This is a genomic window from Microbacterium sp. Y355, assembly GCF_059445345.1.
Genome location: NZ_JCAIUD010000001.1, coordinates 1649321 through 1706991, shown reverse-complemented (window position 1 = coordinate 1706991; position 57671 = coordinate 1649321). Strand labels below are relative to the sequence as shown.

Below are 57671 nucleotides of genomic sequence, written 5' to 3'. Positions count from 1 at the left end.
GGTCCAGGGTCTCGCGGTCGACTTCTCGACGTTGGACGGTCCCGTCCATGCGGTCGAAGGCGTTGATCTGGAGATCTCACCGGGCGAGACGGTCGCCATCGTAGGCGAGTCTGGCTCTGGAAAGTCGACGACAGCGATGGCGATCATCGGCCTCCTCGCTGGCGGAGGGCGCATCGCGTCCGGCAGCATCCGCCTCGACGGGCGGGAGATCACGCACGCGTCAGAGCACGAGATGCGTGCGATCCGTGGGCGGGACATCGGTCTTGTCCCGCAGGACCCGATGTCGAACCTCAACCCGGTTGCCAAGATCGGCACGCAGGTTGCTGAGACGCTGCTCGCCCACGGGCTCGCCACGCGCCGGAACGTGTCAGAGAAGGTCGTCGAAGCGCTGGAAGCCGCGGGGCTTCCTGATGCCGCGAAGCGGGCCAAACAGTATCCGCACGAGTTCTCCGGCGGTATGCGCCAGCGCGCGCTGATCGCGATCGGCCTGGCATGTAAACCGCGCCTGCTGATCGCCGATGAACCGACGAGCGCCCTGGATGTCACTGTGCAGCAGACGATCCTCGACCAGCTCGGAGCGATGACCCGTGAGCTCGGTACGGCTGTGCTGCTGATTACGCACGACCTGGGATTGGCCGCAGAGCGGGCTGAACGCGTCATCGTGATGCACCGAGGAAAGGTTGTGGAGCAGGGCTCTGCCCGCCAGATCCTGGAAGACCCACAGCACCCGTACACGCAGTCGCTGGTGGCGGCTGCGCCGTCGGTCGCCGTCGCGCGCCTCCAGCCGCAGGCGTTCGTCTCTTCGACGAAAGATAAAGCAGCCGCGGCATCCGACAACATCGTCGAGATCAAGAGCCTCACCAAGGTCTATCCTGTGCGTGGCCAGCGTGAGGATTTCATCGCCGTGAAGGATGTCTCGCTCGTGATCCCACGCGGGGAGACCGTGGCGATTGTGGGGGAGTCCGGCTCGGGTAAGACCACGACGGCACGCATGCTGCTGAAGGTGATCGAGCCGACCAGCGGCCTCATCACGTACGAGGGCAAAGACATCTCCTCGCTCAGTCGCGCAGAGACCCGTGACTTTCGACAGCGTGTGCAGCCGATCTTCCAGGATCCGTATTCGAGCTTGAACCCGATGTTCACGATTGAGCGTCTGATTCAGGAGCCATTGGACTTCTACAAGCGTGGCAGCAGCGCAGAGCGGCGGGCGCGCGTCCGCAAGTTGCTTGCGGACGTGGCACTGCCGCAATCGATGCTGCGTCGGTATCCGTCTGAACTGTCGGGCGGTCAGCGTCAACGTGTCGCGATCGCCAGGGCGTTGGCTCTCTCACCCGATCTGATCGTCTGCGATGAACCGGTCTCCGCGCTCGACGTGCTGGTGCAGGACCAGATCCTCACACTGCTCGGTGATCTGCAGAGCGAGTACGGACTCAGCTATCTGTTCATCTCGCACGACCTCGCCGTCGTGCGGCTGATCAGTGACTACGTGTGCGTGATGAAAGACGGAGCACTCGTGGAAGCGGCATCCAGCGAAGAGATCTTCACGAACCCGCGCGATCCGTACACCAGACGCCTGCTGGCATCCATCCCGGGCAACGAACTGAACATCGCCTCTTAGTCGGCTCTGAGGGCGGGGAAGGCGGATGCCATTACCGCAGGTTTCGGAATTGGTCAAGGATCCCGCTTGCCATGTCGCGAAATCCGACGTATAGTTGTTCTTTGCGCCTCGGTTCTCCCTGCCCTCATATGGTGGTCGGCAGTTGTTGAGTAAACGAGTGCGCACTCACCTGACGACAAAGGAATCGAGAAGCCCTGCGGGGCTCACGGAGGTTATTCCCTTGGCTGCTGCTCGCAACGCATCCACATCCACCACCAACAAGAACGGGCGCGGCGTATCGCGGCTCTCGTTCGCCAAGATCTCCGACACGTTGGAGGTCCCTGACCTCCTCGCGCTGCAGACCGAGTCGTTCGACTGGCTCGTTGGCAACGAGACCTGGAAGGCCCGCCTCGCTGAAGGCAAGAAGGCCGGCCGCACGGATCTCAATGAGTTCAGCGGTCTGGAGGAGATCTTCGAGGAGATCTCTCCGATCGAAGACCTCAGCGAGACCATGCAGCTGAGTTTCACCAACCCGTACCTCGAGCCTGAGAAGTACTCGATCGATGAGTGCAAGGAGCGCGGCAAGACATACGCCGCGCCACTGTACGTCGAGGCCGAGTTCATGAACCACCTCACCGGTGAGATCAAGACTCAGACCGTCTTCATGGGTGACTTCCCGCTGCAGACGCTGCGGGGAACCTTCATCATCAACGGCACCGAGCGTGTCGTCGTCTCGCAGTTGGTCCGCTCGCCGGGTGTCTACTTCGACAAGTCCCCGGACAAGACCTCTGACAAGGACATCGTCTCCGCTCGCGTGATCCCGAGCCGTGGTGCATGGCTCGAGTTCGAGATCGACAAGCGCGACCAGGTCGGCGTGCGCATCGACCGCAAGCGCAAGCAGTCCGTCACCGTGTTCCTCAAGGCTCTCGGCATGACCAGCGAAGAGATCCTCGTTGAGTTCGCCGGCTACCCCTCGATCGAGGAGACGCTGGCCAAGGACACCATCCTCACCAAGGAAGACGCGCTTCGCGACATCTATCGCAAGCTTCGTCCGGGCGAGCAGGTTGCCGCTGAGGCTGCCCGCGCTCTGCTGGACAACTTCTACTTCAACTCGAAGCGCTATGACCTCGCGAAGGTCGGTCGTTACAAGATCAACCAGAAGCTGGGCCTGAACCAGCCGCTGGACTCTTCGGTGCTGACCGTCGAAGACATCGTCGGGACCATCAAGTACCTCGTGCGTCTGCACCGTGGCGACGAGACCTTCGAAGGTCTCCGCAGCGGCAAGAAGGCCGAGATCCGGATGTCAACTGACGACATCGACAACTTCGGAAACCGTCGCATCCGTGCTGTCGGCGAGCTCATCCAGAACCAGGTCCGTACGGGTCTTTCCCGCATGGAGCGCGTCGTTCGCGAGCGCATGACCACGCAGGACATCGAGGCCATCACGCCGCAGACCCTGATCAACGTGCGCCCCGTCGTCGCCGCGATCAAGGAGTTCTTCGGAACGTCGCAGCTGTCGCAGTTCATGGACCAGAACAACCCGCTCGCGGGCCTGACCCACAAGCGTCGCCTTTCGGCGCTGGGCCCCGGTGGTCTGTCTCGTGACCGCGCAGGCGTCGAGGTGCGTGACGTTCACCCGTCGCACTACGGCCGCATGTGCCCGATTGAGACTCCTGAAGGCCCGAACATCGGCCTGATCGGCTCGCTCGCAACCTTCGCGCGCATCAACGCCTTCGGATTCATCGAGACCCCGTACCGTCGCGTTGTCGATGGCAAGGTCACCGATGACATCGACTACCTGACCGCGTCTGAGGAGAACGACTTCATCGTCGCTCAGGCCAACGCCGGTCTCAAGGCCGACGGCCGCTTCCGTGACGCACGTGTTCTGGCCCGCCGCCCCGGTGGCGAGGTCGACATGTTCGAGCCGACCGAAATCGGCTACATGGATGTCTCCCCGCGCCAGATGGTGTCGGTAGCAACCTCGCTCGTGCCGTTCCTCGAGCACGATGACGCGCAGCGCGCGCTCATGGGCGCCAACATGCAGCGTCAGGCTGTGCCGCTGCTGCGCAGCGACTCGCCGTTGGTCGGAACCGGTATGGAGGGCTACGCAGCCATCGACGCCGGCGACGTCATCAGCGCCGCGAAGCCTGGTGTCGTCACCGAGGTCTCCGCAGACCGCGTGGTCGTGCAGCTCGACGAGGGTGGAACCCAGGAGTACTACCTCCGCAAGTTCGACCGCTCCAACCAGGGCACCTCCTACAACCAGAAGGTCGTCGTCTCTGCCGGCGAACGTGTCGAGGTCGGCGAGATCATCGCTGATGGCCCCGCCACCGAGAACGGCGAGCTCGCGCTCGGTAAGAACCTTCTGGTCGCGTTCATGACGTGGGAAGGCTACAACTTCGAGGATGCGATCATCCTCAGCCAGGACCTGGTGAAGGACGACACACTCTCCTCGATTCACATCGAAGAGTACGAGGTCGACTCCCGCGACACGAAGCTCGGCAAGGAGGAGATCACCCGTGACCTCCCCAACGTCAGCCCCGAGTTGCTGAAGGACCTCGACGAGCGCGGCATCATCCGCATCGGCGCCGAGGTTCGCCCCGGCGACATCCTCGTCGGCAAGGTCACGCCGAAGGGCGAGACCGAGCTGAGTGCCGAGGAGCGCTTGCTGCGTGCGATCTTCAACGAGAAGAGCCGTGAGGTTCGCGACACTTCGCTGAAGGTTCCCCACGGTCAGCAGGGCACGATCATCGCTGTCAAGGAGTTCAACGCTGAAGATGGCGATGACGAACTCGGCAGTGGCGTCAACCGCCGCGTCGTGGTCTACATCGCCCAGAAGCGCAAGATCACCGAGGGTGACAAGCTCGCCGGTCGTCACGGCAACAAGGGTGTCATCGCGAAGATCCTTCCGATCGAGGACATGCCGTTCCTTCCGGACGGTACTCCGGTTGACATCGTCCTGAACCCGCTCGGTATTCCTGGACGAATGAACTTCGGACAGGTGCTGGAGACCCACCTCGGGTGGATCGCCAAGCAGGGCTGGAAGGTCGAAGGTAACCCGGATTGGGCTTCGACTCTGCCGAAGGCCGCATTCGAGGCTGCTCCAGGCACCAAGGTTGCGACCCCGGTGTTCGATGGCGCGGAGGAGCACGAGATCGCAGGTCTCCTCGACTCCACGCTGCCGACACGTGACGGCGTACGCCTGATCGACTCGACCGGTAAGACGCAGATGTTCGACGGCCGCTCCGGCGAGCCGTTCCCTGCGCCGATCTCGGTGGGCTACATGTACATCCTGAAGCTCCACCACCTCGTCGACGACAAGATTCACGCGCGTTCGACCGGTCCGTACTCGATGATCACCCAGCAGCCGCTCGGTGGTAAGGCGCAGTTCGGTGGACAGCGTTTCGGTGAGATGGAAGTGTGGGCCCTCGAGGCCTACGGTGCGGCATACGCACTCCAGGAGCTCCTCACGATCAAGTCCGACGACATCCTCGGCCGCGTCAAGGTCTACGAGGCGATCGTCAAGGGCGAGAACATCCAGGAGCCTGGCATCCCCGAGTCGTTCAAGGTGCTCATGAAGGAGATGCAGTCGCTCTGCCTGAACGTCGAGGTCCTCTCGGCAGACGGCACGACGGTCAACCTCCGCGACACCGATGATGAAGCATTCCGCGCAGCGGAAGAGCTCGGTATCAACATCTCCAGCCGATTCGAGTCCGCCTCGATCGACGAGATCTGACGCTTCGACAGCGTCCGATTTCGCAGAATTTTTATTGAGACACAGGAGAACTAGTGCTCGAGTCAAATACTTTTGATGAGCTTCGCATTGGCCTGGCCACCGCTGACGACATCCGCGGATGGTCTTACGGTGAGGTCAAGAAGCCCGAAACGATCAACTACCGCACGCTCAAGCCCGAGAAGGACGGCCTCTTCGGAGAGCAGATCTTCGGACCCAGCCGCGACTGGGAGTGTGCTTGCGGTAAGTACAAGCGTGTCCGCTTCAAGGGCATCGTTTGCGAGCGCTGCGGCGTAGAGGTCACCAAGAGCTCTGTCCGTCGCGAGCGCATGGGCCACATTGAGCTGGCCGCACCCGTCACCCACATCTGGTATTTCAAGGGCGTTCCTTCGCGTCTTGGCTACCTGCTGGACATGGCGCCGAAGGACCTCGAGAAGGTCATCTACTTCGCCGCCTACATGGTGATTTCGGTTGACGAGGATGCTCGCCACCGCGACCTCGCCACGCAGGAGAACAACATCCGCCTCGAGCTGAAGACGCTGGGGGATCGTCGCGACGCGAAGATCGCCGAGCGCCTCACCCGGCTGGAGGAGGAGCTCGCAGCCCTTGAGGCTGAGGGTGCCAAGGCCGACGCCAAGAAGAAGGTCAAGGACGCCGCCGAGAAGGAGATGACTCTCACCCGCAAGGGTGCAGACGAGCAGATCGCCAAGCTCGAGCGCGTGTGGGAAGACTTCCGCACGCTCGATGTTGGCGCGCTTCGTCCGGAGGATGACGTCTTCCACGAGCTGCAGGACCGCTTCGGGCAGTACTTCGAGGCCTACATGGGCGCCGAGTCGATCCAGCGTCGCCTGGCAGCTTTCGACCTGAAGACCGAGTCGGAGAACCTGCACCTGCAGATCGCCGAGGGCAAGGGTCAGCGCAAGATCCGCGCGATCAAGCGTCTGAAGGTCGTCAACTCGTTCTTGGAGACCGGCATGAGCCCGGCCGCCATGGTCCTGGACGTCGTTCCGGTCATCCCGCCCGAGCTGCGCCCGATGGTGCAGCTCGACGGTGGCCGCTTCGCGACTTCCGACCTGAACGACCTGTACCGCCGCGTGATCAACCGCAACAACCGTCTTCGTCGTCTGATCGACCTCGGTGCCCCCGAGATCATCGTCAACAACGAGAAGCGAATGCTGCAGGAGGCCGTCGACGCACTGTTCGACAACGGTCGCCGTGGTCGCCCCGTCACCGGTACCGGTAACCGCGCCCTCAAGTCCCTCAGCGACATGCTGAAGGGCAAGCAGGGTCGTTTCCGCCAGAACCTGCTCGGAAAGCGTGTTGACTACTCTGGCCGTTCGGTCATCGTCGTCGGCCCGCAGCTGCAGCTGCACCAGTGTGGTCTGCCCAAGCAGATGGCGCTGGAGCTCTTCAAGCCGTTCGTGATCAAGCGTCTGATCGACCTCGGTCACTCGCAGAACATCAAGGCCGCGAAGCGTGCCGTCGAGCGCACCCGTCCCGAGGTCTGGGACGTGCTCGAGGAGATCATCCGCGAGCGTCCTGTGCTGCTGAACCGTGCACCCACCCTGCACCGCCTGGGCATCCAGGCCTTCGAGCCTCAGCTCGTCGAGGGTAAGGCCATCCAGCTTCACCCGCTCGTGTGTGCAGCGTTCAACGCTGACTTCGATGGTGACCAGATGGCTGTGCACCTGCCGCTGTCGGTCGAGGCTCAGGCCGAGGCTCGCGTGCTGATGCTCGCGTCGAACAACATCCTGAAGCCGTCTGACGGTCGTCCGGTCACCCTGCCTTCGCAGGATATGATCATCGGTCTTCACCACCTCACGGTGCTGAAGAGTGGCGCCACCGGTGAGGGTCGCGCATTCGTCTCGGTCTCCGAGGCGATCCTGGCCAAGGACGAGGGCACCCTCGACCTGCAGGCGAAGGTTCGCATCCGCATCCCGGGTCTGACCTTCCTCGAGGGCCAGGCACCTGAGGGCTACGAGCGCCACGGCCTCGTGGATGCCTCGCTGGGTCAGGCGCTCTTCAACGCCACGCTCCCGAAGGGTTACCCCTTCGTGCGTGAGCCTGCTGACAAGGGCAAGCTGTCGCAGATCGTCAACAAGCTGGCCGAGGAATACCCCAAGGTCGAGACGGCTGCAACGCTGGACCGCATCAAGGATGCCGGTTTCTACTGGGCTACTCGCTCCGGTGTGACCGTCGCCCTCAGCGACATCCTGACTCCTCCGAACAAGAAGGAGATCGTCGGCCGCTACGAGAAGCTGGCCGCGAAGGTTCAGTCGCAGTACGAGAAGGGTCTGACGACCGACTCCGAGCGTCGCCAGGAGCTCATCAAGATCTGGACCGAGGCAACCGACGAGGTTCAGGTCGCGATGCGCGAGAACTTCCCGGAAGACAACAACATCAACCGGATGGTCACCTCCGGCGCTCGTGGTAACTGGCTGCAGATCCGTAACATCGCGGGTATGCGAGGCCTGGTGAACAACCCGAAGGGTGAGATCATCCCTCGCCCGATCATCTCCTCGTACCGCGAGGGGCTGTCGGTTGCGGAGTACTTCATCGCGACGCACGGTACCCGTAAGGGTCTGGCTGACACCGCTCTGCGTACCGCCGACTCGGGTTACCTGACCCGTCGTCTGGTGGATGTCTCGCAGGACGTCATCATCCGCGAAGAGGACTGTGGCACATCGAAGGGCCTTGAGCTCCCGATCGCCGCTCCGAACTCGCAGGGTGAGCTTGTGCGCGACGCGAACGTCGAGAACTCGGTGTTCGCTCGTACCCTGGCCGCTGGCGTTGTCAGCGAATCCGGTGAGGTTCTTGCCTCTGCCGGTGACGATGTCGGAGACGTCCTGATCGACAAGCTCGTCGAGCTCGGTGTTGACACCATCAAGGTGCGCTCCGTGCTGACGTGTGACTCGGCTGTTGGTGTCTGCGCACAGTGCTACGGCCGTTCGCTCGCAACGGGTCAGATCGTGGACATCGGAGAGGCCGTCGGCATCATCGCCGCACAGTCGATCGGTGAGCCCGGTACCCAGCTGACGATGCGTACGTTCCACACTGGTGGTTCGGCATCGGCGGATGACATCACTCAGGGTCTGCCCCGTGTGCAAGAGCTTTTCGAGGCTCGTACGCCGAAGGGTGCTTCGCCGATCGCAGAGGCCGATGGCCGCATCACGATCGACGAGAACGACAAGGCCAAGAAGGTCATCCTCACGCCAGACAACGGTGACGAGGAAGTGATCTACCCGGTGCTGAAGCGTGCAACGCTTCTCGTCGAGGACGGTCAGCACGTCACGGTCGGTCAGCCGATCCTGGTTGGCACGCTGGACCCCAAGGAGGTCATGCGTGTCATGGGTGCCCGTGAGGTGCAGCGTTACCTCGTAAACGGCGTCCAGGGTGTCTACCGTTCGCAGGGTGTGCCGATTCACGACAAGCACATTGAGGTCATCGTCCGACAGATGCTCCGCAAGGTCACCGTCGTCGATCACGCCGACACTGGTCTGCTTCCGGGTGAAATGGTCGACCTCAAGCGCTACCAGGCGATCAACCGCGAGACGGTTGCCGCTGGCAAGCGTCCGGCATCTGGTCGTTCGGAGCTGATGGGTATCACGAAGGCGTCGCTTGCGACCGAATCGTGGCTGTCGGCCGCCTCCTTCCAGGAGACGACCCGTGTGCTCACCGAGGCTGCCATGCAGGGCAAGCGCGACCCGCTGATCGGTCTCAAGGAGAACGTCATCATCGGTAAGCTCATCCCCGCCGGAACCGGTCTCGCGAAGTACCGCGACATCATTGTCGAGGCGACTGAGGAAGCCAAGAGCGAGCGCTACCCGAACCGGATCTTCGCATCCGACGGCGCGTACGCCGAGGGCGACTTCGGTTACGTCGACTTCGACGCGTTCTCAACAGATGACGTCACCCCCGGTACCTACAACTGAGTGTGACTGATTGAAGAAGGCCCCAGGGTTCACCCTGGGGCCTTCTTCGTGTCTGGGCGCGGCGGTGTCGCCGGGGCGGGCGGCGGGCGCGGGGCGCGTGCGGCGGGGCGGGCGGGCGTACGGCGGGCGCGGGGCGGGCGTGCGGCGGGAGGTGTCGCAGATGGTCGGGTCAACGCGGTGGATGCGGCAAAGTGCGACCCCTCGCGAGGGTTGCGGGGCGGGCGTGCGGCGGGAGGTGTCGCAGATGGCCGGGTCGGCGCGGTGGATGCGGCAAAGTGCGGCCCCTCGACACGGTTGCGGGGCGGGCGCCGACGCCGCCGATCGTTGACTAATCGAACAGGTGCGCCACGATGCTGGAGGTGTATCCACTGGGGGCGAGGTTCGAGTACGTCGTATCGATGAGCACGTCATCTCGCCAGTACAGAGTGCGTCCGTCGGTGACGGGGTGCGTCTCGTTCGTCCACGTCTTCTCGCAGCGTGTGCCGTCGTCGGGCGTGAAACACGTGAAGCCCTCGTCGTCGGCCAGAGCGTTCAGCATGTCGAGGGCGGGCCCCCGGTTCATTCCGGATATTTCAGTGACCAGCGACGTCGTGTCTGCGCCCGGCTCGCGCCAGATGCACAGCAGCGACCCATCGGCTTGAACTCCGGAGGGTCCCAGCGAGGGATCGTTGAGTGGCGTGCTGCCGAGTTCTGCCAGCACTTCGTCGCTCAGAATCGCACGGCAGTCATCTGGGAGCGCGATCGGTTCGGACGTGGGAGTGGGCGTCGGTTTTGGAGTCTCGGATGCCGTGGGCGACGCGCTCTGCTCGGGCGAGGACCCAGCAGAAGAAGGCGATTGAGCAGGATCGCCACCACATCCGGCGAGGACCGAGGTCATCAGCAGCACGGTGGCGATGGTGACGAGACGCGATGCTTTCATGGCCATACCGTAGCGCCGTCTCGCCGACGCAGCACGGAGGCTCGTCGGGCAGTGGGTAGGCCAGAATGAGGGGATGCCTCAGAACACACCAGGCGCCGTCGTCATCGGCGATGCCCTCATTGATGAGATCCACGACGCCGGCGGCGTGCGCGAGCTGGTCGGAGGTGCTGCGCTGAACGTGGCTGTCGGGCTCCGGCGTCTCGGCGTGCCCACGACCCTCATTGCCATGGTCGGCGACGACGAAGCCGGTGCGCACATCCGTGAGTATCTCGGCGACCACGACGTGCGGCTGATTTCGAGCGAGGCGCCGCACGGATCGTCCCGTGCGATCGTGCAGCGCGACGCGCATGGTGAGCCAACCTACGTCTTCAACGAGGCGGCTCAGCGCCGCAGCATCCGCTACGGGCAGGAGGCTCGGCAGGCACTCCTCAATGCGGGCCTCGCGGTGATCAGCTGCTTCCCGTTCGACGTGCCGGCCGAGGTAGATGCCCTCGCCGAAGCGCTCGCGGGCGTCAGGGTCGCGATCGACCCCAACCCGCGTTCCGGCATGCTCAGCGATCGTGAAGAGTTCGTGCGCGGATTCGAGCGACTGGCTGCGGATGCCGCGATGGTCAAGGTCGGTGCGGACGATGCAGCGTTGCTCTACGACGGCGACCTTGACGCGCTGCGGTTGAGGCTGCGCGATCTGGGAGCAGACGCCGTGCTCGCGACGGCGGGCAAAGACGGTGCCGTGCTCGAGGCGGATGCCGGAACGTTCATTGCTCCGATCGCCGACTTGCCAGGGCCGATCGTCGACACTGTGGGTGCCGGCGACGCCACACTGTCTGCGGTCGCCGAAGGGCTTGTCGGCAAGCGCCCGCAGGCAGGGGAGGAGTGGCAACGGCTGCTCGATCGGGCGATGAAAGTGGCTGCGGCGACCTGCCGTTCCGAAGGTGGATTGCTGCGCACGCCCGAGTCGCTTGAGACCGGCGAACGCGGCGTTCGCGGCAGCTGAACTGTCGATTTCTTACACCCGCTTCTGGCGGGTATGCTTGATAATCGCGCCCCCGGTTGGCTGTACAAGCTGGACGGGTGCGCATTGGCGAGTTACCCAAGCGGCCAAAGGGATCTGACTGTAAATCAGACTGCTCAGCATTCGGGGGTTCGAATCCCTCACTCGCCACCACAAGACTAGAAGGCCTCGCGCGAGCGGGGCCTTCAGTCGTTCGCGGGGACATCGGGTGTCGGAGGATGATCGTCACCCCGAAGAGATTTCGGTTAATCGCGTGACACTGGATGCCTGCATCCGCCACACTGAGAACCATGGGATCAGCGTTGACCACCATCGGACTACCTGTCGCACTCGGCATCATCATGCTCGGCCTGGGGCTGAGCCTCACGCTCGCGGACTTTGCGCGCGTGCTGAAACAGCCGAAGGCGGTGCTCGTCGCTCTCCTCTGTCAGCTCCTGGTGCTGCCCGCCATCTGCTTCGCACTCGTGCTGCTGTTTCAGCTCCCGCCTGTGTTGGCTGTGGGAATGATGATGCTCGCCGCCTCGCCAGGCGGCACGACAGCGAATTTGTACAGCCATTTGTTCCGCGGCGACATCGCGCTGAACATCTCTCTCACCGCGGTGAACTCGGTCATCGCCGTGATCACTCTTCCGGTGATCACGAACTTCGCGATCATGTACTTCAACCCGTTCGATGACCAGCTCGGTCTGCAGTGGGCCAAGGCGCTGGAGGTGTTCGCGATCGTGCTGCTTCCCGTTGCGATCGGGATGCTGGTGCGACGCTTCTGGGCGAAGTTCGCAGACCGCATGGATAAGCCGGTGCGCATCGCCAGCGTGGTCATCCTCGTCGTTGTGATCGGCGGTGCTGTGGCATCCAATTGGGAACTCCTGATCGACAATTTCGCGCAGCTTGCCCTGATCACGATGTTGTTCTGCCTCATCAGCCTCGCGATCGGGTTCTGGGTGCCGCGGATGCTGAAGGTGGGCAGGCGCCAGTCGGTAGCGATCTCGTTCGAGATCGGCATCCACAACGCCACCCTGGCGATCGTCATCGCGCAGACAGTGTTGGGTTCGGTCGAGCTGAGCCTGCCCGCGGCGGTCTACGGCGTTCTCATGTTCTTCATCGCCTTCGGATTCGGCTTCCTCATCCGCGAGCGTGAGCCGAGTGTCGTGGCAGCTTCATAGACTGGACGGATGCGAGCGCTCACCGAACCGGACGTCCGTGCATCCTTCATCAATGCGCAGGAGGATGAGCTCTCGCTGATCGAGATGCCCCACGATTTCCTGCTCGTCGACTGGGAGTTTCACGACTTTCTCGCCTGGCGAGACCCGGCGTCGAGCAAACGCGGCTGTGTCGTCGTTGAGACTGATCGAGGCATCACCGGGATCGTGCTGCGGGCGAGCGACCCTGGTCGCACACGCTCTGGCATGTGCAACATCTGCCAGACGATGCAGCCTGGCAACCAGATCGCGCTCTTCTCTGCGCGGCGAGCGGGGGCTGCTGGTCGCCGAGGCGACAGCGTCGGCACCTATATGTGCACCGACCTGTCCTGTCACGAGAGCGTGCGGCTCGCGCATCCGCTCGCGCCCAGCGAAATCCGCGCCGAAGGGCAGATCGACATGCGACTCGACGGCACGCGTCGACGCATGGAGCGCTTCGTCGCGCGCGTCTACGAAGGAACGGACTGATCTCAAGCCGCGGCTAGGCTGGCGGAGTCCGTCCAGTGCTTCAAGGGAGATGCCATGAGCGATGCCATTCTGTTCTCAGTCGATGAGGGGTTGGCTCGGCTGACGCTGAACCGTCCCACGCGCCTCAATGCGTTCAACGCCGACCTCGCCCAGGCCTGGCGCGACGCGACGACCGAGGCGACGTCGCGTGATGATGTGCGGGCCATCCTGTTGGATGCCGCTGGCCCCGCCTTCTGCGCGGGCGGTGACGTGATCGATATGGCGACGACGATGGGCGAGGGGTCACAGATCGCCGATCTTGCGGGCGTCATCAACGTCGGCATCCGTGCGCTGACTGAGTCGGCGATCCCGGTGGTTGCGGCAGCCCACGGCACAACAGCGGGCGGTGGCCTCGGCATCCTGCTCTGCTCGGACTACGCCGTCGTCGGCGCACGCTCCAAGATCGGCAGCCTGTACGCGAACATCGGGCTCACCCCTGACCTGTCGGTATCCGCCCAGATTGCGGCCGCGGTCGGGCAGCGCCGCGCCCTGCAGTTGGTGTTGCAGGATCGGCTGCTCACCGCAGAAGAGGCGCAGGAGTGGGGGATCGCTGCCGAGATCGTCAGCGGAACGGATGCTGCGGACGAGGCCGATCGGGTACGCGAACGGGCGGAGGAGATCGCGCGATTCTGGCTCGCCGGTGCCGCTGTCGCCTATGGGCAGGCGAAGCGCCTCGTGCGCTCCAGGCCGGAGCGCACGTTTGCCGAGCAGCTAAGCGAGGAGGCACGTTCCATCGGCGCCGCCTTCGACACGGCGGATGCCAAGGCGCGCGTCGCGGCGTTTGCTGCAGCATCCGCGAAGAAGTCACGCTGACGCACCTGATTTATGCACAAACGCGCGACGTCACCGTTCGACGGGATCCGCGCGTGGCAGGATGAAAGCAACGTCGGCCGAAGAGGGGAACACCATGTCAGAGGTCACAACTGAGCAAACGGGGAAGGCGAACGCCTCCCTCATGATCAGAGGAGCGATCTGGATCGCCATCGGTGCGCTGATCGCGGCTGCCATCGTCTGCGTCATCTGGGTTCTCGTCGGCAATCAAGACGGCATCATCGGCCGCGCATTCCTGACAATTCTGCTACTCGCAGCATTCGCCGGAATCGCGATTCTTGAGGCTGGTCTCGCCCCGAACCGCCCGGAGTGGCTGGCGCTTGCCAGCATGATCACCTGGATCGTCGCGCTCCTCGTTGGTGCGGTCAAGATCTGGCTACCCACGACGCTGGGTGATTACGCCGGAGGTGTTGGTCGCTTCTTCATGCTGCTGCTCGTCATCGGTGTGATGCAGCTCGCGCTGCTGCATCTGCGCCTGTTCACACCGGCAGCTCGCCGCTATGTGACGACCTTCACCCAGGTCATCTACTACGTCACCGTCGCGATTCTGGTGCTGCTGGTGGGGATGCTCGTGATTTACCTCACGTTCCCGGATACCTTCGACTTCGACGAGCTGTACTGGCGCATCGTCGTCGCGCTGGCGATTCTCGCCGCGGTAGGAACCACCCTCATTCCGCTGTTGAACGCGCTGTTCGCCCCTAAGAAGCGCGAGGCCACGGTGGCCCACTACGCGCCCAACTCGTTCGCTGCTGCTCCGGCTGTTGCGGCTGTTGCGGCACCGGTTGCTCAGCAGTGGCCGACCTATGCTGATGGGGCGACTCCGCTCCCTGTGCTCCAGGACGGATCACCAGACTGGAACGCGTACTACACCGGGTACCCGACGCAACAGCAGGCCCAGTTCCCTGCTCCGGCGCAGGGCTTCCCGGTCGCACCGGACTACCCGCAGGCGCCAGCGGTTCCGCAGGCGCCCGGCCTGCCTGAAGCGCCCAGCGTGCCCGAGGTGCCGGTTGTTCCGGAGATTCCTGCTGCACCAGAGGTGCCTGGGTTCGAGCAGCCCGCACCAGAGGTTCCTGCCGCCCCGGAGCAGCCTGCCCCGGGTCAGCATCCCGCTCCTGGTTCGTTCCCGCCCCCGCCGCCGGCGCCCCCGCAGTGAGCGGCGGCGTGAGTGACGTTCGGCAACTGCAGGCACTTGCCTCGGATATAGCTCGTGAGGCGGGCGATCTCGCCCGCCAGCGGCGGGCCGAGGGTGTCTCATTGGCAGCGACGAAGTCGACGGTCGCCGACATCGTCACCGAAGCGGACCGTGAGGTGGAAGCGCTCATCCGCTCGCGGCTGCAGGCGGAGCGTCCTGGGGATGGATTTCTCGGTGAAGAATCCGGCGGAGCCCGCACCACCACCGGCGTGACGTGGGTCGTCGACCCGATCGACGGCACTGTGAACTATGCGTACGGCATGCCGGCGTACAGCGTCAGCATCGGGGCCGTTCAAGGCGATGCTGACCCGAGCGGTTGGACGTCCCTGGCCGCGGCTGTCTACAGCCCCGTTCTGGGGGAGATGTTCACGGCAGCACGCGGTGAGGGCGCCTGGCTGGATGGCACTCGGCTCTCCGTCAACACTGAGACACCGGCAGGAGCGCTGCTTGCGACCGGGTTTGGCTACGATCCGGCCACGCACGACGGGGATCTGGCCACGGTGCGTCGAGTCATGCCGCTTGCTCGCGACCTGCGCCGGGGCGGATCCGCGGCGCTTGATCTGAGCTACGTCGCGGCAGGTCGGTTGGATGGCTACTTCGAGCGTGGACTGAAGCCGTGGGACTTCGCTGCCGGTGCGCTCTTGGTCGCAGAAGCCGGTGGCACGGTGTCGCGGTATGACACGGCATCCGATCGTCCGATGCTGATCGCGGCTGGTCCTGCCCTGCACGTCAGAATTTCAGCGATATTCAACAACGAGAACTGAGGGCGTGTACATGGCATTCTCAGCGCCAGCGCGCTAAGGTTTATCTGTTCGTTACCTTCGTTGCCCGAACTTCGAGGGTCCCCCCCGCTTCTGTACATACCCCGAGAGAACCGTTTTGCCCTTCGATTCCCCCATGGCTGAGCCTGCGCCCACGCGCCGTTCCAGCCGTCACCGCACCGCGGATTCCGCGACCCCGGTTGGCGTCGAAGTGACGTCAGTGGATGCTGTCGCCTCTCTGGTTGAAGCTGTCGTGCTGCCGCTTTCGCGTCGAGCCGTCCGCGAGCGCCAGCGCGCCACGATGTCCGCCGTGCCACAGATCGTCGATGAGCCTGTTGTTGTCGATGAGCCCGTTGTTGTCGATGAGCCCGTTGTTGTCGATGAGCCCGTTGCTGCTTCTGTTGCTGATCCGTTCGTCTCGGCCTCCCGTGCGTTCCGTGCTGTCGCCACAGAGCCTTCGTTCTTCGTCGCTGCTTCCGAGCAGGCGCTTCCGGCCGAAGCGACCACGATTCACGTAGCCCCGCGCAAGAGCAAGGTCCGCCGCAAGATTTACACGGCTGGTGCCACGGTGGGTGTCATGGGAATCGCGGGTCTGCTTGCGGTATCGATGACGCTTCCGACAGAGGCCGTCGCGGCCGCGCAAGGTGCCCAGGTGAAGTCGGCCACCTCGTTGGTGGCGACGGGATCGCAGCTGCTGGCATCCGACGCTACTGACGACGAGATTCAGGCGTACGTCGCCTCATCCGATGTGCAGAACGAAACGATCCAGCGCACGGAGAACTTCTCGACGGCGTCCCTCGTCGACCTCGCCGCGGAGCAGGGTATCCACTACTCCAACGCGCTCTACACGAATGACCCGGATGCCGCCATCCAATGGCCGTTCGTGGTCGGTGTGGCGATGAGTTCGCCGTACGGAATGCGCGACACCGGCATGCACGAGGGCCTTGACCTCGTTCCCGGTGCGGGTGCTCCCGTGCAGGTGATCGCCGACGGAACCGTGCGCATCGCGACCGAGTCCGGCGGCAACTATGGTGTGACCGTCTACGTCGATCACGTCATCGACGGAAAAGTCATCACGAGCCATTACTCGCACATGCAGTACGGGTCATTGCGGGTTACCGCAGGCGAGAAGATCGAGGTTGGTGACATCATCGGCCTGGTCGGCAATACGGGTCGTTCCTACGGTGCGCACATGCATTTCGAGCTGATCGTGAATGGTTCGACCATCGACCCGCTGCCCTGGTTGCAGGCAAACGCGGGAAGGGACGACTACTAACCGTCTCGGTTTTTGAGAACGCCGAAGAACTGGTATTCTCGTATAGTTGCCTTCTGGGCAGCGAGCGCCCCGATAGCTCAGTGGTAGAGCACTTCCATGGTAAGGAAGGGGTCCCGGGTTCGAATCCCGGTCGGGGCTCGCAGCATTCATCTCACGCGGACGGATGCCTCGCGGCAGGGTAGCTCAGCTGGTTAGAGCGCACGACTCATAATCGTGAGGTCGCGGGTTCAAGCCCCGCTCCTGCTACAGAGATATAACCCCCGAATCCCGTGGAAACGCAGGGAAGCTCGGGGGTTTTGCTTTGCCAGAATGCAACGCTGAAACTCACTGCCGAGTTCGCCGCTGACCGCCTGAACGATACCCCGCGTGAATCCCTGGACGCACCCCTACCGAAGTTCGACGGGCCGAGCGTCCAGAGCGGGTGAGGGAATGTCCGGCGGTCCATCGCCCCCGTGGACCGCCGGTCGGAGTTACCCGAGAATAGGCCTACCCGAATAGGCCCGTGGATTTACCCTCCGCCACCAAGCCTATGGCGCACAGGGAAAACCGCTTGAAGGGTTGCCAACGGACGATCCGATGCGGTATACCGACCACGGTGGGGTCGCGAGGACTTCGCAGGGCGCGACAAGTGGTTCAGGTGGTTGCGCTGAGCGGCGGCATGTGCGGGATCGGTATGGGGCGCCGCGCCCGCTCGTGCGCGTAAAACTTGTGCACGTCTTCGAGAACTTCGAACGGGTTCATGTAACGGGCAGCGAGGGGAAGATCGCGCAGCCACACGACTTCGATGTCGTTCGGGTCCAACTGGTACAAGCACGCGATCGTTCGACGTGCGTCGTTCGGACGGTATCGGTGATCGTGGATCAGCCACTCGGTGTCGGTGATCTTCTTCAGCTCGAACCGGGGATCGGGCATCGCGGACATATCAACACTCCAATCATTTCAGAACCAGTGTCGGCTCGTTTCCGAATCAGTGTCGGTCTGAAGGGCTCGCAGAAGCCAGCCCTTGACAAAAGGCATCAAGGTGCGCTTTCATGCGACCGGCGGTGAACTCACACACGATCGAGCGGGACAAGGGTGAGCGGACAATCTCACCCGCTCGGCAGGTGCGTCCACCCATCAGGCGTCGAGACCATTTTACGAAACCCGCTTTGAAGAATCAAACAGTTTGGTCGTGTACCTCATCGGCGTAACGGGCTCTAAACCGACGAAGACCCCCACCCGGCCCGAAGGCTAGTTGGGGGTCTTTCGGTGCGTCAGATCAGCGCGGGTCGTGACCAGCGGCGCGGTTGCGACTAGTGAGCTCATCGATAACGAGTTCGCCTGTGGCATTCAGTCGCGTCATAAGTTCCTCGATGCGGTCCGGCTCGATGGTTGGTGAGGCCGCCTCGTCGAAAAGGAACTGAAGCGGGATCGCCGGATGAATCCAGATCGTTGCCCGTCGCTGATCTCCGGCGACGGGAAGCCACGTCATCATGAAGCTCTCTTGCCGCCGGAGCTTCGTCCCGATAATGATCTTCAGATGAGCGAGCGTCGCATCATCGATCTCAATAGGTTCCGACGTTCCGTCATATCTCAAAATCCCCATAGTGAACCGTACCCCGGCAACGATGAAAGACTCCAAAATAGACGAAGCTGGCGGGGGCCCGGTCGTTGTTCAGCCTCCCGACGGGTTTTCGAGCGGCCTGCCTTCATCGTCGGTGGTCTCATCTTCGAGTATCTGTTCAGTGTCTTCGGGGGCACCAGAGGAGGCGCCCTTGGTCGTCGGCAGATCGACCCCTGCTTTCAGGGGATCGAATGCAGCGCCTCCGATCATGAAAATCCCGCGCTGCGGCATCCAGAAGTCACCGAGTCTGGTTTGCCGAGGCAACGGTTCGATCACGCCGAGGTCCTCGCCGCGGATGGATGCCTGCGACGTATCGACGATCCACATTCGTCGGAGGCGGGCTTTGAACAGCTGTTCGTTCGGAGTCTTCCCTGTCATTCCGATCCGACCGGCCCGGAGCGACGGGCCAGCGACTGCGCCGAGTGCCGAGAGGAATCGTTCGCTCCGCCAGAAACGAGCAGGTAGAGAACGGGCGACACGAGACATAATCCGCGTCATGCGCGTGGCGGCGAGCGTGACCGACCAGCGGAGATCGACCTCGTCGCCGATGGTCACGATGAAGGTGCGCTCGCCGACCCATTCGACATCGATCCTGTGAACGGAGGTGGACTCCAGCGCTCGCCCGAAGTAGCGGGGGCAGGAGACGGTTGCATCGACGGTGGTGTAGATCGTCCAGGCATCCGCAGGAGTGCGCAGCCAGACAGACGTATACCCCGGGCCGATCGACGTGACGGGGAACCGGCGGAGACCCAGCACGTAGCCGGAGCTGAACGGCAGGCTCATGAGTGCGTACCCGGCGAAGCGCTCCGTGTTGCCGGGTACGAGCTCGGAGCGAATCTCCGCTTCAGTCACGAGATTGCGAACACTGTCCATAGTGTCCTCCCGATCCCACGGTACTCGCCCCTGGGGCCAGATGGGAGGTCATCCAGAAGTGCCCTGCCGCGCGCTGCGTTACTTCGCGGTGCTCTTGAACCCGCGCAACCTCAGGCTGTTACCCACCACGAACACGCTCGACAGGGCCATCGCGGCGCCGGCGAGCATCGGGTTCAGCATTCCGAGCGCGGCGATCGGGATCGCGGCGACGTTGTAGGCGAAGGCCCAGAACAGGTTCGACTTGATCGTTCCGAGCGTCTTGCGAGACAGCCGGATCGCGTCGACCGCGCTGCGTAGGTCACCGCGGACGAGTGCGATATCGGATGCTTCGATCGCGACGTCCGTACCGGTTCCCATGGCCAGACCGAGGTCAGCCTGAGCCAGCGCCGGAGCATCATTCACACCATCGCCGACCATCGCGACGACCTTGCCCTCGGCCTGCAGGCGCTTGACGACCTCGACCTTGTCCCTCGGCAGCACCTCGGCGATGACCTCGTCGATCCCGACCTCTGCGGCGATCCGGCGGGCGACAGCTTCGTTGTCTCCCGTCAGCAGCACGGGGGAGAGGCCGAGCTTCTTCATCTGCGCGATCGCCTCGGCGCTGGTCGGCTTGACGGTGTCGGCGATAATCAGGATGCCGCGGGCAGCCCCGTCCCATCCGACAGCGACGACTGTCTTGCCTTCGCGTTCGGCGGCAGCCTTGGCGTCGGAGACAACCGACGACAGAGCGAGTGACCAGTCGGCCAGCAGCGAATCGCGACCGACAATGACGCTGTGTCCGTCGATGACGCCCTGCACGCCCTTGCCCTCGATGTTTGCGAAATCGGTGACCGTTGCCAGCGAGCCGGTCTTCGAGACCGCGGCCTTCGCAATGGCCTGAGCAATCGGATGCTCGGATGCATCCTCTAGTGCTCCCGCCAGGCGCAGCAGCTCATCGGCATCCGTACCGACCTCGGCAACCACGTCGACGAGCGTCATCTTGCCTGTCGTGACGGTTCCGGTCTTGTCGAGCACGATCGTGTCGACCTTGCGGGTGGACTCGAGTACCTCAGGGCCCTTGATGAGAATGCCCATCTGCGCGCCGCGTCCGGTGCCGACGAGAAGGGCGGTCGGGGTCGCGAGTCCCAGCGCACATGGGCAGGCGATGACCAGCACCGCAACGGCCGCGGTGAAGGCGGCGGCAACGGGGAAGCCCGCCAGCAGCCATCCGGCGAGAGCAACGATCGCGATCGCGATGACGATCGGCACGAAGACGCCCGAGATTCGATCGGCGAGGCGCTGGACCTCAGCCTTGCCGGTCTGTGCCTCCTCGACGAGTGTTGCCATCTGCGCGAGCTGCGTGTCAGAGCCGATCCTTGTTGCGCGCACCACAAGTCGTCCGCTGGCGTTGACGGTTGCTCCGGTTACGACATCACCCACGGTGACCTCAACGGGAACAGATTCACCGGTGAGCATCGAGGCATCAACGGCCGATACGCCAGAGGTCACGACGCCGTCGGTGGCGATCTTCTCGCCAGGACGAACGAGGAACTCGTCGCCGACGTGCAGTTCCTCAATCGGCACGAGAATCTCGACTCCGTCGCGCAGCGCAGAGACGTCCTTCGCGCCGAGCTCGAGTAGCGCGCGCAGCGCCGCACCGGCTTGACGCTTGGCACGCTTCTCGAAGTAGCGACCGGCGAGGATGAACATCGTCACCCCGGCGCCGACCTCGAGATAGATGTTCGCCGCGCCGTCAGAGCGGGAGAGGCTGAACTCGAAGCCGTGTGTCATCCCTGGCATCCCGGCGGTGCCGAAGAAGAGCGCATACAGGGACCAGAAGAATGCCGCGAGGGTGCCCATCGAGATGAGCGTGTCCATGGTGGCCGCGCCGTGCTTCAGATTTGTCCAGGCGGCCTTGTGGAAAGGCCACGCACCCCAGACGATCACGGGCGCGGCCAGCGCCAGCGACGCCCACTGCCAATAGGTGAACTGCAGCGGAGGAATCATCGCCATCAGGATGACCGGCACAGTCAGAATGATCGAGATGATCAGCCGCTGGCGCAGTGAAGTGAGCTCGGGGTCGGCGTCGCTCGCCGAGGCATCCTTCGCGTTACGAGGCGCGGGCAGCGCCGCGGTGTATCCCGCCTTCTCGACCTCGGCAATGAGGGCGGTGGAGTCATAGCCCGACGGCACCCTCACCTTCGCTTTCTCGGTCGCGTAGTTGACGGTGGCTGCGACTCCATCAAGCTTGTTCAGCTTCCGTTCGATACGCGTCGCGCAAGAAGCGCAGGTCATCCCGCCGATTTCGAGCTCGACGCTCGAATCGGCGAAGTCCGCGGCGGTCGACACCTTCATGATCGTCCTCGGCTCAGGAGCGGACGGCGGAGTAGCCCGCCTCATCGACGGCAGCCAGCACGTCGGCATCGGCGAGAGGAGCGTCTGCCGTCACGACGAGCTTGCCGGTCTTGGCGCTGACCTCGATGCCTTCTACTCCTGCGATCTGGCTGACCTCTTCGCGGACGGACATCTCGCAGTGGCCGCAGGTCATTCCGGTCACCTGGTATTCGGTGGTGCTCATGTCTTGATCCTCTCGCTTGAACGCCCCGGATGGGCGTTCACTCAGAGTAACAGAATACCCCAGGGGGGTATTCCTGAAGACGTTGCCGAGTCATTTCTTCTGGTGAATGACGGCTGGCGTGGCTCTGGACGCGTGTATGCGTTTTCCGCCATACTTCAGCGGGGCATAGTTCGCGGAATTAGCCCCATCAATCACTGACGAAGGGTCAAACTCATGTCTTTCTGGTCTGCAATCTGGGATGTGCTGCTGTGGGCGCTGACCTTCACGGTCTTCATCGCCTACCTGATGGCACTTTTCTCGATCATCAGCGACCTGTTCCGCGACCACAAGCTCAACGGCGTCGCCAAGGCAATCTGGTTGATCTTCCTGATCTTCCTGCCGTTGCTCACTGCTCTCGCCTACCTCATCTTCCGTGGACGCGGCATGAGCGAGCGTGCGGCTGCTCAGCAGCAGGCCGCCAAGGATGCAGCGGACCGCTACATCCGTACCGTCGCGGGCAACCCGGTCGAGGACATCGCTCGCGCCAAGGAACTGCTCGACGCGGGGACGATCACCGCTGACGAGTTCGCCCAGCTGAAGGCGACGGCGCTCGCGAAGAGCTGACTTCATCGCCTGACAAGAGGCTCCCGACTTCGGTCGGGGGCCTCTTTTCGTGTGCCAAGGGAATCGGGCCATGAGACGATGTCCGCACTGCTGCGACGAGAGGAACTCCCATGCCCATCTCTACCGCCGATCTCTATGACGAGCTCGAAGAGAGCATCCAATCCTTGCCGGTGCAGTTTCGCTCGTTCGGACGCAAGGCCGCGTTCGACGGCCGCATCCGCACGATTCGCTGCCTGGAAGACAACGCGCTCGTGAAGTTGATGTTGGCGACACCTGGCGACGGAGCCGTGCTCGTCGTCGATGGGGGTTCTTCACTGCAGACAGCACTGATGGGTGACCTGATCGCCGAATCCGCTGTCGCGAACGGCTGGGCAGGCGTTGTCATCAACGGCGCGATCCGCGACAGCGTCGCGATCGACGGCCTCGATCTCGGCGTGAAGGCGCTCGGAACGAACCCGCGCAAGAGTGCCAAGCTCGGCGCCGGTGAGGTCGATGTCGACATCTCGTTCGCGGGAGTGCTCTTCCGAGTGGGCGCTCATCTGTACAGCGACGAAGATGGCATCCTCATCGAGCGGTGACGGCTTGCTTCCAGTCGCGATTTCTGTCGCCCAAGCGTGGCTCAAGCGACAGAAATCGCGACGGGAAGGCCGGGGTGCAGGATCAGGCGATCGCGCGCAGGCCGTCCAGCAGCGGAGTGGTCGGACGGCCGATGAGTCGGGACAGCGTGCCATCGGTGTCGGAGAGTCCACCGGCGCGGATGCCAGCATCCAGACCCGTCATGAAGGCCGCGAACCCGGCATCCAACCCGGCAGATTCGAGCGCGGCGGCGTGCTCTTCGGTCGACAGCGACTGGTATTGCACAGGCTGGCCTAGTACCTCGGCAAGCGTGGCTGCCAGCTCGGTGTAGTCCCAGGCGGTGTCACCGGCGAGCTCGTACACCTCTCCGATGTGGCCTTCCTCAAGCAGGACGACGGCCGCGGCATCTGCGAAGTCGCGGCGGCTGGCCGATGCGACCTTGCCGTCACCGACACTCGCCGCGAGCACCCCGGATGCGCTGACCTGGGAGAAGTCGCGCGCGTAGTTCTCGGTGTACCAGTTGTTGCGCAGGATCACTGCGGGAACGCCGGATGCCGCGATGAATTCTTCGGTCGCCTTGTGCTCCGGTGCGATCGGCAGAGTGCTTGTGGTGGCATTCGGCAGGCTCGTGTAGACGAGCTTCGCGACACCGGCTGCCTTCGCGGCATCCACCACGGTCTGGTGCTGCGCCACGCGAGCGCCGAGCTCCGAACCGGAGATCAGCAGCACGGCATCGACGCCTTCAACGGCCGTCGTGACCGTGGCGGCGTCGTTGTAGTCCAGCGCGACGACGCGTACTCCGCGATCGGCGAGGTCGGACGCCTTTGTCAGGTCGCGGGCTCCGGCCACGATCGAAGCCGGATCTGCGCCGCGGGCGAGGAGGCTGTCGATGACGAGGCGGCCGAGCTGTCCGGTCGCACCGGTGATGAGAATGTTCATGTGGGTCCTTTCGTGGGGAAGATCATCGGGGACAACTCGCTGCGCACCGATAACCTTCCGATCCAGTGGTACCCACTTTGAAGTAAGGTACCCACATGACCGTTAGTTTTGCGCAGATTCAGGAGAAAACTCCCAACGTCTTCGACGAGGGCTGTGGCACCCGGATCATCCTCGACCACGTCATGAGCAAGTGGGGTGTGCTCGTGCTGGCCTGCCTGTCTGACGGCACCCATCGCTGGGGTGAGCTGCGCCGCACTATCGGCGGCATCAGCGAAAAGATGCTCGCCTCCACATTGCGCACTCTCGCCGATGACGGTCTCGTGCATCGGGAGTCGCTTCCCCAGGTGCCACCGCACGTCGAATACAGCCTCACGCCGCTCGGTCGAGATCTCATGGAGCGGATGCTGCCAATGGTCGCGTGGGTCGCCGACAACGCCGACGGGATGCTGGGACGCGACGAGGCCTGAACGGCCGGGCGCAGCCCGTGCTCAGGCCGTGCGCAGAATCCGGGCCGTTGTGCGCGCGCTGAAGTACAAACTCTCCACCGGGACACGCTCGTCGGCCGCGTGGAACTGGGCGTACACATCGAAGTCGTCGGGCACGCGCAGCGGCACGAAACCGTATCCGTTCACACCCAGACGGGCGAAGTGCTTGTTGTCGGTCGAAGCCGGCAGCAGATAGGGCACGACGACACCATCGGGGTCTTCGGCGCCGATGGCTGCGGAGATCACATCGATGAACGGGCCGTCGATCGGTGCATCAATCGGGGAGATCATCCGCTGCCAGGACACTTCGACCGTGCCTCCGGCGAGCGTCTCGATGCCCTCGCGCAGGGCAACTTCGCCATCAGGCAGCGCCCGGATATCCAGCGTCGCGTGTGCGCTACCGGGGATGATGTTGCTCTTGTCTCCGGCACGCAGCACGGTCGGTGCCGCGGTGTTCCGCGCCGCGGCGGCGATCACGCGTCCCACGAATCCGAGATCTTCGAGCTCCGCATCCAGGTTCTCGTCGGTGAACTCGACCCCGCGGGCGGCGCCGAACACTTCGAGGAACCGTTCCAATGCAGGCGTGCGCACCACCGGGAAGCGGTGCGCGCCGATGCGTGCCACGGCGCCAGCGAGCTGCGGCACAGGATCGCTCGGGAGCGGCCGTGATGCGTGCCCGGCCTCACCACGTGCAGTCAGCTTGACGCTGCCGACGCCCTTCTCTGCGGTCGCGAGCAGATACGCGCGGCGGCACTCGGCCAACGGCACCGAGAACCCACCGACCTCGCTGATCGCTTCGCTTGCCCCGGCGAACAGCTCGGGCCGGTTGTCGACCAGCCAGGATGCACCCCACACGCCGCCGCTCTCTTCATCTGCGAGGAACGCGAAGATCAGATCCCGGCGAGGGCGGATGCCGGAGCGCGCGAAATGCCGTGCCACTGCGAGGATGACGCCGGCGAAGTTCTTCATGTCGACCGCGCCGCGCCCGTACAGCAGGCCGTCTTCGATGTCGGCGCCGAATGGCGGATGGGTCCAATCCTCAGCGTTGACCGGAACGACATCGAGGTGCGCGTGCACGATCAGCGCTGCGGCATCCGTTTCGCTACCGACGATGCGCGCGATCACGCTGCCGCGTCCGGGGATCGGCTCGACGAATGTCGTCTCGATTCCCACTTCCTCCAGCGCAGCCTGCACGAAGCGCGCCGCGCGAGTCTCGCCGTCGCCGATCGTCTCGAGGTCGCCGGTGTTGACGCTCTCGATCCGGATGAGATCGCGGACGAAGCGGAGCGCTTCTTCTTCCAGCAGGCTGTGGGTCACCACCTCAGCGTATGGCGGATGCCGTGTGCATTACGCGCGGTTACTTCTCGAATCGGAGACTCGGGTGTTCACGTGGTTCACTCACTCTCGTGAACAACTCCCGTGTGAAGAAGAATTTTCTGTCCGTTCTCGGCGTGCTGGCGGCCGGCGCGCTGACTCTGTCGATGGCGGCCTGCGCGGGAGGCGAAGACACCGCTGATGGCGGCAATGCTGGCAATGCCGACGAGACCAAGATCGTGCTCGGAGCCGACGATGGCACCGAAGAGCACTGGACGATCCTGAAGGACAAGTTGGCAGAAGAGGGCATCGAGCTCGAGGTGCGCACCATCACCGACGCCGTGCAGCTGAACCAGGGCGTGCAGGACGGCGAGCTGGACGTGAACCTGTTCCAGCACCTCATCTTTCTGTCTGACTTCAACGTGAACAGCGGCGGCACCCTCGTGCCGATCGGCGCCACCGCCGTGTACCCGCTCGCGCTGTACTCCCAGGAGTACACCGACGTTGCCGACCTCCCTGAAGGCTCCACCGTCGCCCTGCCGAACAACCCGACCAACCTCGCCCGCGCCCTGCTGAACCTGCAGCGTGCAGGGCTGCTCGAACTCGAGGACGGCGGCGACGCCTTCTCGACCGAGGCTGACATCACCTCCAGCAAGGTCGAGATCCTGCCGGTCGATACGAACCAGACGGTCACCGCACTCAAGGACGGCAGCGCTCAGGCCGCCATCGTCAACAACACGCAGGCACAGAAGGGCGGGCTCGGCGACGAGCTGATCATCTTCAAGGAAGACCTGGACAACCCAGAGCTCGCGCCGTACATCAACGCCTTCGTCGTGAAGGACGAGAACAAGGACGACCCTCGCTGGGAGAAGCTGATCGAGGCGTACCACTCGACCGAGGTTGAGGCCGCAGTCACCGAGCTGAACCAGGGCAACCTGCAATTCAAGGGCGACTGGACTGCCGAAGACCTGCAGACAGAGCTCACTCGCCTCGAAGATCTGCTTCGCGACGCGAAGTAGATCGACCCGCACTGATTCGCACGACGACGGACCCATGACAAACATCATCACGTTCGATTCTGTCTCCAAAGCGTTCCCCGGAACGCGGAGGGGGCCCGTCGTCGACGCTCTCGAAGACGTCGACCTTGAAGTCCAGACGGGCTCCATCGTCGGCGTCATCGGGTATTCCGGGGCAGGGAAATCCACCCTCGTCCGCTTGATCAACGGGCTGGAGAAGCCCACTGGCGGCACGGTGAATGTGCTCGGGACGGATGTCGGAAACGCGTCCGAGACCGAACTGCGCTCGCTGCGCGGCCGTATCGGCATGATCTTCCAGCAGTTCAACCTCTTCAACGCCCGCACCGTGCGCGGCAACGTCGCGTATCCGCTGAAGGTCGCTGGGTGGAACCGCGCCGACATCGGACCGCGAGTGACCGAACTGCTCGACTTCGTCGGCATCGGTGACAAGGCGGATCGCTATCCGCGCGCGCTGTCAGGCGGACAGAAGCAACGCGTCGGTATCGCCCGTGCGATCGCCGCGAACCCGGAGCTCCTGCTCGCCGACGAGGCCACCAGCGCGCTCGACCCGCAGACCACCGGCGAGGTTCTGGCGCTGCTGAAGGAGATCAACCGTCGACTCGGCATCACGATCGTCGTCATCACCCACCAGATCTCGGTCGTGCACGAGCTGTGCGATCAGGTCGTGGTGATGGACGGTGGCAGGGTCGTCGATGCCGGCGACACGTACCGAGTGTTCGCGCATCCGCGTGCGGCACTCACCGAGCGCTTCGTCGCAGCCGTCACGCAGGGCGTACCGGCTGGCGATACCTTGGACGCTCTGCGCGTCGGCGGGGGAACCCTGGTCAGTGTCGACGTCAACGAGTTCACCAGTGAAGACATTGACGAGGTGTTCGAAAAGCACAGCGTGCGTCGAGCGGTGGTATTCGGCGGAGTGACCGACATCCGCGGTCGGCAGCTCGGAACACTTACCTATCGCCTGCAAGCCGGAGCGGATGCCATCGCTGCGGCCGTCGTCGAGCTCTCCGCGCACACCAGGGCGCACGTTCTGACGGATGCGTCCACCTCGGTGCAGTCATCCGGAACGGAGGCGGGCGCATGACCGGCTTCCACCCCCTAGCGAACTGGGATTCGCTGACGCCTGTGCTCCTGGAATCAATTCAGGAGACCATCTACATGGTCGCCGTCACCCTCCTCATCGGTGGCGTCGCCGGCCTCCTGATCGGCGCGGTGCTGTACGCCACACGACCAGGCAACCTGTTCGCGAACAGGGCCGTCTTCAACGTAATGAACCTGGTGATCAACCTCATCCGGCCCATCCCGTTCATCATCTTCCTCACCGCGGTGGGCCCGGTCACCAAGGTGGTCGCGGGCACCACCCTCGGTACAACGGCCGCAATCGTGCCGATGACGATCATGGCCGCCGTGGTCATCGGTCGCGTTGTCGAGCAGAACCTCGTCGCCGTTGATCCAGGCGTCGTGGAGGCGGCGCTGGCCATCGGTGCCAAGCGGTTCTCGATCCTGTTCGGCGTCGTAATCCCTGAGGCGCTTGCACCCCTGATCCTCGGCTACACCTTCATGTTCATCGCGGTGGTCGACATGTCGGCGATGGCCGGCTACATCGGCGGCGGTGGGCTCGGAAACTTCGCCATCATCTACGGCTACAACCAGTTCGATGCGCAGGCGACCTGGGTCACCGTGGCGATCATCATCGTCATCGTGCAGGTGGGTCAGATCTTCGGCAACTGGCTCGCGCAGCGGGTGCTGCGGCGGTAGGTGCCGCAGGGGCTCCTCCGGTTTAGGCTGAACGCATGCAGCACCCAGCCGTCGTCATCACCGTGTCCGATCGAACTGCCGCTGGGGTGCGCGCAGACACGAGCGGGCCACTCGCGGTGGCAGCCCTCCGCGCAGCGGGATTCACCGTCGAGGACGCGATCGTCATCACCGACGGCGCCGACAGCGTCGAGCGTGCGTTGCGGGCGGCCCTCGCGGCCGGCGCCCAGCTGATCGTCACGACCGGGGGCACCGGAGTCTCGCCGCGCGATGAAACCCCAGAGGGCACCGCGCGTGTTCTCACGCACGAGGTTCCGGGAATCGCCGAAGAGCTACGACGACGCGGCGCGGAAGAGAAACCAGCGGGCATGCTGACGCGGGGTCTCGCCGGGGTGACAGACCAGGCGCTGATCGTCAATCTTCCCGGATCTCCGGCCGCCGTGGCATCCGGAATGCCGGTGATCGTGTCGATCGCCGGCCACGTCATAGACCAGCTCGCAGGAGGAGACCACGCATGAGCGCCGATGTACGCATTGCTCGCGTCAGCGCCGAGCCGCTGACCCTGCAGGAATATCTCGACGCGGTGGATGACCCTCGTGCCGGGGCCACCACGACTTTCGTTGGTCGAGTGCGAGATCACGATCCGGATGCCGCGGGCGAGGTTGTGGCGTTGGAATACTCCTCACATCCGGATGCCGAACAGGCGCTGCGCGCGCTCGCAGAGCGGTCGGGGGAGGCGGGGAGCACTGCGATCGTCGCGGTAGGTCATCGGATCGGTCGGCTGAACGTAGGCGAAGCCGCCGTCGTCATTGCGGTCGCTTCAGCGCACCGGGCCGAGGCATTTGACGTGTGCCGCACGATTATCGAGGCGATCAAGGTCGATTTGCCGGTGTGGAAGCGCCAAGTCGAGGCCGACGGCACGACTGCCTGGATAGGGCTCGGCGGCTAGCGGCCGGGCGTCAACCGCCGGCGAACGGCGGGAGGATGTCTACCAGTGTGTCGGAGCCGATCGGGGTCGCATCGTCGACTCGAACACCGCCCACCAGCACCGCGCAGCGCGGGAGCACGCCGCTGAGTGCAGGACGATCGGCGCTGAGGGCCGCGCGCAGTGCACCGAGGGTCGACTCCGGACGCTCTTCCTCGTCGACGCCGGCGGCCTCGCGTGCGGCAGCGAAATAGCGTACGTGTGCCACTACTGCTCCCAAGTCTTCGCCAGTGCGGTGATTGCATCGACCGCTTCGGCGATGTCTTTGCTGGACCCACCGGCACGTCCGGCGACGAGTCCGGCGACGTAGGCGCTGAAAGGTGCTGCCGGGCGGGCGACCCCGCGCGCGACATCGCCGGCAAGGTTCAAGATCAGCGAGATCGGCAGGTCCTCCGCCGTCAGATCGAACCGTTCGCGCAGTGCGGCAGCCCAGGCATCCAAAGCCTCTGGCGGCAGCGTTCGCGATGAATTGTCGCTCATGTCTGCTCCATTTCCCGCTCGGCGCACAGCCGCCGCGCGTCATCGAGATCTTCCCACGTATCGACGTCGGCCGTGATCTGCCCGGGCGCGTCGACCACGACGATCACCAGGTCGGATAACAATGCGCGCATGGATGCGCCGTGGCCGGCATCCGGAACGCTCGATGCCGCATGCAAGAGCGCCGACGTGCGATAGATGCCGGTCAGCCACTGCAGTTTTGACGAGGCATCCGAAAGGCACACGCCGTCCGCCTCGGCCGGCAAGTAGACCATGCCTGCAGCGAGCAGAGCGACACCGGCCTCGGCCTGAGGGAGATCGCTCGCCAGTATGAGAGTCCATTCGGCCACGGTGTCCGCCTGCTCGCCCCATGACCGCAGTGCGGCGACAATCGCGGATACGGGTCCGCCGAACGGCGGATCTTCGCGCACCCAGACGGGCGCCGCAGATTCGCTCGGCGGAGCCGCCGTGTCCGCGGCAACCGAGTGAGGCTCAGGCCCGACGATGGTGATCGAGATGCATCCTATGGAGTGCGCCGCGGCGACGGCGTGCGCGAGCAGTGTCGTGCCGCCGACTTCGAAGAGGGGCTTCGCCGCGCCGCCCACGCGCGTCGCGCGGCCACCTGCGAGCACGATCGCACTGACCGAAGTGGGCACTCCGGTGGTGCTGTCGACCGTGCCTGCAGGACTCACAACGCGTCGGACCGCACCCATGAGCCGCTCTTACCGCCGGTCTTCGCGACGAGGCGCACGTTCTCGATCGACGTTGATTTATCGAGTCCCTTGACCATGTCGACGACCGCCAACGCAGCGACTGACACCGCAGTGAGCGCTTCCATCTCGACGCCGGTGCGGTCTGCGGTGCGCACCGTCGCCTCGATGCTGACGCCGGAATCCTCGACGGCGACATCGACGGTTGCGCCGTGCACGCCGATGACGTGCGCAAGCGGCAGCAGTTCGGCACAGCGCTTGGCGCCGGCGATCCCCGCGATCCGCGCGACCGCGAAGACATCTCCCTTGGGGACGGTTCCATCGCGCAGCGCGGCGACGACCTCGGGAGTGCACCGGACGAACCCGCGGGCCGTCGCGGCACGAACGGTCGGCTGTTTCTCGGTGACATCGACCATGCGTGCGTGGCCTGCGCTGTCCAGATGCGTAAAGGTCATGACAACAGCATGACATCGACCAGATCACCGGTGCGTACGACGTCGACCGCCGCATCGACGACTGCGAGGGCCTCAGCGCGGGCGAGGCCGCCGGCCAGGTGCGAGCCTGAGCCACCGGCCGTCGCAGGTCGCACGGTCCAGCCCCCGGCATCTTGTCGATCGATCGCTGCCGGCAGATACTGTCGACGACCCACCGGGGTGCGCCACCCCTCCGCGGCGCGAAGCCGCAGGAGCGAGCGGTGCACGTGGTCTCGCCTTTGCATCGTCAGCAGCGCCGGGCGCACGAAGGTCTCGAATGACACTGCGACGCTGACCGGGTTGCCCGGCAGACCGAACACGAGAGTTCCGTCCGAGAGACGCCCGAACCCCTGTGGCTTGCCCGGTTGCATTGCCACCTTCGTGAACTCCAGCTCTCCGCCAGGGCCGAGGGTATCTTTGACGACTTCATAGGCACCGGCGCTCACGCCCCCGGACGTCACGATCGCATCGGCACCCAACGCGGATGCCTCCGCCAAGGCCGCGCGGAACGCTTCGACATCATCGACAACCACGGCCCGCAGCACCACGTCGGCGCCGCACTCGGCGACCAATCCTTCCAAGAGGTACGAGTTCGACTCGGGGATCTGCCCGCGCCGCAGCGCTGCACCGGGAGGGGCAAGCTCCGACCCGGTGGAGATGACGGCAATCCGGGGGCGGCGACTGACATTGAGCACGGATGCGCCGGCTGCGGCCGCGGCCGAAACTTGGAAACCACCCAGCGCGACACCCGCAGGCACGACCTCGTCGCCGACAAGGGCATCGTCGCCGCGGCGTCGGATGTGTGCTCCGCGGGCCTTTGGAGAGCTGACGACGATCACCTCGTCGATGGAGTTCTCGAGACCGCCGACGGTGTCCTCGAAAGGCACGATGGCATCGGCCGCGGTCGGCACCGGCGACCCCGTCATTATCCGCGCGGCCTCGCCGGAGTCGAGCGTCGGATCAAGCTCGGTCCCGGCGGGAAGATCGGCGACGATGCGCAATCGCACTGGAGCATCGGATGTGGCGCCGGCGACGTCATCAAAACGCACGGCGAATCCGTCCATGGCGGAGTTGTCGAATACGGGGATATCGAGCGTCGCGCGCACCGGCTCCGCAAGGGTCCGACCGAGTGCTTCGGCCAATCCGATCCGCTCGGCGGGAAGCGGGCGTACAGCGGCGAGCACAACCGCCAGCTGCTCTTCGACCGTGCGCATCAGGCGCGTTCCGCCTCGAGGGCGGCAGCCCAGGCGAGCATGCCGCCCGCGAGCACCGTTGCCGTGATGCCCGCTTCGGTGAGAGCATCCGCGGCCCGAGTGGCGCGCGAGCCGGCATGACAGACCAGGATCACCGGACCGCGCACGATCGAGGGCTCGGCCAGCAGTTCGGCCAGAGGCAGGTGCGTGGCACCGGGGATCATCCCCGTCGCCACTTCGTCGGCCTCGCGCACATCGACGACGGCATCCGCCGTGCCGGCCGCGAGTGCGTCCGCGAGTTCGCGCGCCGAGATCGTGGGATGCGATGCGGGTGCGGGAGGGGGCGTTGCGGCGGGTTGCGGTGCGGAAGGTGGGGCTGCGCTCGCCGGTGTGACGGCATCCGCTGTTGTCGGCGATCCGAGCGGAACCTCCCACTGGCGCGAGTTCAGCCCATCGATGACGAGAACACGGCCGAACAGCGAATCTCCGATGCCGGTGATGAGCTTGATCGCCTCCGTTGCGAGCAGAGCACCGACCTGCAGGCAGACGGTGCCGAGCACACCCACCGCGGCGCAGGTGGGCAGTTCGCCGACGCTGCCGGGCGGGTAGAGATCCGCCAGCCGTCGGGCGGCCATTCCTGCCGGAGGATTCGACCAGAACACCGTCACCTGCGCGTCGAACTCCTGCACGGTGCCCCACACCAGGGGGATGCCGAGCGACTCGCAGGCGCCGGCGACAGCCTCGCGCGTCTCGAAGGTGTCGGTGCCGTCGATGACGACATCCGCTCCGCGCAGGATGCTGGCGGCATTGTCCGGCGCGAGGTGCTCGTACACGGGGCGCACAATACCCGCCGGCGCGAGATCCCTGGCCGCGCGCACGGCCGAATCGGCCTTGCCCGAGCCGACGTCGGAGTGCCGGTGGATCACCTGGCGCTGCAGATTCGAGATCTCCACCTCGTCGTCGTCGATGATCGTCAGGGTTCCGATGCCGGCGGCGGCTAGCCCCAGGATCACCGGCGAGCCGAGGCCCCCGGCGCCGACCACGGCGACGTGGGCGGCGGCAAGTCGGCGCTGCCCGAGTTCGCCGAGGACGCGCAGGCTGGCATGGCGCGCAGTGCGAGCGCGCTCCTCTGTGGTGAGCGCTGCGAGAGGTTCGACGAGCGGCGGAAGATGCATGGCTTCAGGGTAGTCCGCGCGTCGCTCGGCGTCAGGACGTGCCGTCATCTTAGATATCCGCATCTGCGGAAGAAAAAAGACAAGTTTCCCGCGAATGCGACTGCTATTGTCATGGCATGCAGGCCTTCAAGATCTCGGATGCCGCACGGCTTCTTGGCGTTAGCGATGACACCGTGCGTCGATGGGTGGACAACGAGCTGCTGCCGACGACCGGCGCCAGCCCGACAGAGATTCCCGGCGCGGCACTCGCCGCTCGCGCGACCGAAATGGCCGGATCGACGAGTGGGACGCCGGACGTGCCCACGAGCGCTCGCAATCGCTTCACCGGATTGGTGACGCGCGTGCAGATCGAAGGCGTTATGGCCCAGATCGACATCCAAGCCGGTCCGCACCGGGTGGTGTCTCTGATGTCGGCCGAGGCGGCTCGAGAGCTCGGCCTCGAGGTCGGCTCGCTCGCGACGGCGATCGTCAAGGCCACGAACGTGATCGTCGAGACCCCGAGGGACTGAGTAGTGAAACGGATACTCGCAGTGTCCGCATCCGCCGTGCTGCTGCTGACTGGATGCGCGGCCACGCCCTCGGTTGGTGGCTCGACCGATGTTCCGGTCGACGAGCCGCAGGTGGAGATCACGATCTCCGCAGCTGCGTCACTCAGCGTGGCCTTCGACGAGATCGCGATCGAGTTCGAGGGCGCGCATCCCGACATCGCGGTGAATCCCATCATCACCGACGGATCCGGTGTGCTCGCCACGCAGATCATCGCCGGCGCGGAGGTCGACGTTTTCGCCTCAGCCGATGAGAACAACATGCAGAAGGTGACGGATGCCGGGTTGGTCGCGGGCACGCCGGAGCGGTTCGCCAGCAACACTCTCGTGGTCGCTACTCCCATCGGCAACCCCGCCGATGTGGCCGAGCTCGCAGATCTCGCGCGGCCGGATCTCGCGCTGGTCGTGTGTGCACCGGAAGTGCCGTGTGGCGCGGCGACCCAGACGCTCCTCGACGACTCCGGAGTCGCTGCCACGCCCGTGAGTCTTGAGCAGAATGTCACCGCCGTCCTCACGAAGGTCGCCACCGGCGAAGCGGATGCGGGGCTCGTCTATGCCACCGATGTGCAGGGTCGAACGGACGTGGCATCCTTTGTGCCCGAGGGGGCCGACAGTGTTGTGAACGACTATCCGATCGCCGCGCTCGCAGAATCGCAGCATCCGGATGCCGCCGCAGCGTTCACTGCGTTCGTCACAGGTGAACAGGGCCAGGCGATCCTCGCGTCCTACGGCTTCGGCGCACCCCGCCCGTGACACGCATGCGCGAAGTGAGTGGGTTCGTTCCGCGGGTGCTGGCGCTCCCAGCGATCCTCGGACTCGCGCTTCTCGTCGTACCGCTGATCGCTCTGGTCGGGCGCGTGCAGTGGGCGACGCTGTGGGCCGACATCACTGCGCGCCCGGCGTTGGACGCGCTGGGGCTATCACTGCAGACCGGCCTGATCGCGACGGCGCTGTGCGTGGTGTTCGGGGTGCCGCTGGCACTTCTCATCGCCCGCAGTGGACAGCGCACTGCGGGAGTGCTGCGGGCTCTGGTCACCGTGCCGCTGGTGCTGCCGCCGATGGTCGGCGGCGTCGCGCTACTGTTCCTCTTCGGCCGAAACGGTGCGCTCGGCCAGCTGCTGGATGCCTGGTGGGGCCTGCGGATCCCGTTCAGCACCTCCGCCGTCGTGCTGGCGCAGACATTCGTTGCGCTACCCTTCCTCGTGCTGGCGTTGGAGGGTTCGCTGCGCACCTCCGGTACTGCATACGAACGCACGGCGGCCACGCTGGGGGCCGGGCGATGGACGATCCTCCGGCGGGTGACGCTGCCGCTGGCGGCGCCCGGTCTGATCGCGGGAACAGTGCTGTGCTTCGCGCGTGCGGTGGGGGAGTTCGGTGCGACCGCGCTGTTCGCGGGCAACGCTCCTGGTGTCACGCAGACGATGCCGCTGGCGATCTACACGGCATTCAACGGCTCAGGCGTCGGGCAGGGCACGGCTGTGGCGCTCAGCCTGCTGCTGCTGGTGACCGCGCTCGCCGTGCTGCTTCTCGTGCGGGCATGGCGTCCTGGGGCATCACGATGACCGGTGCGGCGCTGGACGCGCACATCGTCGTCACACAGCCGGACGGGTTTCAGCTCGACGTGGCTTTCCGCCTCGCGCCGGGCGAAGTGGTGGCGGTTATGGGTCCGAGTGGTGCAGGCAAATCGACGTTGCTCGAGGCGATTGCAGGGCTCAGGCGCATCAATTCCGGCTCGATCGCAATCGATGGACGGGAGGTCGCATCCGCCAGGTCTTTCGTCGCGGCGGCGGATCGCGGCGTTGTCCTGCTCGGGCAGGAGCCGCGCCTCTTTCCACACCTCACCGCGAGTGCGAATGTGGCCTTCGGGCTGCGTGCACGTGGAGTCAGCCGTGATGAGGCGCGTCGAAGGGCAGACGAGTGGTTGGCCAGAGTTGGATTGGATGGCACCGGCGGTCGGCGCCCCTCGCAACTTTCCGGCGGGCAACAGCAGCGCGTCGCCGTCGCCCGCGCCCTCGCTGTCGACCCTCACGTTCTGCTTTTGGATGAGCCGCTCACCTCGCTGGATGCGCAGACGGCGAGTGACATCCGCGCCCTGCTGCACGATCAGTTGGCTGCGACGCGAACGACGGCATTGATCGTGACGCATGACGTGATGGATGCTGTCGCCATCGCCAGCCGTCTGCTTTTCGTCGAGGAAGGCGCACTGACGCAGGCGGGCTCGGTGCGCGACGTGCTGGCGGCGCCGGAGACCGGGTTCGTGGCAACGATCGCCGGAGTGAACCGCGTCGAAGGGCGCATCATCGATGGCCGCTGGCGCGCGGCAGGGCTGGTTATGGAGGCGGGGGCACCCGTGGAGGGGATGCGGGATGGCTCGCCGCTCGCCGCTGTGTTCCATCCGGGCGTGGTGCGACTCGCGCCGATGGTTTCCGCGGATGCTGAGGTGGGTGCTGTGGTGGGTGCCGCCTCCGACAGCGACGGTGCTGCCGGCGCTGCATCCGATACTGCTGACGGTGTTGACGCTCGGTGGAGCGCCCGCGTCGTACGCCTGGAACAGGCGGTTGGCGGCGTGCGCGTGCACACAAGTGCGCCTGAGGTTATAGCTGACGTTTCCGTCGAGGAGGCCGCAGCTCTGCAGTTGGCGCCCGGCACGCCAGTGACGCTCTCGATCCCTCGGGAACATGTGCGGTTGCAGCCTGTGCGGGGTAACAGTGTGTCCGCTGCCGCCGCCGATCCTGCGAGAGCGGGTTACGCTCGGTGATATGGATGCTCCAGGCGCAGCGGTGGCCGCAGTCGTCCCCGTGGCCTCGCCGCTGGTCGACACGCACGGCCGCGCGCACCGCGACCTTCGCATCTCGTTGACCGATCGTTGCTCCCTGCGCTGCACGTACTGTATGCCGGAGCAGGGGAACGAGTGGCTCGCGCGTTCCAGCATCCTCACCATCGATGAGATCGAGCGGATTGCTCGGGTTGCCGCAGCGGCCGGTGTGACGACCTTCCGACTCACCGGTGGTGAACCTCTTCTGCGCGCCGACATTGTCGACATCGTGCGGCGGCTTTCCGTGATCGAGGGGCCGGACGGCACCCCGGTCGAGCTGGCGATGACGACGAACGGGATCCGCCTGCCCGAGGTGCTGCCCGCTCTCGCCGATGCGGGGCTGCGGCGTCTGAACATCTCCATCGACACGCTGCGTCGCGATCGCTTCCACGCGCTCACTCGCCGTGACCGCCTCGACGATGTGCTGGCGGGGATCGCTGCTGCGCAGGCATCCGGGATGCGCCCGCTCAAGCTGAATGCCGTCGCCATGCGTGACGTGAATGACGATGAATTGGTCGACCTCGTCGAGTTCGCGATCGCCCACGATGCCGAGCTGCGATTCATCGAGCAGATGCCTTTGGACGCTGGTCACACCTGGGATCGCTCGAAGATGGTCACGCGCGACGAGATTCTCACCGCGCTGTCCGCACGCTGGGAACTCACGCCCGTGCCGGGGCGCGGTGGTGCACCGGCAGAGCGATGGGTGCTGGACGGCAGCACGCACACCGTCGGCGTCATCGCCTCAGTGACTGCCCCGTTCTGCGGAAACTGCGACCGCCTGCGCCTGACCGCGGATGGTCAGCTGCGCAACTGCCTGTTCTCCACGACGGAGTTCGACCTGGTGCCGATCCTGCGCGCCGATGAGGCCTCAGAGGCCGAGTCTGTCGACGTCAGGATCGATCGGATGCTGCGCTCCTGCATCCGCGGCAAACTGCCGGGTCATGCGATCAACGACCCGAGCTTCCTGCAGCCTGCGCGCGGCATGAACGCCATCGGCGGCTGACGCGGCACGCTGGTCGGTCGGAGGTGTCGCACATGGTCGCATCCGGCGTCGGAGGTGTCGCACATGGTCGCATCCGGGGTGTGTCGGCGGCAATCTGCGACCCCGCCGTGTTGTGACCCTTGCCGTGTTGTGACCCTTGCCTGTTGAGGCGGGGCCAGCGACCTACCGGGAAGTGTCCACGGCAGACGTCACCAGGATCGGTCGGTGATCGCTGGAGCGCTGCGGAAGAGTCTGGATGCTGTTGATCGTGAAGCCATCAGAGGTGGCGAAGTCGTAGTGCCCCTTGAACACCCGATATCGGGTGTAGGTGCGGTCGTCGCTGAGCGTCAGGGTGTACCCGTGATCGCGCACGGTCTGGCCGAGGTTCTCTTTGAACACGGGGTAGTTGTAGTCTCCGACCATGAGTATCGGAAGCCCGGGTCCCATCGATTCGAGCTGAGTGAGGGCCTTGCGGATCTGGTTGCGTCGCAGTGAATTCAGCGCGGTGAGGGGAGCGGCGTGGAAGGATGCCACGATCAGCTCCCCACCGTCGTCGATGTCTAGCAGCCGCACACCAAGCAGACGTTCGTGCGCCGGCTTCAGCATCCGATCGTGCAACGATTTCTTCAGCTCGAACGCGCGGATGGCCTGTAGGTGAAAGGTGTTGGTCCGGTAGTAGACCGCCAAACCGAGGCGGTTGCCCTGCGTGGCATCCGCAAGGCTGAGCCCGCCGATCTCGTCTGGCAGAGCATCCACATCGCACTCTTGAAGGCAGAGGACATCTGGCCCGTGCTCGGCCACGAGCTCCTCAAGCTCAGTCGCAGCACGATGCTTGCGCAGATTGTAAGAAATGACCTTCATTAGTGCCACGCTACTGCGTTAAACCATGGAAACGCGTGCCAGTCGTGATCGTTCATTCCGGGAGCTTGCGGCGAGCGCGTGTCTGCTCTGCGCGCACGGCGAGCAGGTCATCTGACGGATAGCCGACCTCGGTCAGTATGAGACCGCGTGCGGCGAGTACTTTGAACTGGTTGGTGCGCTCGAGCGCGTCGCGCAGCACAACCGGATCGCCGACATCGAGCCTGTGCTGACCGACCGCGACGCATGCTCCGACGAGCGCGCGCACCATGCTGTGGCAGAACGCGTCGGCCTTGACCTCCGCAACTAGTGTGCCCTCGGCATCACGATTCCAGCGGTAGTCGAGAAGCGTGCGGATCATGGTTGCCTCCTCGCGGGGTTTGCAATAGGACGTGAAGTCATGCAGGCCGATCAGGGACTGTGCCGCGGCATCCATCGCCTCGACGTCGAGCTCGCCGCGGATGCGGGTGGTATCGAGCCTGCGCGTCGGATCGTAGCCGGTGACGTCGTCTGCCAGCCGGTAGCGATAGCGTCGCCACACCGCAGAGAATCGTGCGTCGAAGCCGTCTGGAGCGAGCGACGAGCGGTGCACCGTGGAATCGGGGTACGCGCTGAGGACTCCGCGCATGAGACGAGCGATGGATGCGGCCGAATCCTCTGCAGCACGACCACGCCGTGCTGCAATACGCGACCACTGGACGTCGTCGAGATCGACGTGTGCGACTTGGCCGGCGGCATGCACACCCGCATCCGTGCGTCCGGCGACCACGAACTGGACGTCGGAGCCGACGATGCGCGCGAGAGCATCCTCCAAAGTTCCCTGCACCGTACGCAGGCGTGGCTGCTTTGCCCAGCCACGGAAGTGGGTGCCGTCATAGGCGATGTCGAGCCGAATTCGCACCACACCAGCTTAGACTGGACGTTCGACTTCGTTCGGCCGCGAGCCGATGCGCACCTCTCACGATGACACAGAACCAGACCTCCTCCATACGTTTCGCGGGCCTCGACGGTCTGCGTGCGGTCGCTGTCATCCTCGTAGTCGTCTACCACCTCTTCCCGGCCTCGCCGCTGCGGGGCGGATTCGTCGGGGTCGACGTCTTCTTCGTGATCAGCGGGTTTCTGATCACTTCGTTGCTGCTGCGTCCATCGCCGCTCGGTCACCTCGGTGCGCCCGGTCGACTTCTCGATTTCTGGCGTCGCCGTGCACGCAGGCTGCTGCCCGCTCTGGCCGTCGTGATCACGGTGTGTGCGACCGCGGCCTGGCTGGTGGGCGGTGATCTGCTGGTCGGGATGGGGCGCCAGGTGCTGGGGGCTGCGACCTTCAGCTACAACTGGCTCGCCGTCGCCGATGGTACGGATTATTTCGCTGCGACCGCGCCCGAGCTGTTCCGCAACTTCTGGTCGTTGGCTGTGGAAGAGCAGTTCTATGTAGTGTGGCCGCTGCTGCTTCCGCTGGTGTTGCTGATCCCCGGTCGCTGGGTGCGCGTGGCGGTGCTCGTCGTCGCCGCTGGTGGGTCTGCGTCGTGGATGGCGCAGCTCGTCGGAGCTGGCGAGGTGACGCGCGCGTACTTCGGCACCGACGCGCACGCATTCGGCCTGCTGCTCGGCATCGCGTTGGCGCTGGCTACCGCGAATATGCCCGAGAGGGCATGGATGCGCGGGCGTGGAATGCAGGTGGCATCGCTGGGCATCGGGGCCGTGGGCCTCGGCGCGATCGTGATCGCCGCGCTGCTGCCGGAGACTGCGGATGCTGTGACCTTCCCCGGCGCGCTGCTGCTTGCGACCGTCGGTAGCCTGCTCACCGTGTTCGCCGGCATCTGGCCAGGGTCGTGGTTCGGGCGTGGACTGGATGTCGCTCCGCTGCGCTGGGTCGGCGATCGCTCGTACGGGATTTACCTGTGGCACTGGCCGGTTCTCGTGATAGTGCTCATCGGTGTGCAGGGGTTCGGGCCCGAGGGAGGAGTTCCGGTGGTGGCCGGGCTGTTGGCGCTCGTGATCTCGGTCACCGCGGCCGCACTGTCGTACAGGTTTGTCGAGCAACCGTTGCGACGCTACGGATTCCGCCGCTCGCTGCGCGCGCTCGGACAGCGGATCGCAGGGACACCTGTGACTCGCTTCACCGGACTCGCTGCACTGACGGTCGCGCTCGTCGCTATCGCGGGGACGACGGGTGCGATCGTGAACGCTCCCCATACTTCGTCGGCAGTGGCGATGATCACCCTCGGTGAGCGGGCCGTGGAAGATGCATCGGAGACGCCTGCGCCTGGCGCGCCTGCGCCTGGCGAGACTCCAGCGCCTGGCGTGCCTGCAGCGACCGCCGCGCCTCTCGCGCCGGGGGAATCGGATGCTGCGGCATCTGAATCTGCGATCGTCGTGCCTGATGGCACGCAGATCACGGCCGTGGGCGATTCGGTGATGCTCGCGTCGGCGCCATCCTTGATCGACCAGTTCCCTGGGATCGCGGTGGACGCGGAAGTGTCGCGTTCGATCTGGGCGGGGCCGGATCTCCTGACCGCACTCGCCGCGAATGGTGAGCTGCGTGAGAACGTCGTCGTCGCGCTCGGGACCAACGGGCCCGTCGATCAAGGCGTGCTCGATCAGATGTCGCAGATCGTCGGTACAGATCGAAACCTGATCCTCGTCAATGCCTATGCGCCGCGGGAGTGGATTCCCGGCGTCAACGCCGACCTCGACGACTTCGCAGACCGACACCGCAAGGTGTGGGTCGCTGACTGGTCGGGCGCGATCGCTTCGCACACGGATCTGCTCGCCGGTGACGGCATCCACCCGGATGAGGCCGGCGGAGAGGTGTTTGCGGCATCCGTGGAGTCGGCGTTCGAGACGATCGAGCGGGATCGCATTCGCGCGGAGAAGCGACTCGAGCAGGCGCCGTCGGGTCGCGCGTCGCGGGTGCCGTTCCCGGAGTGAGGGGCGCTCGTGGCACGTGTGGAGGGGTCGCACATTGCCGCCCGTGCAGCCTGTTGGCGGCAACCTGCGACACCTGCCGCCGTACCGGCGCCCGCGCCTGCGCCCGCACCGGGGTCCAGTCGCTGCCTCGCGTCTATGAGGTGTCGCACATTGCCGCCTCGCGCGAGCCAAAGCGGCAACGGACGACACCTGCCGCCGTCCCGTTCCAGGCAGGGGTCGCACATTGCCGCCCGTGCGGCGTGTTGGCGACGATCTGCGACCCTCCGGACCGGCCGGTACCGATCTGCGTCACTTCCCGGCCCGACCGGAACCCGATCTGTGCGGGACGTCACCCGTTCCAGCCACGGCGGCGCAGCGTGGCGGCGACGAGGTCGACGGCCGTCGGATACCGGCCGAGGATGTGCTTCGAGGTGAGGCGTACGACTTCCAGTCCGATCGCAGCGTACGCGTAGTACTTCTCGATGTCGCGGTTCCATTGGGCTCGTGAGGTTCGGTGCTGGTCTCCTTCCACTTCCACGACGACCCGATAGTCGCGGTAGAGGAACTCCGAGATGCCGATCCGCCGCCCATCCTCATCGTGAATGTCCACATCCAGCTCGGGGATGGGCAGGTTCGCCGACGCGGCATCCAGTCGGTAGTCGGTCTCGAGTGGCGAAGAACTGCCTACCCGGATCAACTCGAGAGCATCGCGCAACCGCTGAGTGCCACCAGGTCGGGGGCCCGCTGCGACTGCATCAGTCAAGTCACGCAACGACGCGAGCGCTCGAGTTGGATGTGGAGTCCCGAAATCATCCCGCGGGATCTGCACCAGTGCGTCGCCGACCTCCACGAGCTGGCGTGTCGAAAGCTCTTGACTGAGCATCGCCCAGGTGGATGCCGGACTCGATACCGGCAACCCGTCGAAACTGCCGACGTCGACCAGGTGCGCGGCCACCTTGCGCCCACGGATACCCTTCGCTCGCGGGGCCCGCCGGGGAGCGATGACCGCGACATCGGGGTGATCGGGAATCGTGATCGGCGCGTTGAGGATGGCCGCAGCCGTGCGTCCGCAATAGAAACTACCCTCGGGCATGACCGTGGCGTATGCCCGCGCATCATCGATCAGCTCCAGCCGTTTTCGGCGGAGCTCGGCATGGGGATCGGTGTCCTTTTCGGCGGCTTCAGCGCGCTGGCGAGTGAGTTCGGCGCGGCGACGGACGCCATAGAACGGCGACGTGAGGTCTGTCGCGCGCATCCGTCGTCGTGAGGATCCTTCGGCGACGGCGTCGGCCACGGCGAACTGCCCGCCGAGATCGGAGGGAAGAGGGAGCGGATGCCGCGTCATGAGCCAACAGTGCCTCGTCAGGTTGCGCCGCCGAGCGTCGAAACCCATGATCTGTGTAGAGCCGGCGGCATCCGCGAATTGTGCAGATGGAGTCGCGCGTCCTGCGGGGCGTCGAAGGAAAGGTGCGGCGCGCGGGCGGGGGTCGCAGGTGGTCGCCTCGGGCGGCGTGGAGCGGCAACGGGTGACACCTCCCGCGGGGTCGTGTGGTCCGGCGCGCGGGCGGGGGTCGCAGATGGTCGCTTCGGGCGGGGTGAAGCGGCAACGAGTGACACCTCCGCCCGACCGGCTCCGCCCGACCGGGGCCGCCCGACCGCACCCGAGCCACCCCGATTCCCACTTCTGGGAGAGATGACGTAAGCTATACCTTTGGTACTCGACTGCCGAGTGCCGCGAACGTGAGCCCTCCACTGGCGTGTTCCGACAGGAACCACCCCGGAGTGGGATTCACGAACCTCTCCGTTCGACAAGAAAGCAGCACTATTGTGACGCGCACTTATACCCCGAAGGCCGGGGAGATCCAGCGTAACTGGGTAATCATCGACGCCAACGACGTCGTTCTCGGCCGCCTCGCCTCCCACGCCGCAGCGCTCCTGCGCGGCAAGCACAAGCCGACCTTCACAAACCACCTCGACTCGGGTGACTTCGTGATCATCGTGAACGCCGACAAGGTCGTGCTCACGGGTCAGAAGCTCCAGAAGAAGATGGCGTACCGCCACTCGGGCTACCCGGGCGGCCTCAAGAAGGTCTCCTACGAAGAGCTCCTCGAGAAGAACCCGATCCGCGCTGTGGAGAAGGCCGTCCGCGGCATGCTCCCCAAGAACAGCCTCGGTCGCGCTCAGCTGTTGAAGCTCAAGGTTTACGTCGGTGCAGAGCACCCGCACGCTGCTCAGCAGCCCACGACGTACACCCTCGACCAGGTCGCCCAGTAAGCGCCGCAAAGATTACTAAGGACATTCTCGTGGCTGATACTCAGGACACCACCGAAACCCCTCAGAACTACTCGACCTCGAGCCCGGAGACTGCAGTAGCGGAGACGGCTCCCCGTCCCGTGCTGAACGTCCCCGGCGCAGCTGTCGGCCGTCGCAAGCAGGCCATCGCCCGCGTGCGTCTGGTCCCCGGCTCCGGCACGATCACGGTCAACGGCCGTTCGCTTGAGGACTACTTCCCGAACAAGCTGCACCAGCAGCTGATCAACGACCCGTTCACGACGCTGAACCTCGTGGGTGCGTACGACGTCATCGCGCGCATCTCCGGTGGCGGCGACTCGGGTCAGGCCGGCGCACTGCGCCTCGGCATCGCTCGTTCGCTGAACGGCATCGACGAAGAGAACAACCGCGCAGCCCTTAAGAAGGCCGGCTTCCTCTCCCGTGACGCTCGCGTCAAGGAGCGCAAGAAGGCTGGACTCAAGAAGGCTCGCAAGGCGCCTCAGTACTCGAAGCGTTAAGGTCCATCGTCTCGATGCCGATTTTTGGCACGGACGGCGTGCGAGGGCTTGCCAATGGCATCCTCACCGCCGACCTCGCGCTCACCCTGGCCCAGGCGACTGCTGTCGTCCTGGGCCAGGGCCGCACTGCAGAGGCTCGCAAGGCCGACGGTAAGCGGCTGTCCGCAGTCGTGGCCCGCGACCCGCGTGTTTCCGGTGAGTTCCTCGTGGCCGCAGTTTCTGCCGGTCTCGCCGCATCCGGCGTCGACGTTCTCGATGCCGGCGTCATTCCGACTCCGGCCCTGGCGTTCCTCGTCGCAGATCACGATGCCGACTTCGGTGTCATGGTGTCTGCGTCGCACAACGCGGCGCCCGATAACGGGATCAAAATTTTCGCCCGTGGTGGTGTGAAGCTCCCCGACGTGGTCGAGCAGCGCATCGAGGCCGCGATGGCGGGGGAGAAACTTCTCCCCACCGGCTCCGGCGTGGGCCGTATTCAACGGTTCTCCGACGCGGAGGACCGTTACAAGCTGCACCTTCTCGCGTCGCTGCCGCATCGGCTTGACGGCATCCATGTGGTGCTCGATTGTGCGCATGGCGCGGCATCCGGTGTGTCGCCTGAGACCTTCAGGGATGCCGGCGCCACCCTCACCGTCATCGGCGCAGACCCTGATGGCATCAACATCAACGACGGTGTCGGTTCGACGCATCTCGACAACCTTGCTGAGGCTGTCGTCCGGCTCGGCGCTGACGTCGGCATCGCACACGATGGCGATGCAGATCGCTGCCTCGCCGTGGATGCTGATGGCAACTCGATCGACGGCGACCAGATCATGGCCATCCTCGCGGTGGCGATGAAGGAACGCGGACACCTCACCAACGACACTCTCGTCGCGACCGTGATGAGCAATCTCGGTCTGCACCTGGCGATGAAAGAGCACGGGATCACTGTGCGCCAGACGGCCGTCGGTGACCGTTACGTGCTCGAAGACATGAACGCCGGCGGTTTTGCGCTGGGCGGCGAGCAGTCCGGTCACGTGATCATGAGCGAGTTCGCAACCACGGGCGACGGCGTGCTTTCAGGGCTGCACCTGGTTGCTGAGATGGCGCATCAGAAGAAGACCCTCGCCGAGCTCGCCTCGGTCATGACGGTGTACCCGCAGGTGCTCATCAACGTGCGCGACGTCGACAAGGATCGTTGCGCTGACGACGAAGGCGTGCAGGATGCTGTCGCCGCTGTCGAAGCGGAACTCGGAGACTCCGGGCGTGTGCTGCTGCGCAAGTCCGGCACCGAGCAGCTCGTGCGTGTCATGGTTGAGGCTGCGGATGCTGAGACCGCTCAGTCCTACGCTGAGAAGCTCGCCGGCGTGGTCAAGGAACGTCTGGCGCTATAGCGCTCCAGGTGCCAGCGATGCTCACGACATCAATTGCAGACTGTCGTGATCTTCGCGGTACCGCTCGCCGTTGACTGGACATACCCAGTCGTCGCCGTCGCGAACCAGGGGACGCCCTGCACGACCGACCCAGGCCACGCGCCGTGCAGGCACTCCAACGACGAGCGCGTGCGCGGGCACATCCTTCGTGACGACAGCGCCGGCGGCGACCAGCGACCACGCGCCGATGGTCACGGGTGCGATGCACACCGCACGACCGCCGATCGAGGCGCCTTCCTCGATCGTCACCCCGACGGCATGCCAGTCGTCAGCCGATTTCGCTGACCCATCGGGGTTCACCGCCCGCGGGAACTCATCATTGGTCAGCACAGCCGCCGGACCCACGAACACGCCATTGGCGAGGCGGGCCGGCTCGTAGATGAGCGCATAGTTCTGGATCTTGCAGTTGTCGCCAAGGACCACATCCGGACCGATATAGGCGCCTCTACCGATGTTGCAGCCGCTGCCGATGCGCGCACCCTCGCGTACCTGCGCGAGGTGCCAGACACGCGAGTCGGCACCGATCTCGACGCGCTCGTCGACATCGGCCGTGGGCTGGATCGTGGCTGATTCTGCAATGCTCATGCGCTCGCTCCACTCATTCCGTGGTTCTTCCAGACGGATGAGCATCAGCATAGGGGCAGGCTGTGACGTCCGAAAAATAGGGAGTGACGCCGGAGCAGGCTGTCCGCTATAGTGACCTTCGGGACAATCTTTCGCGTCCGCTCGTATGGGACGAGCGACGAAGACGCGCAGATTGTGAATAGGGGTCGTGCGCGGGGAGCGTTGCGGTTCCACTGGGGAAACTGGGGAGCATGGGGAACTTATCCGTTCGCCGTACCAAGGCGACGCGTCATATCGGACGCGGCCTGGCGGCAGCAATGACGGTGCTCGCGATTGTCGCGAGCGGACTCGCGACGTTTCCGGCGACCGCCGAGGCCTCCGGTAGCTCGTGCGGCGCGGATATCAACCTGATCGCCTGCGAGAACTCAAAACCCGGCACTGATCCGGAGATCTGGGACATCGACGGTGCCGGTGATCCGTCGATTCAGGGCTTCGCCACAGACATCTCAGTCAACCTCGGGCAGCGCATCGACTTCAAGATCGACACGGATGCCGCGGCATACACAATCGACGTCTATCGCACTGGGTGGTATCAGAGCCTGGGCGCACGGTTGATCGACTCCGTCTCGCCCTCAGCGGTGCTTCCTCAGGATCAAGACGAGTGCGAATCTGACAAAACCACAGAGCTCTACGACTGCGGCACATGGGACGTTTCGGCGTCGTGGGATGTGCCGGCGGATGCTGTGTCAGGCGTGTACGTCGCGAAACTGATCCGCGGCGACACCGGCGGCTCGAGTCACATCACCTTCATCGTCCGCAACGATGGCAACACTTCCGACATCGTGTTCCAGACGTCGGACCCGACCTGGCACGCGTACAACAGGTACGGTGGCTCCGATTTCTACCAGGGCGCGGCCAACGGCCGTGCCTACAAGATCAGCTACAACCGCCCGTTCGCGACCAGGGGCGGCACTGAGGCTCGTGATTTCTACTTCAGCGCCGAGTACGCCACCGTGCGGTTCCTCGAACGCAACGGCTACGACATGAGCTACATCGCAGGGCTCGACACCGATCGCCGGGGCGGCGAGCTGCTCAACCACAAGGTGTTCCTCTCTGTTGGGCACGACGAGTACTGGTCTGGCGCGCAGCGCGCGAACATGGAGGCGGCCCGTGACGCCGGCGTGAACATGCAGTTCCTCACGGGCAACGAAGGCTACTGGCGCACCCGCTACGAGAACTCTGCAGACGAGTCCGCGACGCCGTATCGCACGCTCGTGTCGTACAAGGAGACCTGGGGCAACGGCAAGATCGATGACACCTCCTCGGAATGGACAGGCACCTGGCGCGACCCGCGATTCGCGGATGCCGCGCAGGGCGGGCACCTGCCGGAGAATGCACTGACCGGAACGATGTACATGGTCAATGATGTGGCGCATCCGGTGACCGTGACGTCCGAAGAGGGCGACATGCGCCTGTGGCGCAACACGGGGCTTGACGCGATTCCCGCCGGGCAGTCCGAGCCGCTGGGAGATCAGACTGTCGGCTATGAGTCGAACGAGGACATCGACAATGGCTTCCGACCAGAGGGCCTCATCCGCCTGTCGACGATGATCGGCGGTACACCGCAGTACCTCCGCGACTACGGAAACACAGTCACGGCTGGCACGACCGAACATCACGTGACGCTGTATCGCGCGCCGAGCGGCGCACTGGTGTTCTCCGCCGGGAGTGTGCAGTGGGGATGGGGACTCGACAGCACTCACGATGGATCGCGTCCGGCAGCCGACCCCCGCATGCAGCAGGCGCAGGTCAACCTGCTCGCCGACATGGATGCTCAGCCGGAAACGCTCATGGACGAGCTCACGGCGGCATCGAAGAGCGTCGACACGACGGCGCCCACGACCGTGATCACATCGCCTGCCGAGGGGGAGCAGATCGCCCACGGTGCCAGAGTGACCGCGATCGGTACGGCAACGGACAGCGGCGGCAGGGTCGCGGGTGTGGAGGTGTCCACCGATGGTGGCAGCTCGTGGCATCCGGCCCAGGGTACGACGCAGTGGTCGTACTCCTACATTCAGCAGGGTGCCGGCCAGGCGACGATCATCGCCCGAGGCATCGATGACAGCGCAAACTATTCCGCGGCGGGCACCACTCGCGCCGTCGCGGTCGCCGGTCCGTACTCGGCCCAGGGTGAAGACATTCCCACCCTTGCCTCGTCAGACGATACGCAACCTGTGGAGCTGGGGTTGCGTTTCACACCTGCGGCGGATGGTTATGTCACGGGTGTGCGCTTCTACAAGGGCGACGGAAACCTCGGCACACACGTCGGAACGCTCTGGACATCAGGGGCCGAGAATTTGGCAAGCGTGACGTTCGTCGGTGAGACGAATACGGGGTGGCAATCCGCCCTCTTTGATACGCCGGTCGAAGTCACCGCGGGCACAGAGTACGTCGTGTCGTACAGCGCTCCGCAGGGTGGATACGCCTATGTCGATAACTACTGGCCCTACCTCGGGCGATCCTCCACACCGGTGGTCGTCACCTCGGGGGTCGGGGCGGCCAGCCCAGGGCTCTATGGCCACGCGGGGCAGTTCCCGACCAATACCTTTGGCGACTCGAACTACTACGTCGATGTGATCTTCGGTTCTGTCCTGGACAACACGGCGCGCATCGGTGCGCGCCAACCCGCAATGGGCAGCTCAAGCGTGCCGACCGACACCGACGTCACTGCGGTCTTCACCACTGATGTGATCTCCGCCGAACTACAGGTGAAGGATGCCGCGGGCGAGATCGTGGCGGGCACGAGTTCGTATAACGCGCCGACGCGGACGGTGCGCTTCGCGCCCGCCGCCGAGCTCGATCCCGTAGTGACCTATACCGTCACCGTCGACGCGACACCGCCGGCCGGCACCGACTTCGACCCCGGTGGTGCATGGAAGTTCACGACAGCGGTACCTGTTCCTCCAGAGGGGGAGTGCCCGTGCTCCATCTACACCGATGCTGACCGACCGCTGATTTCGGCTGACGCAGATCGGGACGCCGTGACGCTCGGGACGCGATTCACCGTTTCAGAGCCCGGCCTTGTTACCGCCGTCCGTTTCTACAAGGGGCTCAGTAATGACGGCACCCACGTAGGCGCGCTGTGGACGTCCGCAGGCCAGCAGCTCGGGCAAGTAACGTTCAGCAGCGAATCGACATCAGGATGGCAGACTGCGCTCTTCGCGACGCCGATCGCGTTGCAACCCGGCGATGAATACGTCGTGTCGTACACCGCGCCCAACGGGCGTTATGCCGTGACACCTTCGGCGTTCGCGGACGGATACTCGCGTGGCCCGATTACGGTGCCTACCAATGGCGGAGCATTCACCTACACCGATGGGGTTCCTGCGCAGCCCACGTCGACGAGCTATTTCGTCGACATCGTCTTCGAGACCGAGACGACCGGCCCATTGATGACCTCGACATCGCCTGCGGCAGGTGCGACCGGTGTAGACCGTGACACCGCCATCACCGCCACGTTCAACGAGGCGCTCTCTTCGACGCCGACAGTCAGCGTCACCGCGAATGGCGTAGCCACCGCCGGAACCGTGAGCACATCGAGTGACGGGATGACTCTGACGTTTGACCCGGCCGAGCCCCTTCCCTTTGGGGCAGCCACCACGGTCACCATCGGCGGAATCAGTGGGGCATCTGGTGATGGTTCCGATCGCACTTGGACGTTCACGGTCGAACAGGACCCGTCGACGACCGTCCACACGTTCTTCGGTACAGAGGTGCCAGCGGCCGCATCGGTGACCGATTCGGCCTCGCTCGAACTGGGGATGTCCTTCCGCAGCTCGGTCGATGGCCAAGTCACGGCGCTGCGTTTCTACAAGCCAGTCGGAGACAGCGCAACCCATACGGGAACACTGTGGTCGTCGACGGGGGAGGCTCTGGCCACCGTTGTGTTCCAGAACGAAACAGCGAGTGGATGGCAGCGGGCTGTGCTGTCCAATCCGGTGACGATCCTGGCCGGTCAAAAGTACTCGGTTTCTTACCTTTCGCCCCAGGGGCGATATGTCGCCGCAAGCGGATACTTCTCTGTCGCGAAGACGAGCGGCCCACTGACAGCGGATGCCGATGTGAACGGCACCTACCGCTATGGCAATGGCGGCTCGATGCCGACGGAGAGCTTCCAGGCCTCGAACTACTACGTGGACGTTGATTTCATCGCCGGGAGTTCGACCGAGCCCGCAGTCGCCGTGGTTGCCAAGACCCCGATCGGAACGGACGTCGCCGTCACGGCCGCAGTGACCGCGAAACTGACTGCGGACGCACCCGCGCCCACGCTCGCACTTTCGGCCGGAGGCGTCGCGGTCTCGGGCTCGACGTCGTACGACGAAGCGTCGAAGATGATCACCTTCACGCCCGCGGCCGAGCTTGCGCTCGCCACGTCCTACACCGTAGCCGTGCTGATCGGTGGCCAGTCACTTGACGAGTGGCAGTTCACCACGGTCGAGCCGGAGCTTCCCGGATCGACGGACACGATCTTCGGCAACGAGACGCCGTACAGCGCGACTGCTGCGGATGCCGACGCCGTCGAAGTGGGCACGGCCTTCACGGTGTCTCGCGCCGGTCAAGTGACGGCGATCCGTTTCTACAAGGGCGTGGCGAATACCGGCGCTCACGTAGGCACGCTGTGGGATGCCGAAGGGCGAGTGCTCGCCTCCGTCGCCTTCGCCAATGAGACCGCGTCCGGCTGGCAGCGTGCGGCACTGTCGACACCGGTCGAGGTCTCGCCCGGTGTCGAATATGTGGTTTCGTATCTGGCTCCGAACGGGCACTACGCGATTACCCCTGCGTACTTCGCATCCGACAAGATCAGCGGATCGATAACGGCGCCCGGTGGCGCGAACGGCCGGTTCGCGTATGGGCCGAGCGGCGGATTCCCGACCGGAGCGTGGAACTCGTCGGCGTACTTCGTTGACGCTGAGATCGTGTTCGGCTCGGGAACGCCAGGCGTCACTCCGACGCCAACTCCGACGGCAACACCGACTCCGACGCCGACGCCGACACCGACGCCAACACCGACGCCAGCACCGACACCGACGGCAACACCAACGGCAACACCAACGCCGACGGCAACACCAACTCCGACGCCGACACCAACTCCGACGCCGACGGCAACACCAACGCCGACGCCGACACCAACTCCGACGCCGACACCAACTCCGACGCCGACGCCGACACCAACTCCGACACCGACGCCGACACCAACTCCGACAGCGACGGCAACGCCGACCCCGACCCCGACCCCGGAGCCAGCGCTCACGGTCTCTGTGTCGGCGAAAGAGCCCGTCGCTGACGGCGGCGAGGTCGCACCGACGACGACGGTCACAGCGGCTCTCGATATCGATGTCCCATCTGTCACGCTGTCGCTGGCCAATGGAACAGCGAACGTCGCGGGCGAGTCCACGTACGATCCCGCGACACGCACGGTGACGTTCACTCCTGCGGATCCGCTCGCGTGGTTGACGACCTACACGGCGTCGATCGCCGCGGAGGGCATGACGATCACGGACCCGACCTGGAATTTCACGACCGTTGACGTCCCACGGATAGTGGACGTGACGTCCATCTTCGGTGATGCGACGCCTCAGAATCCCTGGTGGAACGACCCGGACGGAGTGCAGGTCGCGACGAGGTTCACCGTCGACGTGGCAGGTGACGTGACTGGCGTGCGGTTCTACAAGGGCACGGCGAACACGGGACAGCACACCGGATACCTCTGGGATGCAGACGGAACGAAACTCGCGGAGGTCGAATTCTCCGCAGAGACGGCGGAAGGCTGGCAGACGGCCGCCTTCGCGACACCCATCGTCCTTGAGCCCGGCGTCGAGTATCGCGTCGGTCTATACAGCCCATTCGGTCGATACGCCGTGGATCTCGGGACGCTCGCCGAGGCGACGAGCATGGGACATTTCACGATCCCGGCGAGCGGCAGCGCATGGGTCTATTCCCGTGAGTTCCCGGGCAGTACATCCACCAACAATTACTGGGTCGACGTGCTGTTCGACCCTCTCGAATAAGACTTACGACGAAATTACCGTGATGACACAAGGGGAGAAGTGAGGGGAATCATGACGGAACGACTGAATGTCGCCGTGGTTGGCGCTGGGTACTGGGGTCCCAATCTTGCGCGGAACTTCCGCGCAAGCGCCGACTGGAATCTGGCTGCGATCTGTGACCTCGATATCGAGCGTGCGCAGGGCGTCGCGGACAGCGTCGGAGGTGTGCCGGTCACGGCGAGCCTTGACGAGGTACTCGCCGATGCGTCGATCGATGCGATCGCGATCGCCACGCCGGCACGCACGCACCACCCGATCTCGCTAGCGGCGCTCGATGCCGGCAAGCATGTGATGGTCGAGAAGCCGCTTGCCGATGAGCAGCATCGGGGCGAAGACATGGTCGCACGTGCGGATGAGCGGGGGCTCGTCCTTATGGCCGATCACACCTACTGCTACACACCCGCAGTGCTCAAGATTCGCGAACTGATCGCAGAGGGTGCACTCGGCGACATCCTCTTCGTCGACAGCGTGCGCATCAACCTCGGTCTCATTCAGCCTGATGTCGATGTGTTCTGGGATCTCGCGCCCCACGACCTGTCGATCATCGATTTCGTGCTTCCAGGCGGGCTCGACACGACGTCGGTATCCGCGCACGGCGCCGACCCGCTGCGCACGGGAAAAGCATGCGTGGGGTACCTCGCGATGCCGCTGGCCGGCGGGGCGATGGCTCACATCCACGTCAACTGGCTGAGCCCGACGAAGATCCGGCAGATGGTGATCGGCGGAACCAAGCGCACACTCGTCTGGGACGACCTCAACCCGCAGCAGCGACTCAGCGTCTACGACCGCGGTGTCGACCTCGCCGCAGTCACGAAGTCGGCGTCGACCAACGCGCGTGATGCCAACATCTCGTATCGCCTGGGCGACACCTGGTCGCCGGCGCTGCCGGAGCGCGAAGCGCTCGCTGGCGTCGTTACGGAGTTCGCCGCTGCCATCAACGAGCGACGCCCCGCACGCACGAGCGGCGACGCTGGCCTGCGCGTGCTTTCCGTTCTTGACGCTGCACGCCGCAGCCTCGCTGCCGGCGGTGCACCGGCCCCCATGAGTCTCGACATTCAGCCCGCAAGGAGAGCAGCATGACCTCGATCGATGGTGCCAACATTCTCGTCACCGGTGGCGCAGGGACGATCGGCTCGACGCTCGTGGACCAGCTCCTCGACGCTGGTGCCGCTCACGTGGACGTGGTCGACAACCTCGTGCGCGGTCGTCGAGCGAACCTCGACGATGCCCTCGCAACCGGACGCGTCGAACTCATCGACGGTGATATTCGCGATGCCAAACTCGTCGACGATCTCGTCGCGGGCAAAGACATCGTGTTCCATCAGGCAGCGATCCGCATCACGCAGTGCGCCGAAGAGCCGCGTCTTGCACTCGAAGTGCTGGTCGATGGCACGTTCAACGTCGTCGAGGCGGCCGCGAAACATCGGGTGAAGAAGCTCATCGCGGCCTCAAGTGCGTCGGTCTACGGCATGGCCGAGGAGTTCCCGACCACCGAGCGACACCACCATGAGAACAACGACACGATCTACGGTGCTGCCAAGACCTTCAATGAGGGACTCATCCGCAGCTTCCGTGCAATGCAGGGACTCGACTACGTTCTGCTGCGCTATTTCAACGTGTACGGCCCGCGCATGGACGTCCACGGCGTCTACACCGAGGTGCTGGTTCGGTGGATGGAGCGCATCGTCGATGGCAAGCCCCCGCTCATCTTCGGTGACGGACAGCAGACCATGGACTTCGTGTGTGTGCCGGATATCGCACGGGCGAACGTCCTCGCGGCCCAGAGCGACATCGTCGAAGGGACGTACAACATCGCGAGCGGCACCGAGTCGAGCTTGCTCGAGCTCGCCGAGGCGTTGTTGCGCGTCATGGGCTCCGACCTCGATGTTGAGCATGGGCCAGAGCGCGCCGTGAATGGCGTCGCGCGACGCCTGGCCAACATCAGTGCCGCAAAGCGAGACCTCGGCTGGGAGCCGACGATCGATCTGGAAGACGGACTTGAGCGGCTCGTTGAGTGGTGGACGCCGCTGCGCGACGAAATCGCGGCCGGACGGGCGGTGGATGCACGATGAGTGAGCGCATCAACGTGATGTTGCCCTGGCTCGGACAGGAGGAGGCGGACGCGCTGGCTGAGGTGATCGCAAGTGGCTGGGTGGCGCAGGGCCCTCGTGTCGCGCGCTTCGAGAAGGAGTTCGCGGCCGCGATGGAAGCGCCGTTCGCGGTCGCCACCACGAGCTGCACGACGGCACTGCACCTCGCCCTGGTCGTAGCGGGTATCGGACCGGGCGACGATGTCGTGATCCCGTCATTTTCCTTCATCGCGACGACGAACGCCGTGGGATACGTAGGGGCATCGCCGATCTTCGCGGACGTGGACCCGGTCACCGGGAACGTCACGGGCAAGAGCATCGCCGCCGCGCTGACTCCGCAGACTAAGGCCGTCATCGTTGTCGATCAGGGTGGCGTGCCCGTCGACCTCGACGACATCCGTCAGGTCACCGACTCTCTCGGCATCGTCATTGTGGAGGATGCCGCGTGCGGTGCTGGTTCGACCTATAAGGGTCGTCCGGTGGGCGCGGGAGCAGACATCGCGACGTGGTCGTTCCATCCGCGCAAGCTCCTCACCACGGGTGAGGGTGGCATGATCACCACATCCCGTGAGGATTGGGCTGCGCGCGCCAAGCACCTTCGCGAGCACGCCATGAGCGTTTCCGCGGCCGATCGACACGCGTCGGTGCTGCCGCCGGCTGAGGAATATTCCGAGGTCGGGTTCAACTTCCGGATGACTGACCTGCAAGCCGCAGTCGGGCTCGTGCAGCTCACACGACTGCCCGCGATCGTCGCGCGTCGCCGCGAGATCGCGGCCCGGTATCAGGAGGCGATCGAGGGGATCCCGGGGCTGCGTGCTGTCGTTGACCCTGCCTATGGCACGAGCAACTTCCAGTCGTTCTGGGTTGAGGTGCAGGACGAGTACCCGACCGATCGTGATGGGTTGCTGGTGGCTCTCGCGAATGCCGACATCTCCGCGCGGCGCGGCATCATGGCCGCGCATCGGCAGTTGCCCTATCGGGATCTCACGCCTGCGGACGGGCTCCCGGTCACCGAGCGACTGAACGATCGCACCCTGATCCTTCCGGTTTTCCACACTCTCAGTTCGGAGGAGCAGGACCGGGTCATCACGGTGTTGAAGCTCCCTGGCGGTGCATCCGAATGACCGAGGCGGAGGGGGTTCTGCTGATCGGGGCAAGCGGACTGGCCAGAGAAGTGCTGGCGGCAGGCATGGTGGAAGTGGTCGGCATTCTTGACGACGACTCCAACCTGCACGGCACCGAGATCGGTGGCGTTCCCGTATTGGGCGCGGTCGATTCGGCGGCGGATCGGGACGAGCAGCTTCTGCTGTGCATCGGGCCGAGCAGGGCTCGTCGCACGGTGGTGCGACGCCTGCAGGAGCTGGGCATCGGCGCAGAACGGTTTGCCATCTTCGCCGCGCGTTCTGCCCGAATCGGCACGACGAGCGACATCGGCGTGGGAAGCATTGTGCTGGACGGAGTCGTCATCACGGCGGATGCCAGGCTCGGCGAGCACGTCGTCGTCATGCCGAACTGCACGATCACGCACGACGACGTGCTGGAAGACTTCAGCACCCTCGCAGCGGGGGTCGCGCTCGGCGGCGGCGTTCGCATACTTGAAGCGGCATACATCGGCATGAACGCCTCAGTGAGGCAGGGCGTGACGGTCGGGCACGACGCCACCGTCGGCATGGGCAGCGCGGTACTCACCGACGTGCCCGATCAACAGACTTGGGCCGGAGTGCCCGCACGACAGCTGGGAGAGAACAGATGAAGGTCCCGTTCCTCGATCTCGCCGCGCAGCAGGCCGAGGTCGCCGATGAAGTTCTCGTGCGCTGGAAGGCCCAGCTCGAGACGGCGGCTTTTATCGGAGGCCCCGATGTCGCTGCATTCGAACGTGAGTATGCCGAGTACATCGGCGTGCAGCACGTCGTCGGCGTCTCCAACGGCACGGATGCGCTCGAGCTCGCCTATCGCGCGGTCGGCGTGCAGCCGGGCGACGAAATCATCATGCCGGCGAACACCTTCATCGCGACCGCCGAGGCGGCATCGCGCATCGGAGCAGTGCCGGTGTTCGTCGACGTGGATGACGACCATCTTCTGATCGACCCAGCCGCGATCGAGTCAGCGATCACCGAGCGGACCCGCGCGATCGCTCCGGTTCACCTATTCGGACAGACGGCTCCGATGGAGCACATCGTCCCGATCGCGGGCAAGCACAACCTCGTCATCATCGAGGACGCGGCACAGTCCCAAGGCGCATCCGGCCCGGCGGGTCGTGCCGGCGCACTGGGGCGGGTGGCCGCCACCAGCTTCTACCCGGGAAAGAATCTGGGCGCCGCCGGTGATGCCGGCGCGGTGATGACCGATGACTCGGCGATCGCCGACATCGTCAGGAACCTCGGTGGGCACGGCAGCAGCGTCAAGTACGTGCACGACCGGATCGGCATGAACGCACGGTTGGACGCCGTGCAGGCGACCGTGCTGCGCGCGAAGCTGCGGCGTCTGGACGGCTGGAACACTGCGCGCCGCACGGCGGCTGGGCGTTATGCAGGACTGCTCGCCGACATCGAGGAAGTCCGCACCCCGGCAGTTCGAACCGGCAACGACGACGTCTGGCACCTCTACGTCGTGCGCGTCGAGGATCGCGACCGCGTCATGTCCGATCTCGGCGAAGCTGGCATTGGCGTCGGCATCCACTACCCGACACCCGTGCACCTCACCGAGGCGTACCAAGGACTCGGGTACCGGCGCGGGCAGTTCCCCGTTGCCGAGGCGGCTGCCGATCGCATCCTCTCGTTGCCGATGTTCCCGCACCTGACAGAACAGCAGCAGGCTGCGGTCGTCGACGGCGTCCGCGCATCGGTGCGGTCATGAATGCAGAGCCCTCCGAAGCCTCTGTGACGCAACGT

General features: G+C 64.8%; 52 protein-coding genes and 3 tRNA genes (2 of these 55 running past the window's edge). 37 read left to right on the top strand and 18 right to left on the bottom strand.

Translation table 11 applies throughout. From position 1 onward, the window contains the following. The 3 genes from AC1C2O_RS08205 to rpoC all read left to right on the top strand — a co-directional run. On the top strand, positions 1–1618 hold the 3' portion of the coding sequence (locus tag AC1C2O_RS08205; RefSeq protein WP_495429935.1) for an ABC transporter ATP-binding protein. 23 nt of this gene lie to the left of the window's left edge; the window shows 1618 of its 1641 coding nt (coding positions 24–1641); its start codon lies beyond the left edge, outside the window; it ends in the stop codon at positions 1616–1618. Positions 1619–1838: 220 nt separating this feature from the next. After that, complete coding sequence (rpoB, locus tag AC1C2O_RS08200; RefSeq protein ID WP_495429934.1) at positions 1839–5333, top strand: DNA-directed RNA polymerase subunit beta; 3495 nt, start codon at positions 1839–1841, stop codon at positions 5331–5333. Positions 5334–5386: 53 nt separating this feature from the next. Then, entirely contained in the window at positions 5387–9262 is a 3876-nt protein-coding gene (rpoC, locus tag AC1C2O_RS08195; protein WP_495429933.1) for a DNA-directed RNA polymerase subunit beta', read from the top strand. Between the two features lie 328 nt (positions 9263–9590). Here the strand turns inward: rpoC and AC1C2O_RS08190 are convergent, their stop codons facing one another. Continuing rightward, entirely contained in the window at positions 9591–10181 is a 591-nt protein-coding gene (locus tag AC1C2O_RS08190) for a hypothetical protein (protein ID WP_495429932.1), read from the bottom strand. A 73-nt stretch (positions 10182–10254) separates the two neighbouring features. Between AC1C2O_RS08190 and AC1C2O_RS08185 the strand changes: the two genes are divergently transcribed. The 10 genes from AC1C2O_RS08185 (at position 10255) to AC1C2O_RS08140 (ending at position 17205) form a co-directional block, all read left to right on the top strand. Beyond that, complete coding sequence (locus AC1C2O_RS08185) at positions 10255–11175, top strand: carbohydrate kinase family protein (RefSeq protein WP_495429931.1); 921 nt, start codon at positions 10255–10257, stop codon at positions 11173–11175. 86 nt (positions 11176–11261) lie between these two features. Continuing rightward, positions 11262–11346: transfer RNA gene (locus AC1C2O_RS08180), tRNA-Tyr, on the top strand. 137 nt (positions 11347–11483) lie between these two features. Then, positions 11484–12356: a bile acid:sodium symporter family protein gene (locus tag AC1C2O_RS08175; protein ID WP_495429930.1), complete on the top strand. Its 873-nt coding sequence runs from the start codon at positions 11484–11486 to the stop codon at positions 12354–12356. Between the two features lie 9 nt (positions 12357–12365). Next, positions 12366–12860, top strand: a complete 495-nt coding sequence (locus tag AC1C2O_RS08170; RefSeq protein ID WP_495429929.1) for an FBP domain-containing protein — start codon at positions 12366–12368, stop codon at positions 12858–12860. A 54-nt stretch (positions 12861–12914) separates the two neighbouring features. Then, positions 12915–13712: an enoyl-CoA hydratase/isomerase family protein gene (locus AC1C2O_RS08165; protein WP_495429928.1), complete on the top strand. Its 798-nt coding sequence runs from the start codon at positions 12915–12917 to the stop codon at positions 13710–13712. Positions 13713–13806: 94 nt separating this feature from the next. Continuing rightward, entirely contained in the window at positions 13807–14883 is a 1077-nt protein-coding gene (locus AC1C2O_RS08160) for a hypothetical protein (protein WP_495429927.1), read from the top strand. 8 nt (positions 14884–14891) lie between these two features. Continuing rightward, entirely contained in the window at positions 14892–15686 is a 795-nt protein-coding gene (locus AC1C2O_RS08155) for an inositol monophosphatase family protein (protein WP_495429926.1), read from the top strand. A 133-nt stretch (positions 15687–15819) separates the two neighbouring features. Further along, on the top strand, positions 15820–16959 hold the full coding sequence (locus tag AC1C2O_RS08150) for a M23 family metallopeptidase (protein WP_495429925.1): 1140 nt from the start codon (positions 15820–15822) through the stop codon (positions 16957–16959). A gap of 66 nt (positions 16960–17025) precedes the next feature. Continuing rightward, a tRNA-Thr gene (locus AC1C2O_RS08145) sits at positions 17026–17097 on the top strand. Positions 17098–17131: 34 nt separating this feature from the next. Next, positions 17132–17205: transfer RNA gene (locus AC1C2O_RS08140), tRNA-Met, on the top strand. A gap of 387 nt (positions 17206–17592) precedes the next feature. On the opposite strand, the gene AC1C2O_RS08135 is transcribed toward AC1C2O_RS08140, so the two are convergent. From AC1C2O_RS08135 to AC1C2O_RS08115, 5 genes are all read right to left on the bottom strand, one after another. Further along, positions 17593–17880 (bottom strand): hypothetical protein, encoded by a 288-nt coding sequence (locus tag AC1C2O_RS08135; protein WP_495429924.1) that lies wholly within the window; start codon positions 17878–17880, stop codon positions 17593–17595. Between the two features lie 337 nt (positions 17881–18217). Further along, complete coding sequence (locus tag AC1C2O_RS08130) at positions 18218–18544, bottom strand: DUF7882 family protein (protein ID WP_495429923.1); 327 nt, start codon at positions 18542–18544, stop codon at positions 18218–18220. A gap of 69 nt (positions 18545–18613) precedes the next feature. Next, positions 18614–19435 carry a hypothetical protein gene (locus AC1C2O_RS08125; protein ID WP_495429922.1) on the bottom strand — a complete coding sequence of 274 codons (822 nt, stop codon included), beginning with the start codon at positions 19433–19435 and terminating at the stop codon, positions 18614–18616. A 78-nt stretch (positions 19436–19513) separates the two neighbouring features. Next, on the bottom strand, positions 19514–21769 hold the full coding sequence (locus AC1C2O_RS08120; RefSeq protein ID WP_495429921.1) for a heavy metal translocating P-type ATPase: 2256 nt from the start codon (positions 21767–21769) through the stop codon (positions 19514–19516). A gap of 13 nt (positions 21770–21782) precedes the next feature. Next, positions 21783–21992 carry a heavy-metal-associated domain-containing protein gene (locus AC1C2O_RS08115; RefSeq protein WP_495429920.1) on the bottom strand — a complete coding sequence of 70 codons (210 nt, stop codon included), beginning with the start codon at positions 21990–21992 and terminating at the stop codon, positions 21783–21785. A 213-nt stretch (positions 21993–22205) separates the two neighbouring features. Here AC1C2O_RS08115 and AC1C2O_RS08110 point away from each other — a divergent pair, with 213 nt between their 5' ends. Next, positions 22206–22595 carry an SHOCT domain-containing protein gene (locus AC1C2O_RS08110; RefSeq protein ID WP_495429919.1) on the top strand — a complete coding sequence of 130 codons (390 nt, stop codon included), beginning with the start codon at positions 22206–22208 and terminating at the stop codon, positions 22593–22595. 110 nt (positions 22596–22705) lie between these two features. After that, positions 22706–23173, top strand: coding sequence for a ribonuclease E activity regulator RraA (gene rraA / locus AC1C2O_RS08105; protein WP_495429918.1), 468 nt, complete (start codon positions 22706–22708; stop codon positions 23171–23173). A gap of 82 nt (positions 23174–23255) precedes the next feature. Here rraA and AC1C2O_RS08100 read toward each other — a convergent pair whose 3' ends face one another. Beyond that, a complete protein-coding gene (locus AC1C2O_RS08100; RefSeq protein ID WP_495429917.1) occupies positions 23256–24110 on the bottom strand; it encodes an SDR family oxidoreductase in 855 nt (284 codons plus the stop codon). A gap of 95 nt (positions 24111–24205) precedes the next feature. On the opposite strand from AC1C2O_RS08100, the gene AC1C2O_RS08095 reads away from it, so the two are divergent. Further along, positions 24206–24577, top strand: coding sequence for a winged helix-turn-helix transcriptional regulator (locus AC1C2O_RS08095; RefSeq protein ID WP_495429916.1), 372 nt, complete (start codon positions 24206–24208; stop codon positions 24575–24577). A gap of 21 nt (positions 24578–24598) precedes the next feature. On the opposite strand, the gene AC1C2O_RS08090 is transcribed toward AC1C2O_RS08095, so the two are convergent. Continuing rightward, the gene (locus AC1C2O_RS08090) at positions 24599–25912 is read right to left on the bottom strand and encodes a M20/M25/M40 family metallo-hydrolase (protein ID WP_495429915.1); all 1314 of its coding nucleotides are present in this window, start codon (positions 25910–25912) and stop codon (positions 24599–24601) included. Positions 25913–26001: 89 nt separating this feature from the next. Between AC1C2O_RS08090 and AC1C2O_RS08085 the strand changes: the two genes are divergently transcribed. The 5 genes from AC1C2O_RS08085 to AC1C2O_RS08065 are packed head-to-tail and all read left to right on the top strand — an operon-like array spanning position 26002 to position 29647. Further along, the gene (locus AC1C2O_RS08085; protein ID WP_495429914.1) at positions 26002–26928 is read left to right on the top strand and encodes a MetQ/NlpA family ABC transporter substrate-binding protein; all 927 of its coding nucleotides are present in this window, start codon (positions 26002–26004) and stop codon (positions 26926–26928) included. A gap of 34 nt (positions 26929–26962) precedes the next feature. Further along, entirely contained in the window at positions 26963–28027 is a 1065-nt protein-coding gene (locus AC1C2O_RS08080; RefSeq protein ID WP_495429913.1) for a methionine ABC transporter ATP-binding protein, read from the top strand. After that, positions 28024–28701: a methionine ABC transporter permease gene (locus tag AC1C2O_RS08075; RefSeq protein WP_495429912.1), complete on the top strand. Its 678-nt coding sequence runs from the start codon at positions 28024–28026 to the stop codon at positions 28699–28701. Before AC1C2O_RS08080 ends, AC1C2O_RS08075 begins: the two co-directional genes overlap by 4 nt. Before the next feature lie 35 nt (positions 28702–28736). Continuing rightward, on the top strand, positions 28737–29216 hold the full coding sequence (locus AC1C2O_RS08070; RefSeq protein ID WP_495429911.1) for a MogA/MoaB family molybdenum cofactor biosynthesis protein: 480 nt from the start codon (positions 28737–28739) through the stop codon (positions 29214–29216). Then, on the top strand, positions 29213–29647 hold the full coding sequence (locus AC1C2O_RS08065; protein WP_495429910.1) for a molybdenum cofactor biosynthesis protein MoaE: 435 nt from the start codon (positions 29213–29215) through the stop codon (positions 29645–29647). Before AC1C2O_RS08070 ends, AC1C2O_RS08065 begins: the two co-directional genes overlap by 4 nt. Positions 29648–29657: 10 nt before the next feature. Here the strand turns inward: AC1C2O_RS08065 and AC1C2O_RS08060 are convergent, their stop codons facing one another. From AC1C2O_RS08060 to AC1C2O_RS08035, 6 genes are read right to left on the bottom strand one after another with little or no spacing between them, the layout of a single operon-like run. Beyond that, positions 29658–29891 carry a MoaD/ThiS family protein gene (locus AC1C2O_RS08060; protein WP_495429909.1) on the bottom strand — a complete coding sequence of 78 codons (234 nt, stop codon included), beginning with the start codon at positions 29889–29891 and terminating at the stop codon, positions 29658–29660. Then, positions 29891–30163, bottom strand: coding sequence for a DUF6457 domain-containing protein (locus AC1C2O_RS08055; RefSeq protein ID WP_495429908.1), 273 nt, complete (start codon positions 30161–30163; stop codon positions 29891–29893). Before AC1C2O_RS08055 ends, AC1C2O_RS08060 begins: the two co-directional genes overlap by 1 nt. Continuing rightward, a complete protein-coding gene (gene mobA, locus AC1C2O_RS08050; RefSeq protein WP_495429907.1) occupies positions 30160–30873 on the bottom strand; it encodes a molybdenum cofactor guanylyltransferase in 714 nt (237 codons plus the stop codon). Before mobA ends, AC1C2O_RS08055 begins: the two co-directional genes overlap by 4 nt. Further along, positions 30849–31325, bottom strand: a complete 477-nt coding sequence (moaC, locus tag AC1C2O_RS08045; RefSeq protein WP_495429906.1) for a cyclic pyranopterin monophosphate synthase MoaC — start codon at positions 31323–31325, stop codon at positions 30849–30851. Before moaC ends, mobA begins: the two co-directional genes overlap by 25 nt. Beyond that, on the bottom strand, positions 31322–32557 hold the full coding sequence (locus tag AC1C2O_RS08040) for a molybdopterin molybdotransferase MoeA (protein ID WP_495429905.1): 1236 nt from the start codon (positions 32555–32557) through the stop codon (positions 31322–31324). Before AC1C2O_RS08040 ends, moaC begins: the two co-directional genes overlap by 4 nt. Next, positions 32557–33711, bottom strand: coding sequence for a ThiF family adenylyltransferase (locus AC1C2O_RS08035; protein WP_495429904.1), 1155 nt, complete (start codon positions 33709–33711; stop codon positions 32557–32559). Before AC1C2O_RS08035 ends, AC1C2O_RS08040 begins: the two co-directional genes overlap by 1 nt. A gap of 116 nt (positions 33712–33827) precedes the next feature. On the opposite strand from AC1C2O_RS08035, the gene AC1C2O_RS08030 reads away from it, so the two are divergent. The 5 genes from AC1C2O_RS08030 to moaA are packed head-to-tail and all read left to right on the top strand — an operon-like array spanning position 33828 to position 38074. Beyond that, positions 33828–34220, top strand: a complete 393-nt coding sequence (locus AC1C2O_RS08030) for a TOBE domain-containing protein (RefSeq protein WP_495429903.1) — start codon at positions 33828–33830, stop codon at positions 34218–34220. 21 nt (positions 34221–34241) lie between these two features. Further along, positions 34242–35009, top strand: coding sequence for a molybdate ABC transporter substrate-binding protein (gene modA, locus AC1C2O_RS08025; RefSeq protein WP_495429902.1), 768 nt, complete (start codon positions 34242–34244; stop codon positions 35007–35009). A gap of 5 nt (positions 35010–35014) precedes the next feature. Then, positions 35015–35818 carry an ABC transporter permease gene (locus AC1C2O_RS08020; RefSeq protein ID WP_495431710.1) on the top strand — a complete coding sequence of 268 codons (804 nt, stop codon included), beginning with the start codon at positions 35015–35017 and terminating at the stop codon, positions 35816–35818. Continuing rightward, positions 35794–37014, top strand: coding sequence for a sulfate/molybdate ABC transporter ATP-binding protein (locus AC1C2O_RS08015; RefSeq protein WP_495429901.1), 1221 nt, complete (start codon positions 35794–35796; stop codon positions 37012–37014). The genes AC1C2O_RS08020 and AC1C2O_RS08015 overlap by 25 nt, the downstream gene beginning before the upstream one ends. 1 nt (position 37015) lies before the next feature. Next, the gene (gene moaA / locus AC1C2O_RS08010) at positions 37016–38074 is read left to right on the top strand and encodes a GTP 3',8-cyclase MoaA (protein ID WP_495429900.1); all 1059 of its coding nucleotides are present in this window, start codon (positions 37016–37018) and stop codon (positions 38072–38074) included. A gap of 162 nt (positions 38075–38236) precedes the next feature. Here the strand turns inward: moaA and AC1C2O_RS08005 are convergent, their stop codons facing one another. Both AC1C2O_RS08005 and truA read right to left on the bottom strand, forming a co-directional pair. Further along, the gene (locus AC1C2O_RS08005; protein ID WP_495429899.1) at positions 38237–38914 is read right to left on the bottom strand and encodes an endonuclease/exonuclease/phosphatase family protein; all 678 of its coding nucleotides are present in this window, start codon (positions 38912–38914) and stop codon (positions 38237–38239) included. A gap of 52 nt (positions 38915–38966) precedes the next feature. Continuing rightward, a complete protein-coding gene (gene truA / locus AC1C2O_RS08000; protein ID WP_495429898.1) occupies positions 38967–39812 on the bottom strand; it encodes a tRNA pseudouridine(38-40) synthase TruA in 846 nt (281 codons plus the stop codon). A gap of 62 nt (positions 39813–39874) precedes the next feature. On the opposite strand from truA, the gene AC1C2O_RS07995 reads away from it, so the two are divergent. Next, positions 39875–41839, top strand: a complete 1965-nt coding sequence (locus AC1C2O_RS07995) for an acyltransferase family protein (protein WP_495429897.1) — start codon at positions 39875–39877, stop codon at positions 41837–41839. Between the two features lie 328 nt (positions 41840–42167). Here the strand turns inward: AC1C2O_RS07995 and AC1C2O_RS07990 are convergent, their stop codons facing one another. Then, the gene (locus AC1C2O_RS07990; protein WP_495429896.1) at positions 42168–43163 is read right to left on the bottom strand and encodes a putative endonuclease domain-containing protein; all 996 of its coding nucleotides are present in this window, start codon (positions 43161–43163) and stop codon (positions 42168–42170) included. A 482-nt stretch (positions 43164–43645) separates the two neighbouring features. Here AC1C2O_RS07990 and rplM point away from each other — a divergent pair, with 482 nt between their 5' ends. Genes rplM through glmM form a run of 3 tightly spaced genes read left to right on the top strand, consistent with a single transcriptional unit; the run spans position 43646 to position 45980 of the window. Next, on the top strand, positions 43646–44092 hold the full coding sequence (rplM, locus tag AC1C2O_RS07985; RefSeq protein WP_495429895.1) for a 50S ribosomal protein L13: 447 nt from the start codon (positions 43646–43648) through the stop codon (positions 44090–44092). 29 nt (positions 44093–44121) lie between these two features. Continuing rightward, positions 44122–44607, top strand: a complete 486-nt coding sequence (rpsI, locus tag AC1C2O_RS07980) for a 30S ribosomal protein S9 (RefSeq protein WP_495429894.1) — start codon at positions 44122–44124, stop codon at positions 44605–44607. Between the two features lie 14 nt (positions 44608–44621). Next, a complete protein-coding gene (gene glmM, locus AC1C2O_RS07975) occupies positions 44622–45980 on the top strand; it encodes a phosphoglucosamine mutase (RefSeq protein ID WP_495429893.1) in 1359 nt (452 codons plus the stop codon). Positions 45981–46001: 21 nt separating this feature from the next. On the opposite strand, the gene AC1C2O_RS07970 is transcribed toward glmM, so the two are convergent. Next, positions 46002–46604 carry an acyltransferase gene (locus AC1C2O_RS07970; protein WP_495429892.1) on the bottom strand — a complete coding sequence of 201 codons (603 nt, stop codon included), beginning with the start codon at positions 46602–46604 and terminating at the stop codon, positions 46002–46004. Between the two features lie 230 nt (positions 46605–46834). Here AC1C2O_RS07970 and AC1C2O_RS07965 point away from each other — a divergent pair, with 230 nt between their 5' ends. The 7 genes in view from AC1C2O_RS07965 to AC1C2O_RS07935 are tightly spaced (at most 51 nt apart) and all read left to right on the top strand, a layout consistent with a single transcriptional unit that may run on beyond the window. Beyond that, positions 46835–52651, top strand: a complete 5817-nt coding sequence (locus tag AC1C2O_RS07965; protein ID WP_495429891.1) for a DUF4082 domain-containing protein — start codon at positions 46835–46837, stop codon at positions 52649–52651. 51 nt (positions 52652–52702) lie between these two features. Next, positions 52703–53770, top strand: coding sequence for a Gfo/Idh/MocA family protein (locus AC1C2O_RS07960; protein ID WP_495429890.1), 1068 nt, complete (start codon positions 52703–52705; stop codon positions 53768–53770). Then, entirely contained in the window at positions 53767–54762 is a 996-nt protein-coding gene (locus tag AC1C2O_RS07955) for an NAD-dependent epimerase/dehydratase family protein (RefSeq protein WP_495429889.1), read from the top strand. Before AC1C2O_RS07960 ends, AC1C2O_RS07955 begins: the two co-directional genes overlap by 4 nt. Next, entirely contained in the window at positions 54759–55904 is a 1146-nt protein-coding gene (locus tag AC1C2O_RS07950) for a DegT/DnrJ/EryC1/StrS family aminotransferase (RefSeq protein WP_495429888.1), read from the top strand. Before AC1C2O_RS07955 ends, AC1C2O_RS07950 begins: the two co-directional genes overlap by 4 nt. Continuing rightward, on the top strand, positions 55901–56533 hold the full coding sequence (locus AC1C2O_RS07945) for an acetyltransferase (RefSeq protein WP_495429887.1): 633 nt from the start codon (positions 55901–55903) through the stop codon (positions 56531–56533). Before AC1C2O_RS07950 ends, AC1C2O_RS07945 begins: the two co-directional genes overlap by 4 nt. Beyond that, the gene (locus tag AC1C2O_RS07940; RefSeq protein ID WP_495429886.1) at positions 56530–57636 is read left to right on the top strand and encodes a DegT/DnrJ/EryC1/StrS family aminotransferase; all 1107 of its coding nucleotides are present in this window, start codon (positions 56530–56532) and stop codon (positions 57634–57636) included. The genes AC1C2O_RS07945 and AC1C2O_RS07940 overlap by 4 nt, the downstream gene beginning before the upstream one ends. Continuing rightward, positions 57633–57671: the 5' end (the start) of an oligosaccharide flippase family protein gene (locus tag AC1C2O_RS07935; protein WP_495429885.1), read on the top strand. Its footprint extends 1419 nt past the window's final position; the window shows 39 of its 1458 coding nt (coding positions 1–39); its start codon is at positions 57633–57635; its stop codon lies beyond the right edge, outside the window. Before AC1C2O_RS07940 ends, AC1C2O_RS07935 begins: the two co-directional genes overlap by 4 nt.

Coding starts and splice junctions, on each gene's coding strand:
- AC1C2O_RS08190 (WP_495429932.1), bottom strand. CDS start 10,181: ATGAAAGCATCGCGTCTCGTCACCATCGCCACCGTGCTGCTGATGACC.
- AC1C2O_RS08185 (WP_495429931.1), top strand. CDS start 10,255: ATGCCTCAGAACACACCAGGCGCCGTCGTCATCGGCGATGCCCTCATT.
- AC1C2O_RS08175 (WP_495429930.1), top strand. CDS start 11,484: ATGGGATCAGCGTTGACCACCATCGGACTACCTGTCGCACTCGGCATC.
- AC1C2O_RS08170 (WP_495429929.1), top strand. CDS start 12,366: ATGCGAGCGCTCACCGAACCGGACGTCCGTGCATCCTTCATCAATGCG.
- AC1C2O_RS08165 (WP_495429928.1), top strand. CDS start 12,915: ATGAGCGATGCCATTCTGTTCTCAGTCGATGAGGGGTTGGCTCGGCTG.
- AC1C2O_RS08160 (WP_495429927.1), top strand. CDS start 13,807: ATGTCAGAGGTCACAACTGAGCAAACGGGGAAGGCGAACGCCTCCCTC.
- AC1C2O_RS08150 (WP_495429925.1), top strand. CDS start 15,820: ATGGCTGAGCCTGCGCCCACGCGCCGTTCCAGCCGTCACCGCACCGCG.
- AC1C2O_RS08135 (WP_495429924.1), bottom strand. CDS start 17,880: ATGTCCGCGATGCCCGATCCCCGGTTCGAGCTGAAGAAGATCACCGAC.
- AC1C2O_RS08130 (WP_495429923.1), bottom strand. CDS start 18,544: ATGGGGATTTTGAGATATGACGGAACGTCGGAACCTATTGAGATCGAT.
- AC1C2O_RS08125 (WP_495429922.1), bottom strand. CDS start 19,435: ATGGACAGTGTTCGCAATCTCGTGACTGAAGCGGAGATTCGCTCCGAG.
- AC1C2O_RS08120 (WP_495429921.1), bottom strand. CDS start 21,769: ATGAAGGTGTCGACCGCCGCGGACTTCGCCGATTCGAGCGTCGAGCTC.
- AC1C2O_RS08115 (WP_495429920.1), bottom strand. CDS start 21,992: ATGAGCACCACCGAATACCAGGTGACCGGAATGACCTGCGGCCACTGC.
- AC1C2O_RS08110 (WP_495429919.1), top strand. CDS start 22,206: ATGTCTTTCTGGTCTGCAATCTGGGATGTGCTGCTGTGGGCGCTGACC.
- rraA (WP_495429918.1), top strand. CDS start 22,706: ATGCCCATCTCTACCGCCGATCTCTATGACGAGCTCGAAGAGAGCATC.
- AC1C2O_RS08100 (WP_495429917.1), bottom strand. CDS start 24,110: ATGAACATTCTCATCACCGGTGCGACCGGACAGCTCGGCCGCCTCGTC.
- AC1C2O_RS08095 (WP_495429916.1), top strand. CDS start 24,206: ATGACCGTTAGTTTTGCGCAGATTCAGGAGAAAACTCCCAACGTCTTC.
- AC1C2O_RS08080 (WP_495429913.1), top strand. CDS start 26,963: ATGACAAACATCATCACGTTCGATTCTGTCTCCAAAGCGTTCCCCGGA.
- AC1C2O_RS08075 (WP_495429912.1), top strand. CDS start 28,024: ATGACCGGCTTCCACCCCCTAGCGAACTGGGATTCGCTGACGCCTGTG.
- AC1C2O_RS08070 (WP_495429911.1), top strand. CDS start 28,737: ATGCAGCACCCAGCCGTCGTCATCACCGTGTCCGATCGAACTGCCGCT.
- AC1C2O_RS08065 (WP_495429910.1), top strand. CDS start 29,213: ATGAGCGCCGATGTACGCATTGCTCGCGTCAGCGCCGAGCCGCTGACC.
- AC1C2O_RS08055 (WP_495429908.1), bottom strand. CDS start 30,163: ATGAGCGACAATTCATCGCGAACGCTGCCGCCAGAGGCTTTGGATGCC.
- mobA (WP_495429907.1), bottom strand. CDS start 30,873: ATGGGTGCGGTCCGACGCGTTGTGAGTCCTGCAGGCACGGTCGACAGC.
- moaC (WP_495429906.1), bottom strand. CDS start 31,325: ATGACCTTTACGCATCTGGACAGCGCAGGCCACGCACGCATGGTCGAT.
- AC1C2O_RS08040 (WP_495429905.1), bottom strand. CDS start 32,557: ATGCGCACGGTCGAAGAGCAGCTGGCGGTTGTGCTCGCCGCTGTACGC.
- AC1C2O_RS08035 (WP_495429904.1), bottom strand. CDS start 33,711: ATGCATCTTCCGCCGCTCGTCGAACCTCTCGCAGCGCTCACCACAGAG.
- AC1C2O_RS08030 (WP_495429903.1), top strand. CDS start 33,828: ATGCAGGCCTTCAAGATCTCGGATGCCGCACGGCTTCTTGGCGTTAGC.
- AC1C2O_RS08020 (WP_495431710.1), top strand. CDS start 35,015: ATGCGCGAAGTGAGTGGGTTCGTTCCGCGGGTGCTGGCGCTCCCAGCG.
- AC1C2O_RS08015 (WP_495429901.1), top strand. CDS start 35,794: ATGGCGTCCTGGGGCATCACGATGACCGGTGCGGCGCTGGACGCGCAC.
- moaA (WP_495429900.1), top strand. CDS start 37,016: ATGGATGCTCCAGGCGCAGCGGTGGCCGCAGTCGTCCCCGTGGCCTCG.
- AC1C2O_RS08005 (WP_495429899.1), bottom strand. CDS start 38,914: ATGAAGGTCATTTCTTACAATCTGCGCAAGCATCGTGCTGCGACTGAG.
- AC1C2O_RS07995 (WP_495429897.1), top strand. CDS start 39,875: ATGACACAGAACCAGACCTCCTCCATACGTTTCGCGGGCCTCGACGGT.
- AC1C2O_RS07990 (WP_495429896.1), bottom strand. CDS start 43,163: ATGACGCGGCATCCGCTCCCTCTTCCCTCCGATCTCGGCGGGCAGTTC.
- glmM (WP_495429893.1), top strand. CDS start 44,622: ATGCCGATTTTTGGCACGGACGGCGTGCGAGGGCTTGCCAATGGCATC.
- AC1C2O_RS07970 (WP_495429892.1), bottom strand. CDS start 46,604: ATGAGCATTGCAGAATCAGCCACGATCCAGCCCACGGCCGATGTCGAC.
- AC1C2O_RS07965 (WP_495429891.1), top strand. CDS start 46,835: ATGGGGAACTTATCCGTTCGCCGTACCAAGGCGACGCGTCATATCGGA.
- AC1C2O_RS07960 (WP_495429890.1), top strand. CDS start 52,703: ATGACGGAACGACTGAATGTCGCCGTGGTTGGCGCTGGGTACTGGGGT.
- AC1C2O_RS07955 (WP_495429889.1), top strand. CDS start 53,767: ATGACCTCGATCGATGGTGCCAACATTCTCGTCACCGGTGGCGCAGGG.
- AC1C2O_RS07950 (WP_495429888.1), top strand. CDS start 54,759: ATGAGTGAGCGCATCAACGTGATGTTGCCCTGGCTCGGACAGGAGGAG.
- AC1C2O_RS07945 (WP_495429887.1), top strand. CDS start 55,901: ATGACCGAGGCGGAGGGGGTTCTGCTGATCGGGGCAAGCGGACTGGCC.
- AC1C2O_RS07940 (WP_495429886.1), top strand. CDS start 56,530: ATGAAGGTCCCGTTCCTCGATCTCGCCGCGCAGCAGGCCGAGGTCGCC.